This is a genomic window from Spirosoma agri (assembly GCF_010747415.1).
Taxonomy (GTDB): Bacteria; Bacteroidota; Bacteroidia; order Cytophagales; family Spirosomataceae; genus Spirosoma; species Spirosoma agri.
Genome location: NZ_JAAGNZ010000002.1, coordinates 1499461 through 1557131, shown reverse-complemented (window position 1 = coordinate 1557131; position 57671 = coordinate 1499461). Strand labels below are relative to the sequence as shown.

Annotated in this window: 53 protein-coding genes (1 of these 53 running past the window's edge); 9 read left to right on the top strand and 44 right to left on the bottom strand. The window is 53.1% G+C overall.

Annotation, left to right across the window (positions count from 1 at the left end; all coding sequences use genetic code 11):
- From GK091_RS23015 to GK091_RS22930, 23 genes are all read right to left on the bottom strand, one after another.
- Nucleotides 1-1888, bottom strand: the 5' portion of a protein-coding gene (locus GK091_RS23015) for a TonB-dependent receptor (RefSeq protein WP_164042429.1). It extends 326 nt beyond the left edge of the window; 1888 of the gene's 2214 nt are visible here — the first part of the coding sequence; it begins with the start codon at nt 1886-1888; its stop codon lies off the left edge, out of view.
- A gap of 5 nt (nt 1889-1893) precedes the next feature.
- Nucleotides 1894-3114 carry an arginase family protein gene (locus GK091_RS23010; RefSeq protein ID WP_164042428.1) on the bottom strand — a complete coding sequence of 407 codons (1221 nt, stop codon included), beginning with the start codon at nt 3112-3114 and terminating at the stop codon, nt 1894-1896.
- A gap of 15 nt (nt 3115-3129) precedes the next feature.
- Entirely contained in the window at nt 3130-4407 is a 1278-nt protein-coding gene (locus GK091_RS23005) for a M50 family metallopeptidase (protein WP_164042425.1), read from the bottom strand.
- Between the two features lie 92 nt (nt 4408-4499).
- Complete coding sequence (locus GK091_RS29890; RefSeq protein WP_262889211.1) at nt 4500-4628, bottom strand: hypothetical protein; 129 nt, start codon at nt 4626-4628, stop codon at nt 4500-4502.
- Between the two features lie 127 nt (nt 4629-4755).
- Nucleotides 4756-4887: a hypothetical protein gene (locus GK091_RS29885; RefSeq protein ID WP_262889210.1), complete on the bottom strand. Its 132-nt coding sequence runs from the start codon at nt 4885-4887 to the stop codon at nt 4756-4758.
- Nucleotides 4888-5019: 132 nt separating this feature from the next.
- Nucleotides 5020-5148, bottom strand: coding sequence for a hypothetical protein (locus GK091_RS29880; protein WP_262889209.1), 129 nt, complete (start codon nt 5146-5148; stop codon nt 5020-5022).
- 76 nt (nt 5149-5224) lie between these two features.
- Nucleotides 5225-5353 (bottom strand): hypothetical protein, encoded by a 129-nt coding sequence (locus GK091_RS29875; protein WP_262889208.1) that lies wholly within the window; start codon nt 5351-5353, stop codon nt 5225-5227.
- Nucleotides 5354-5542: 189 nt separating this feature from the next.
- The gene (locus GK091_RS29870) at nt 5543-5674 is read right to left on the bottom strand and encodes a hypothetical protein (RefSeq protein WP_262889207.1); all 132 of its coding nucleotides are present in this window, start codon (nt 5672-5674) and stop codon (nt 5543-5545) included.
- A 145-nt stretch (nt 5675-5819) separates the two neighbouring features.
- On the bottom strand, nt 5820-6107 hold the full coding sequence (locus tag GK091_RS23000; protein WP_164042423.1) for an acyl carrier protein: 288 nt from the start codon (nt 6105-6107) through the stop codon (nt 5820-5822).
- A gap of 262 nt (nt 6108-6369) precedes the next feature.
- The gene (locus tag GK091_RS22995; protein ID WP_164042420.1) at nt 6370-8703 is read right to left on the bottom strand and encodes a TonB-dependent receptor; all 2334 of its coding nucleotides are present in this window, start codon (nt 8701-8703) and stop codon (nt 6370-6372) included.
- On the bottom strand, nt 8684-9427 hold the full coding sequence (locus GK091_RS22990; protein ID WP_164042418.1) for a thioesterase II family protein: 744 nt from the start codon (nt 9425-9427) through the stop codon (nt 8684-8686). The genes GK091_RS22995 and GK091_RS22990 overlap by 20 nt, the downstream gene beginning before the upstream one ends.
- An 18-nt stretch (nt 9428-9445) precedes the next feature.
- Nucleotides 9446-10072, bottom strand: coding sequence for a 4'-phosphopantetheinyl transferase family protein (locus GK091_RS22985; RefSeq protein WP_164042416.1), 627 nt, complete (start codon nt 10070-10072; stop codon nt 9446-9448).
- 3 nt (nt 10073-10075) lie between these two features.
- Complete coding sequence (locus GK091_RS22980) at nt 10076-11584, bottom strand: class I adenylate-forming enzyme family protein (protein WP_164042414.1); 1509 nt, start codon at nt 11582-11584, stop codon at nt 10076-10078.
- Between the two features lie 4 nt (nt 11585-11588).
- Nucleotides 11589-12002: a DUF2141 domain-containing protein gene (locus tag GK091_RS22975; RefSeq protein WP_164042411.1), complete on the bottom strand. Its 414-nt coding sequence runs from the start codon at nt 12000-12002 to the stop codon at nt 11589-11591.
- Nucleotides 12003-12095: 93 nt separating this feature from the next.
- A complete protein-coding gene (locus GK091_RS22970; protein WP_164042408.1) occupies nt 12096-14696 on the bottom strand; it encodes a lantibiotic dehydratase in 2601 nt (866 codons plus the stop codon).
- A gap of 35 nt (nt 14697-14731) precedes the next feature.
- Nucleotides 14732-15940 carry a lysophospholipid acyltransferase family protein gene (locus GK091_RS22965; protein WP_164042406.1) on the bottom strand — a complete coding sequence of 403 codons (1209 nt, stop codon included), beginning with the start codon at nt 15938-15940 and terminating at the stop codon, nt 14732-14734.
- 14 nt (nt 15941-15954) lie between these two features.
- Nucleotides 15955-17199, bottom strand: a complete 1245-nt coding sequence (locus GK091_RS22960; RefSeq protein WP_164042404.1) for a beta-ketoacyl synthase N-terminal-like domain-containing protein — start codon at nt 17197-17199, stop codon at nt 15955-15957.
- Between the two features lie 14 nt (nt 17200-17213).
- Nucleotides 17214-17708, bottom strand: coding sequence for a 3-hydroxyacyl-ACP dehydratase FabZ family protein (locus GK091_RS22955; protein ID WP_164042402.1), 495 nt, complete (start codon nt 17706-17708; stop codon nt 17214-17216).
- 26 nt (nt 17709-17734) lie between these two features.
- Nucleotides 17735-18952 carry a beta-ketoacyl-[acyl-carrier-protein] synthase family protein gene (locus GK091_RS22950; protein WP_164042399.1) on the bottom strand — a complete coding sequence of 406 codons (1218 nt, stop codon included), beginning with the start codon at nt 18950-18952 and terminating at the stop codon, nt 17735-17737.
- 56 nt (nt 18953-19008) lie between these two features.
- On the bottom strand, nt 19009-19755 hold the full coding sequence (locus GK091_RS22945) for a 3-oxoacyl-ACP reductase family protein (protein ID WP_164042398.1): 747 nt from the start codon (nt 19753-19755) through the stop codon (nt 19009-19011).
- Nucleotides 19756-19845: 90 nt separating this feature from the next.
- Nucleotides 19846-20526, bottom strand: coding sequence for a hypothetical protein (locus tag GK091_RS22940; protein ID WP_164042395.1), 681 nt, complete (start codon nt 20524-20526; stop codon nt 19846-19848).
- 49 nt (nt 20527-20575) lie between these two features.
- Complete coding sequence (locus GK091_RS22935; protein ID WP_164042392.1) at nt 20576-20827, bottom strand: helix-turn-helix domain-containing protein; 252 nt, start codon at nt 20825-20827, stop codon at nt 20576-20578.
- Nucleotides 20828-20992: 165 nt separating this feature from the next.
- A complete protein-coding gene (locus tag GK091_RS22930) occupies nt 20993-22297 on the bottom strand; it encodes a hypothetical protein (RefSeq protein ID WP_164042390.1) in 1305 nt (434 codons plus the stop codon).
- A gap of 157 nt (nt 22298-22454) precedes the next feature.
- Here GK091_RS22930 and GK091_RS22925 point away from each other — a divergent pair, with 157 nt between their 5' ends.
- Together GK091_RS22925 and GK091_RS22920 are read left to right on the top strand one after the other, a co-directional pair.
- Entirely contained in the window at nt 22455-23165 is a 711-nt protein-coding gene (locus GK091_RS22925) for a DUF2306 domain-containing protein (protein ID WP_164042388.1), read from the top strand.
- Nucleotides 23166-23182: 17 nt separating this feature from the next.
- The gene (locus tag GK091_RS22920) at nt 23183-23818 is read left to right on the top strand and encodes a DNA-3-methyladenine glycosylase (RefSeq protein ID WP_164042386.1); all 636 of its coding nucleotides are present in this window, start codon (nt 23183-23185) and stop codon (nt 23816-23818) included.
- 68 nt (nt 23819-23886) lie between these two features.
- Here GK091_RS22920 and lepB read toward each other — a convergent pair whose 3' ends face one another.
- The 13 genes from lepB to GK091_RS22855 all read right to left on the bottom strand — a co-directional run bounded on the left by lepB (nt 23887) and on the right by GK091_RS22855 (nt 36386).
- Nucleotides 23887-25056, bottom strand: coding sequence for a signal peptidase I (lepB, locus tag GK091_RS22915; protein WP_164042384.1), 1170 nt, complete (start codon nt 25054-25056; stop codon nt 23887-23889).
- A gap of 161 nt (nt 25057-25217) precedes the next feature.
- Nucleotides 25218-26777: an ABC transporter permease/substrate-binding protein gene (locus tag GK091_RS22910; RefSeq protein WP_164042383.1), complete on the bottom strand. Its 1560-nt coding sequence runs from the start codon at nt 26775-26777 to the stop codon at nt 25218-25220.
- Nucleotides 26778-26808: 31 nt separating this feature from the next.
- A complete protein-coding gene (locus tag GK091_RS22905; RefSeq protein WP_164042380.1) occupies nt 26809-27522 on the bottom strand; it encodes an ABC transporter ATP-binding protein in 714 nt (237 codons plus the stop codon).
- Nucleotides 27519-27800, bottom strand: coding sequence for a DUF427 domain-containing protein (locus GK091_RS22900; protein WP_164042378.1), 282 nt, complete (start codon nt 27798-27800; stop codon nt 27519-27521). The genes GK091_RS22905 and GK091_RS22900 overlap by 4 nt, the downstream gene beginning before the upstream one ends.
- A gap of 9 nt (nt 27801-27809) precedes the next feature.
- Entirely contained in the window at nt 27810-28688 is an 879-nt protein-coding gene (locus GK091_RS22895; RefSeq protein WP_164042376.1) for an Rpn family recombination-promoting nuclease/putative transposase, read from the bottom strand.
- Nucleotides 28689-28786: 98 nt separating this feature from the next.
- Nucleotides 28787-30706 (bottom strand): CocE/NonD family hydrolase, encoded by a 1920-nt coding sequence (locus tag GK091_RS22890; protein ID WP_164042374.1) that lies wholly within the window; start codon nt 30704-30706, stop codon nt 28787-28789.
- Nucleotides 30707-30849: 143 nt separating this feature from the next.
- On the bottom strand, nt 30850-31224 hold the full coding sequence (locus tag GK091_RS22885) for a hypothetical protein (RefSeq protein ID WP_164042371.1): 375 nt from the start codon (nt 31222-31224) through the stop codon (nt 30850-30852).
- A gap of 91 nt (nt 31225-31315) precedes the next feature.
- Nucleotides 31316-31810, bottom strand: a complete 495-nt coding sequence (locus GK091_RS22880) for a hypothetical protein (RefSeq protein WP_164042369.1) — start codon at nt 31808-31810, stop codon at nt 31316-31318.
- 143 nt (nt 31811-31953) lie between these two features.
- Nucleotides 31954-32280 (bottom strand): L-rhamnose mutarotase, encoded by a 327-nt coding sequence (locus GK091_RS22875; RefSeq protein ID WP_164042367.1) that lies wholly within the window; start codon nt 32278-32280, stop codon nt 31954-31956.
- Nucleotides 32281-32282: 2 nt separating this feature from the next.
- The gene (fucP, locus tag GK091_RS22870) at nt 32283-33674 is read right to left on the bottom strand and encodes an L-fucose:H+ symporter permease (protein WP_164042365.1); all 1392 of its coding nucleotides are present in this window, start codon (nt 33672-33674) and stop codon (nt 32283-32285) included.
- A 45-nt stretch (nt 33675-33719) separates the two neighbouring features.
- Nucleotides 33720-34505, bottom strand: coding sequence for an L-fucose dehydrogenase (locus tag GK091_RS22865; protein ID WP_164042363.1), 786 nt, complete (start codon nt 34503-34505; stop codon nt 33720-33722).
- A gap of 74 nt (nt 34506-34579) precedes the next feature.
- On the bottom strand, nt 34580-35404 hold the full coding sequence (locus tag GK091_RS22860; protein ID WP_164042360.1) for an amidohydrolase family protein: 825 nt from the start codon (nt 35402-35404) through the stop codon (nt 34580-34582).
- Nucleotides 35405-35531: 127 nt separating this feature from the next.
- On the bottom strand, nt 35532-36386 hold the full coding sequence (locus GK091_RS22855; protein WP_164042358.1) for a fumarylacetoacetate hydrolase family protein: 855 nt from the start codon (nt 36384-36386) through the stop codon (nt 35532-35534).
- 184 nt (nt 36387-36570) lie between these two features.
- Between GK091_RS22855 and GK091_RS22850 the strand changes: the two genes are divergently transcribed.
- From GK091_RS22850 to GK091_RS22840, 3 genes are all read left to right on the top strand, one after another.
- Complete coding sequence (locus GK091_RS22850; RefSeq protein ID WP_164042356.1) at nt 36571-39522, top strand: Ig-like domain-containing protein; 2952 nt, start codon at nt 36571-36573, stop codon at nt 39520-39522.
- Between the two features lie 134 nt (nt 39523-39656).
- Nucleotides 39657-41933, top strand: coding sequence for a GH92 family glycosyl hydrolase (locus tag GK091_RS22845; RefSeq protein ID WP_164042354.1), 2277 nt, complete (start codon nt 39657-39659; stop codon nt 41931-41933).
- A 144-nt stretch (nt 41934-42077) separates the two neighbouring features.
- Complete coding sequence (locus GK091_RS22840; RefSeq protein WP_164042351.1) at nt 42078-44705, top strand: glycoside hydrolase family 2 protein; 2628 nt, start codon at nt 42078-42080, stop codon at nt 44703-44705.
- Between the two features lie 89 nt (nt 44706-44794).
- On the opposite strand, the gene GK091_RS22835 is transcribed toward GK091_RS22840, so the two are convergent.
- Together GK091_RS22835 and GK091_RS22830 are read right to left on the bottom strand one after the other, a co-directional pair.
- Nucleotides 44795-45568 (bottom strand): SDR family NAD(P)-dependent oxidoreductase, encoded by a 774-nt coding sequence (locus GK091_RS22835; protein WP_164042350.1) that lies wholly within the window; start codon nt 45566-45568, stop codon nt 44795-44797.
- Nucleotides 45569-45665: 97 nt separating this feature from the next.
- Nucleotides 45666-47339, bottom strand: a complete 1674-nt coding sequence (locus GK091_RS22830) for a UxaA family hydrolase (RefSeq protein WP_164042348.1) — start codon at nt 47337-47339, stop codon at nt 45666-45668.
- 133 nt (nt 47340-47472) lie between these two features.
- On the opposite strand from GK091_RS22830, the gene GK091_RS22825 reads away from it, so the two are divergent.
- The 4 genes from GK091_RS22825 to GK091_RS22810 all read left to right on the top strand — a co-directional run bounded on the left by GK091_RS22825 (nt 47473) and on the right by GK091_RS22810 (nt 52440).
- On the top strand, nt 47473-48675 hold the full coding sequence (locus GK091_RS22825; RefSeq protein ID WP_394351886.1) for an acyltransferase family protein: 1203 nt from the start codon (nt 47473-47475) through the stop codon (nt 48673-48675).
- A 2-nt stretch (nt 48676-48677) separates the two neighbouring features.
- Nucleotides 48678-50381, top strand: coding sequence for an adenine deaminase (gene ade, locus GK091_RS22820; RefSeq protein WP_164042345.1), 1704 nt, complete (start codon nt 48678-48680; stop codon nt 50379-50381).
- A 101-nt stretch (nt 50382-50482) separates the two neighbouring features.
- The gene (locus GK091_RS22815; RefSeq protein ID WP_164042342.1) at nt 50483-51082 is read left to right on the top strand and encodes an RNA polymerase sigma factor; all 600 of its coding nucleotides are present in this window, start codon (nt 50483-50485) and stop codon (nt 51080-51082) included.
- A gap of 86 nt (nt 51083-51168) precedes the next feature.
- On the top strand, nt 51169-52440 hold the full coding sequence (locus tag GK091_RS22810) for a replication-associated recombination protein A (protein WP_164042340.1): 1272 nt from the start codon (nt 51169-51171) through the stop codon (nt 52438-52440).
- On the opposite strand, the gene GK091_RS22805 is transcribed toward GK091_RS22810, so the two are convergent.
- The 6 genes from GK091_RS22805 to GK091_RS22780 all read right to left on the bottom strand — a co-directional run bounded on the left by GK091_RS22805 (nt 52437) and on the right by GK091_RS22780 (nt 57665).
- Nucleotides 52437-53384: a hypothetical protein gene (locus GK091_RS22805; RefSeq protein ID WP_246202361.1), complete on the bottom strand. Its 948-nt coding sequence runs from the start codon at nt 53382-53384 to the stop codon at nt 52437-52439. The genes GK091_RS22810 and GK091_RS22805 overlap by 4 nt on opposite strands.
- Before the next feature lie 19 nt (nt 53385-53403).
- Nucleotides 53404-54384 (bottom strand): N-acetyl-gamma-glutamyl-phosphate reductase, encoded by a 981-nt coding sequence (gene argC, locus GK091_RS22800; RefSeq protein ID WP_164042338.1) that lies wholly within the window; start codon nt 54382-54384, stop codon nt 53404-53406.
- A gap of 155 nt (nt 54385-54539) precedes the next feature.
- Entirely contained in the window at nt 54540-55796 is a 1257-nt protein-coding gene (locus tag GK091_RS29970) for a glycosyltransferase family 4 protein (protein ID WP_164042335.1), read from the bottom strand.
- Entirely contained in the window at nt 55780-56994 is a 1215-nt protein-coding gene (locus GK091_RS22790) for an argininosuccinate synthase (protein ID WP_164042332.1), read from the bottom strand. The genes GK091_RS29970 and GK091_RS22790 overlap by 17 nt, the downstream gene beginning before the upstream one ends.
- 199 nt (nt 56995-57193) lie before the next feature.
- The gene (locus GK091_RS22785) at nt 57194-57370 is read right to left on the bottom strand and encodes a hypothetical protein (protein ID WP_164042330.1); all 177 of its coding nucleotides are present in this window, start codon (nt 57368-57370) and stop codon (nt 57194-57196) included.
- Nucleotides 57360-57665 carry a hypothetical protein gene (locus tag GK091_RS22780; protein WP_164042327.1) on the bottom strand — a complete coding sequence of 102 codons (306 nt, stop codon included), beginning with the start codon at nt 57663-57665 and terminating at the stop codon, nt 57360-57362. The genes GK091_RS22785 and GK091_RS22780 overlap by 11 nt, the downstream gene beginning before the upstream one ends.
- Nucleotides 57666-57671 lie beyond the last annotated feature (6 nt).

Below are 57671 nucleotides of genomic sequence, written 5' to 3'. Positions count from 1 at the left end.
CGACGTTGAGCGGTACAGACGGAATCAGCACATTGACTACCGTAGCGAGTGTATGGCGGGCGGCAAAACTCGGCTGAGCCAGCACCGGATAGTTGAGGTACTGCCGTTTCGTATCCAGATACGAGTAGGAAACCCAATAGTTGACGTTCGGCAGGCGATTTTCTTCTTTCCAGAGTACTTCCAAGCCACGAGCGTACCCCGTGCCCGTTGAGTTGGTGTCGGGGGTGGTGCGCAAAAGCTGGTTATACGTTTTCTGATACAGTTCGACCCGTAACAGTTGATTCGTTCGAACCATCTGGTAACCGGCAATGTAGTGGGTAGCTTTCTGGAAGCGCAGTGACGCGCGGTTTGCGTTGCCGATCAGGTAGTCGTAGGTGGGCTGTTGGTAAAACTGCCCATAGCTAAGCGTCAGTTTATGCGCCTTCGCAGGGGCATAGGTCAGACTCATACGCGGAGCAAGCGCAAACCGGCTAATGGCCGATGTTCCCTCGGCCCGCAGACCCAGGCGGGCACTCACAGTGCGGCTCAACGACACGTTACTTTCGGCGAAAACGGCTCCGTACTGCTCGGTCAACTGTTGATTGGGGGCAAAAAAACCCTGCCGCGCGAGTTGTAACGTCGTGCTGGTCAGCACATGGTCCATACCCAAATACAGATCGGAACCTTTCCCGATTGACCGCCGGAACACGACGCGGCTGTTATACACCTGCTGCTCGACCTGCCGCGACCGGAGCAGGGCCGTTTGTCCCTCAAGCTGCGGCAGCGAATCGATCGATGATGTGTTATTCGACAAACTGGCTCCGAATCCGGCATTCATGGTCCATTGTTTACCGGCACTGCCTGCGTAGGAAACGCTCACAAATCCATTGCTACTCACCAGCCCGAACTGCGCGGTTCGACCAGCGGTCGGCTGGGAAAATGCCACATTGTTTCGGCCCACCGTACCCATTATTTTCAGTACGCCCTTGTCGCCCGCCCGGTATTTCAGATGGAACAGCCCATCGAGGTATTCGGGGCCGGAAGAAAACGAGCGACGCTGCGGCACCAGCCGGTAATACGGGCTCATGTTGGTATACGTGATCGACCCACCCGCCGACAGCTTTTCGGGCCGAATGACCCGGTTCATTTCGAGCATGGCACCCGTTGTGCTGATATTGCCGCCAATCGTCGAGCGGGTAGCAACGTCGTTGGTTTCCAGGATCAGCGCGGACGACAAAGCCTGTCCATACAGGGCCGAATACCCACCACTGCTGAAGAAATTACCGGAAAATAATTCGGGCGCAAATCGCCCCCGCTGCGATACATCGGGACTACCGTTGTAAAAGAAGTTGTTCGCCAGCAGCCCATCGACGTATACTTTCGTTTCGTCGCTGGTACCTCCCCGCACGAAAAGTCCCGTTGCATCCGTCGTGGCCTGTACGCCGGGCATCGTCCGGATACCATTGGCAATATCGGCATTACTACCACCCATCGCCCTGACCTCTAGTGCTTTCAGGCTAGGCAAACCACCCCGACCCAGAAAATCCGTTTTACGGGTTTTTACCGTCACATCGTCCAGGTTGATCGCTTCTTCGGTCAGGACAAACTTCAGCGTTACCTGTTTCGTCGTATCACCGATGGTGACCTTGAGCGGCTGGGGCGAATATCCCAGCATCTGGGCAACCACCTGAACGATGCCCCGCCCGTCGGTCGTGAACGAAAACGAGCCGTTGGCATCGGTGGTGGCACCAGCATACGAATTCAGTACACCGATATTGGCATTTTCGAGCGGCTTCATCTGAGCGTTGAACACCTTACCCCGCACGATGACCTGCCCCCAGGCCGGACTAACCCAGGCTATGCCCGCGAGCAAAAGTGTCAGAGCGAACGTATGTAGTTGTGTTTTCATAGTCTTTACGAAATGGTCAAGTAGCTCATCAGGCGCAGTAAAATTTCCATGGCCACCTGCGTGGTCAGATCAGTTGGATCAAAAGCGGGATTCGCTTCAACGATGTCGAACCCCACGATTTTCCGACCGGGCAGTAACTGATCAAAAAGCTGTTTCACTTCGGCCAGCGAAAAACCTCCGGCAACGGGCGTGGCCGTTCCTGGTAGCACGGTTGGGTCCAGTACATCCACATCGAAGGTGACGTAATACGGAACGTCGTCGGGGAGGTCGAAGCGGTACCCCTGCCGTAGTTGCTCGCTCACCTGATGACACCAGCGAATGTGCTGTTTGGGGCGGGCCTTCGCTCCGGCATTGGCGAATCCTCGTATCCCGAACTGATACACTTCCTGAACGTTGTCCAGCTCCAGACACTTCGTCATGAAGTTGCCGTAATGATGGACTTTTCCCCAGTGGTTCACATGGTCGTAGCGCGACCCGTAGGTGTCGGTGTGCGCATCGAAATGGATGACGTGTAAATTGGGATACTGCTCGGCGGCAGCTTTGATGAGCGGATAACTGATCGAGTGATCGCCACCAATGAACGCGGGAATCTTACCGGCATCGAAGAGCTGACTGGCCACCTGGTGCATCTTCGCATAGATGAAAGCGGTTGATTCATTGGCGCTGATAAACAGATTGCCATAATCGACCAGCTTCCCCCCCCGAAAAAGTGGTTGCAGCCGTGTTGCCGTCAGCCGATCGAACAGCAAAAAATCAGCGCCTTTCAGCAGAAGGTTATTGTTCTGGCTGAACTCACGGATGTGGAACGGAAACTCCGCGCCCCCCATCGACTTGCCGTTTCCTTTCCCGAACGGAATCCCGACAATCACCACTTCAGCCCGGTCATGGTAAGCATCGACCCCAAAGATGCGGTTCTTTACGGCAATCACATCGGTTGTGAACCGCTCCCACCCTTCCTCGCTAAGATCGAGTAACAGACCGTTTTTTTGTAGGTAGGTCAACGCCTGGTCGACCTGATCAGCACCGAGATCCATATCGACCAGCAGACCATCAATCGTAGCCGGTTTCTTGAAGAAGTCGAGGATCGAGATGATGACCGGACTCACTTCGTAGCTTTTTCCGCTGATGATGTTAAAAATGGTGCCTTTGCCGGTTTGCGCCGACAGGCTGATGTCGAGATAGGGCGACCGTTGTAGCAGACTCGGTACGGAAACGTCGGTTATCATAACTGCGGGCGTTAATTAGTGAGCGAATCGGCGACGGATGGCACCCCGAATGGCATTTCGGCTCTGGCGAGCGTACCCCACGGAGAAATAAGCGAACAGCCCGACCGTCATTGATGCTTTGATAAATGGTTCCGCCGTACAGACCGAGCAATCAGTCACAAACTGATATACGGCTGAAGGATAGTGCAGTACAACATCAAAAAAGGTCTGAAAGGCAAACACGAAGAAGTAGACCAGAAACCACAATCGGCCCGCGCTGTAGAGCAGCAGAAATGGATTCTTCAGATCGACAGCCGGATCGTTGGCTTTCGCCGGCTGGCGCAGAGCGGGTATAAGGAAACTAGCTACTTTTCGGACGTACAATACCGACTGACGACGAAGGTTCGGTAATGAGAACAGGTCGCTGTAGATCCAGTAGCCGTCGAATTTCAGAAACGGAATGGCGTTGATCACCATCGTGGCGACGTTCAGCTGAATGAGGTAGCGCGTCGTATTGATCTGGTCAAAATCGCCGAACTGGTTTGTCATGTAGCCGATCAGAACGAGATTGATCAGGAGCTGAAAGTAAATTCCGCCCAGGTTGACGACGGTTCGCTTGAGCTTGCCAAGTCGCCACACTTCGGTCACGTCAGTGTAGAGAACAGGAAAAATCAGGTATAAACCGGCCCCAATTTCTTTGGGTTTAATGCCAAACCGATAGCCCGCAGCCGCATGACCCAGTTCGTGAATCAGCAGAATACAGAGAACGACGGGATAAAAAACGGCCAGGTGCCACAGGCCCCGGTCACAGTTTCCCATGGCCAGCGTAGCCGCATTCTGATCCTGAACGTAATGATCTAGCGCCAGTAATTCGCGCATCAGGTAGCCATTGACCAGCAGGGCGGCTACGAAGGTGATACAAAAAAATGCAGGTGAAAAAACGTATTGTAAGATCTTGAGCAAACCGGCATACTGCTCAAAGCGGAGGAGTGTCCGGCGGGCATATATACTACCCAGTGACGGGGAGTTAGTTGTTTCATTAGTCGATGACGCGTCAAAAACGCCCATTGGCCGTAATTTTTCTTCGACCAGAGTAGCTACGTCAGCCGCAGCAAACTGTGTCTGGTTCTGGTGGGCGTTGAGCGTTTCGCTGATCTGCTGGTACGTCAACTGGCGATTGATGCCTTCCAGGATCAGGTAAACTAACTCGCCGACTTTATAGGGCCGTCCGCTGACGGTCAGCAAAAACTGTCGGTTGACGTCCGAGCGCTCCATCTCTTCGATACGGAACGAGTCGGTTTCTAAGGCGGTCATACTAAAATCGGTTTAGGAAAATTTCGGGGAGAAAAAAAACAACGCCCCCATACTGGGCGGGGGCGTTGACAAATCAGCTAATTCATTGACCACTACCTCTTTACTGAACCGTGGTTATCACTGCAACGGGCTGAATCAAGGGCAGCAACGGTCGTTTCGAAACGCTCTTCGAGTTCAACGATCGCCAGTACTTCGGGTTGGGGAGTTGTATTGTTAGTCATGATTGCTTTTGATTTAGAAAATGAGTGAGTATGACTGACTAAAGTTACTATCACGTAGTGCGGATGGAAACCCACGATTATGGGGCAGACAGGCCCGGGTTTTCACCCGCATTACGGAATCAGCGGTTTACTGAAGGCTAACGTCTGCTTTGTTGTCGCTGCAACGGGCTGAATCAAGGGCGGCAACGGTCGTTTCAAAACGCTCTTCGAGTTCAACGATCGTCAGTACTTCGAGTTGGGGAGTTGTGTTGTTAATCATGATTGCTTTTGATTTAGAAAATGAAACAGGATGAATGACTAAAGTTACTGTCATGTAATGCGGGGTGGAAACCCATGAGTGTGGGGCAGACAGGCCCGGGTTTCCACCCACGTTACGGAATCAGCGGTAACACTATTTACTAACTTCTGCGCTGTTGCCGCTGCAACGGGCTGAATCAAGGGCGGCAACGGTCGTTTCGAAACGCTCTTCGAGTTCAACGATCGTCAATACTTCAGGCTGGGGAGTTGTGTTGTTCGTCATGATTGCTTTTGATTTGAAAATGAATAAGTATAAAACAGAGATTAAACGGGTATTAGAATCAGAACCAGCCTTGGGACTAAAGGCTAACTTTTACGTGGTTGCCGCTGCAACGGGCCGAATCAAGGGCAGCAACGGTCGTTTCAAAACGCTCTTCGAGCTCAACGATCGTCAGGGCTTCTTCGTGGTATACAGGTAACTTTTCCATGGTCTTTGTAGTGCGCTTAAGTAGAGTTATAGGATTGATTAACAGAAGAGTAGACACTTATATCGGCCAATTAAAGGCGTTTTTCACTAGACAAGTCCAGAATGGTCATGACTGCCCGTGGGCGAGTGCGATACCGGTTTGTGGATGAACTGCCGATCAAACGCTGGCCGAAACAAATTCATTAACTACTTATTGCGCAGATACTTCGGCCTTAACGGTATTACCATTGCACCGTTCTGAATCGAGAGCGGCAACAGTCGTTTCGAAACGCTCTTCGAGTTCAACGATCGACAGGGCTGGGGTAGAAACTTGGGTGTTCATACTGAATTGGATGGAGAAAAAGGTGAATAAGTGAAAAATATGGAGGTAACTAATCCGCTGTGCACAGCAGTTTTTAGTTCGTCGGGGATCGAACGGGCATCACTATACGCGACTTAACCATTCGGATGGATACTAACTCGGCCGATTATACAGCAGCCAGTTCATTTTCCTGAACTTTGAGCGCAACCTGCTCGCTCAACGTGGTCAGGTTCTGGAAGGCTTCTTCGCCCAGATCGGAAGGCATCAGGCCAAACTCTTCGGCCAGCCGGGAGGCAATCTCCAGAATAGCCAGGGAATCCTGAATAACGCCCGGATGATCTTCCGTGCCAAAGAAGGGGGTTTCGGCGGTTAGTTCGACGGGGGCGCCATCAGCCTGTAAAACGTCGATTACAATTTCACGAATGCGGTCCTGGATGCTTGCAATAGTTGACATGAGTGAAAAAAGGATAAGGAGTGAAAGACTTTGTTTGGCTTGCTTGTGAATTAATTTCTAAGACAAAGGTGGCGGCAGAACGGCTCTGAATCAAAAACCTTTTGGACTGCTTTACTTGCTCAGGTTATAACCTATAATTTGTGTAGTGAACAGTGGTTTTTTTGGCAAAAACAGGCGCTGGTTGTCTGGTTTAATGATTACCAGATTCGCTTCTTTTAGCCCAACCATCCAAGGACCGTTTGAATCAAAAACGTAGCATTATTTAAAAATTAATCCGATGATTGACAAGAAAATAACGCCCCATTTGTAGTGTATACGCCAGTGCATTCAGGCGATTACTGTAGAGCATTTGATAGGCATTTGTGTGATTAAACGCATTCTGAATATCAATCGACCACTCGAAGGTTGCTTTGGGTCGGTTGCGCCGGTAGGAAAGCTTAATATCGGTGCGCCAGTAGGCGGGTAATTGATTGGCAAAAGGTCGTTGACCGTCGGTAACGGTGGCGTTTTCCTGCCGCGATCGAACCAGATCGATGGGTGTGTAGCGTCGTCCGCCAGCCATCGTATTTTTGACGTCAATTGCCAGTGCATTTCGGGAGCCAACGGTCCACTCATAGCCGCCCAACGCATTCCAGACGTATTGATTGGCAAAGGCGGTAGGATGCCATTGGTCCAGCAAGGTTCGGTATTCGCTGTTGAAGACAGACAACGTGGAGAGCAGGTAGTACTGTCGGCTAAATAGCTTCTCGATGGTCAGTTCAGCCCCGTAATTTCGACCGGTTCCAGCATTGATCAGCCCCGTCCGGGAGGTTGTAAAAAAGGTAGCTCCTTCGTTCAGCGCTGAGTAATAAGATGGGGTTTGGTCAACGGGAATGTTGTAGAGGTATTGGTAGTATGTTTCTGCTTTCAGTCGCCAGTCGGTTCCGATCTGCTGGGTCAGGCCCAGTACAGCCTGCCGACTTTTTGAGAAACCAAGCGATTGATTGGGCAATCGATCCAGTTGATTATCCGCGTGCTGCTGATTGAAGTAAAGCATCCAGTCCTGCCAGCGACTGTAGTTGCCAACGCCCGCGCTTAGTGTGGTTCCCCGCCAAAGCTGGTACTGCAACCCGAGTCGCGGTTCCACAACCGTTTGCCGGTTTAGGCTCAGATGCGTTGTGTGTAAGCCCATGTTCAATGTCAGGCGATTGGTTGGCCGGTACTGCCATTGAAGGTAACCCTGGTACGTTTGGGTCGACGCGTCCGCACTCCGCAACGCCCGCATCCCGGCCGGAACCTGCGTGCTGTCGTGAAAGGAGAACCAATACGTAGACGCGATAACTCCCGCGAGCAGGCTGCTTTCCGCCGAGTATCGATGCGTCAGTTGAGCGTGAGCCGTCGCTTTCGTGTACTGCGATTGATCGCGGTAATTTGCCTGAAGAGTTCCATCCCGGCCAAGTGTATCGTAGCGATTGCCGACCTGCGTACCGGTGAAGGCCGTTGTTAGCCGGAGCGTTGTGCGGGTCATGAACTGAGCAGTGTAGGTAGCCCCCACGACGCCCATTGCCGTTCGATAGTCGTTGTAGGTTCCGGCATCGCTGTAGGCACTCGCCGTATTATCGAACACGGTACTGTTCTTCCCACCAACCCCGAATAGACTGAATGTATTTCCCTTCGTCGTGGGGAAATTAAGTTTGACCGTCAAATCCTGGTAATTGGGCGTAGCAGTACCCGTTCCAAAATGAAGTCCTACTTTTCCGAGTAAGCCCAACACGCTGTAGCGGTAATGAATAAGGTAACTCGACTTATTTTTCTTGGATAAAGGTCCTTCCGAACCAGCTTCAAAACCGGTGAACCCGACCTGAAACGTGTGTTCTCGCTTGCGTTCATTACCATTCCGCAACTGAAGATCGAACACACCCGACAACGCATTGCCGTAAGCCGCCGGGAACGCACCGGTCAAGAACGACGATGTTTTTAGCGTCTGACTGTTCAAAATAGGAACCGGTCCTCCCGTTGCGCCCATCGCCCCAAAATGATTCGGGTTCGGCACGTCGATCCCCTCAATTCGCCACAAAAGACCATTTGGTGCATTGCCCCGCACGACAATATCGTTTCGGGTGTCGTTGTTACCGACCACACCTGCAAAGTTCATGGCCATCCGGGACGGGTCGTTGCGACTTCCGGCAAAACGCGTTGTCTGTTCCAGATCGAACGTCTGCCCACTTACCGATACGTAATCAATCCCGGAGGCCGTCGCTGCTTTGCTGGCGCGCACGTTTACTTCATCCAGTAACTGCGTCGATTCGGTCAGTGAAACGTCGGCTATTGTTTCCTTTGCCGTCGTAACCAGTACGTTGTCTACCAACTGCAAATGATAACCATCGGCCCTGACCAACAGCCGATAACGACCCGGAGCGGCTAGCGACAACGTAAAGTGTCCCGTACTATCCGACCAGACCCGCTGTTCTGATCCATTGGCCAGTAACACCTCCGCGTTGGTAATGGGTAGCTGGGTCCGTTCCTGAACGACCGTTCCCCGGATCGTCTGCGCCTGAACACTCCCGAACAAGACGATGACTAGCCCCAGGATTAGTTTATGTGTGTTGTGTTTCATAACGCTGGGCGGAATCAGTTGGTAACGAACGAAGGGCCTTGTAGACAGCCTGATGGATCAACGGACCGTTGTCGAAAAGAAAAAAATGACCGCCGGGTAGTACATGCATGTCGATTGGGTGGGTAAAGTCTTCCTGCCAGCGGGCGGCCTCATCGGGCGTGTAGATGTCGCGATCTCCAATGAAGACGGTTGCCGGTATCGCCAGCGCAGCGGGACCCGTCTGCGCATACACGTAGCTTTCAAGCGCCATCATATCGGCCCGGAGTACGTTCTCATACAGATCGAAGGACCGTGGATTCTTGAGCAAGACCGATACATCGCCGTCCATTTCCTGTACTTCGTTGATAATCTCCTGCCGGGTCATGTTTTTGGCATTGCGCTGCTTTTCGGGGATACTGGCCCCACCCCGCCCCGACAGAAACAGGTGCAGTGGGGGCGTCATTCCTTCGGCCCGTAGCCGGCAACTGAGCCGATAAGCCACCAGACTACCCATGCTATGTCCGAAAAAGGCGAACGGACCGGTCAGTTGAAATTTCAGCCGCTCGAATAAATCATCGACTACGGCATCGAGCGTACGCAACGCGGGTTCAAACAGGCGACGGCCCCGCCCTGGGTAGTCCATTGGTATCCAGGTAATACCGGGCGGAGCCTGCCGGATCAGCGGCTGGTAGGAGTAACAGCTACCAGCCGCGAACGGGAAACAGAACAAACGAATGGTTTCCATAAAAAAGACGATTGATGATCAGAGACATTCAAGCTGCACCGTCATGAGGTCATTTTCGTCCCCAGCTTCGTAAGCCACGTAACCGATGTAATTCGGGTTTGTCAGCACCGGGATCAGTCGCACCACGACATCCCGACAGCGAAGTTGCTGCACCTGCTCGAACCGGAAATCGGTCAGGCGGGCATCCAGTTCATGGCCAAGTGCCTTGTAAGCCGCTTCTTTCTGCGACCAGAGCGACAGGATATCTTCACCCATCATCCGTTCGCGTTCCTCCTGCGAGAGAAATAGTCCTTCAGCTCCGGGCCGTAACTGAACCCGCTTCTGAATGTCGATACCAACGGCCCGGCGGGGGGTTATAACACAGGCGGCTAACTGCCCTGAATGCGACAAACTGAACGCATACCGGCTATCCGACAGGTACGGTTTCCCGTTTACATGATAGCGCAGACTAACCAGGGGTTCGTTGGGGTGGGGCGGCTGGTGGTGTAGCGCGTAGTGCAATAGCCACTTGCTCAACATGGACAGCTGCCGGGACTGGGCCGTTCGATACGGGCGTACCGGCACGGGCAAGCGAGCTACGTCAGCTTCTGAACGGTGGGCAGCCGTCAGATCAGCCCAGTAAACAGAAAACGTAGAAAGGGCCATCGTTCATTTTTCGTTTAAAAGCGAGTTGGTACGTAACAGCGAAAACGCAAACAGGTGAGTACAGTGTGGGCCAAACGCATCGTGGAGTCGGGCGTAAACATCGGTTTCCCGAACAGGATAGTCGCGCATGGCAATCGCACTGATATGGATCTGTCCGTCGGTGTGGCGCAGGGCAATTTTCAGGAACGCGAAGTGCGTATACAGCACATTTTCGACCTCCCGGAACCAGTACGATCGCTCTCCAATCCGGAACTGATCGCCTTTCCGACCCAACACAAACAACCGGCCGCCCGGATCGATGTAGCCTACATCGCGGGTTGTGATGGCAGCACGGGGCCGGTGCGACGGACAGTCGGGGGCGTTGAAATACCCCATCATGACCGAAGGGCTGTGCACCCGAACCGTCCCGATTTTCCCCGGTGGCAGCTCGTCGCCGGTTTCGTCAATGATCTGCACCCGAACCCCTTGGTTCGGTCGCCCAACCGATTCCAGATCCGGATCGGCGGGGTGATGCACCGGATGCGTAGCCACCCTGGGACCAGCCTCCGCCAGTCCGTACGTTTTCACGACCGGGCAGCCAAACACCTGCATAGCTTTCCGGACTGCCGTTGTCTCGATGCGATTTCCACCGACCGCTACGAACCGCAGGGTCGAAAAGTCAGCGGGTAACAGCTTTCGATCGTAGAGGTAATTCAACTGACGAACCATCGGCGGTACCAGGAAAAGCGTCGTAACACGATGACGACCAAAAAGCCAGACCATCTGGTGCAGGAAAAATAGCGGATCGAGCAGCAACACCGTGGCTCCAACGTACAGATGGCTCAGAAACTGACCGATAAGTCCGTATGAGTAGCCCATTGGCAGGGCAATTGCCGTTACGTCGTCAGCGCGGAGCTTCAGCGCATCGACGTTCGCGCGAATGTTGAACAACGTTCCGGAATTGGTCAGCTGAACGACCTTGGCAATCCCGCTGCTGCCCGAGCTGGTCACCAGCAGAGCCGTGTCTCCGGTGGGGAGACTAGTTCCACACGTGTTTCTGAACAGATCGAAGCGCGCGTCCAGTGCTTGCTGCGTCAGGTAAGGTACCCCCGCCAGTTGCCGTCGGATCGCCAGACTTCCGCGCGGTACGGCAAACCAGACAACATTCAGCTGGCCCAGATCGCCCAATACCTCAATCCGGTAATTGACCACGAACGGAACAGCGCCCAGTGATAGCACCGCCAGAAACAGTACGCTCATATCCAGACTATTGGGCGCACAGATGGCCACAACATCGGCGGGTTGCACGCCCGCCCGGTCCAGCAGTTGCTGCTGCTCGTCAACCCGGTGCCACAGATCGGCGTAAGTCAGGTTTCGTTTCCCGTCGATCAGCGCGGTTTTGGTCGGGTATCGCTCGTGTCGCCTTCGCAGAACGTTGGCCAGCGTCTCCCCGCCCCCCCCGTTCCAGGGCAAATCGGGGGGAGCGTAGGCGGGGGCAATCGGCAGAGAATCTGTCAGCGAATAAGCAGACATAGGCTTAATTGATGTGAATGGTGATGGCTTTGTCAGTATTGACGGTGAAGAGCATGGCATCATACTTCGGCGGTCCAAACGTTGCTTTTACGTTGTTCGAGCAGCCCCAGCCCTCTTTCGGGATACCAAAAATGCCGGTATCCATTTTTTTGTTGTTGTTCTCGTCGTGAAACAACCGCACCGCATACGTACCCGGCGGTACGTTCTGGAAAACGATCTGGGTATTGTTCTTCTGGATCGGTACGGCCTGCTTCTGGACAGCCTTCTGCGTCGGGTCCTGAAGCGAGATATAGACGGCACCGCTCGCCGTTTTGAGGTCGGTTACGTTGACGGTCAACGTGTGGGCGTCGGATTGATGTTGCGCCTTGGCGACAAACGAGCTAGCCAGCAATGTAGCGGCAATGAGTACATGTTTCATGGTAAATTGGGGTTTACAGATTCAGCAATTAGACGTAAACTGGTAATTGACTAGTAAGCAATTGGGTAAAGGTGATGCGTAGTGACTAACTGATCAGGGAATGGCTGATGCGCGCATATCTGCCGACATAGTGTGTTTTTCCGGCGGCTGCCTGGTAGACTCAGTCGTGTACCACTGGAGTACAGATTCTACGGCATAACGCTGACCATCGATACGATGTAACACATCGGATGCCGGACGCATTTCGACTACTTTCAGCAGACAGCCAGCCGCCACTGCTTTTCGCACCAACCGCCGGAACAGGTCTACCAGCAGCACATTGTCAAAGCGAATGTACTGGGGTTTACAGTCGTCGGTGTTGGGCGCAGCGGGCAGGCTAACGAACACTTCATCGGGCAGTTGGTGGGTATGTCGCCAGTTATGCGTAGCCCGAAAAAAGGTAAACGCATCGCCTTCGGTTGGCAGCGAAGCGTCGGCACCAACGGGTAACCACCACGTCTGGCGCTGCACAATTAGCCTTTGATCCAGCACAATACGGGGCCAGATTCGTACCGTTCCAGCTGGCTGCTGCGCTTCATACCACTGGTTGATAACCGAACGAAACAGGTTCAGACTCAGATCGTGTACGGGCGCAAACAGGCGCAGAAACGAGTACAACCGCGACCGATCCGCCTGAAAACCCAGATCGCCAACCTGCACCCGTTTTCTGGTCGGCAAGTGCCAGAGATCGAGCCGCTGGTGATCATCAGACAAGCGTACAGACAATTCGCTGATCGGGATGGCCCGCTCCGACGATGACGGTACATGTGCCTCCGGAGTCAAAATCACCCCATCGAGCAACGCTGGGTGAAAATTGGCATTATGATAATGATCATCCGTAGCTTCGACCAGCAGACAGTCAGATGATGAAACGGACTGGTTCGCCTTGATCAGTTCGTTGGTCAGGCTCTGGCCGAAATACGGCAGAAAACGGCCATACATCCGACCAAATCCACCCGCCAGTTCATTCAGCACCGCACAGAGCCGCCCTTTGTTATCGATCCACGACTGCCAGAAAACACCCTGGCTCATGACCCTCGTCGGTTCATCGGGAATCTGCTTGCTTCGGAGATGAATTGTCTGTTGACGACGTCCTTCCGCGGCCCACTGTTCCCACTGCTGGCGAACGGCTGGCAACACGGTCACGGCTTGGGAGATAGCATTCGGACGGCTTAGGTAATGGCCGAAAAAGGTTGTTAACGAGACATGCTCGGCTGGCGAAAAGGTTTCTTTAAACAGATCAACCAGGGATGATACCGGGGCAATGGACGCACTGGCAAGGTGGTTAACCAATCGGTTCGTCGTTTCTACCAGCGGCATGGTGTCGGGTGTCGGCAGGTTGCCGTGCAAGGGTCGGGTAACATCTTCAAAGAACAGCTGCTCCGGGCGTAGAGGCCAGAAATCAGTCGTGGGTGGTTGTTTCAGCGTACCGATTCGCTCGGCCAGAAGGCCGTGTACTTTCGGTAGTAAGTGAAGCCGCTGAGCCGGTGTAGCCATAGGCAACATACGGGCCGTTGTGAACAGCGCATCGAGCAGGCCTAGCTGATTATCCACGAATTTCGGCGCGAGCCAGCGATGCGTGATCAACCAGTCGTGTAGGCGCACCGCCCAGTCAGCATCAGCCGCCGATACGGGTAATCCATGATGCAGCAGACCCAGTTCGATGAGTTTGTCGATGTACTGCCGGGCCTCGGTTCCGGGCGTTTTGAACCGCTGCTGGATCCGGTCGACCCATTCCTTATACGTCTGCGTTGTGTTCCGCATGGACATGACCCACCGCAGCGCCGGATTGACAGGCAATCGAACACAGGCCACCTGACCGTTGGTTTGTCGAACGTAACTCAGATACCCATCCGATACCAGAGCCGCCGGGTTCAGGGTTACGAGCCATCGCTCGCCCAACCGCTGATTGCCCCGTAGCAATGCATCGAATACGCCCAGTAATCGAACCGACAGTCGTACGTGCGACCGGGACTGCCCTGCTTTCCAGACATCGTTTCGACCCGCGTGGACGGGCATGGTTGCCAGATGCGTCAGGGTGCTGTAGGGCGTTGTTTTCGTAGCCGCTCGCGACAGATACCGAAGTAACCCGTGCTCGACCTGAAAATCATCTTTTCGAAAGGCAACCGGATTAGTCTGCTGATACGCGTTTAGCTGGCGAAGCAGCGACAGACTCGACAACGCCAGTCCCCGCTGGAATGAGGCATCACCAGTGGTCTCCTGAAACCGTTTCCGGCCTAGCATTGCCTGTTGCTGATACAGTTTTGCTGTCGTGCTCATGTACCGCTCTATGCGCTGACGATCGTCTATATACGCCATTAGTTGACGAAGCACCGCAGCCGGTAGCCATTGCTGAGCCTGCACCATATCCTTCGCCCGAACGGGTCGGTCGTTGTGCAGGTCACGCCGGATTTGCTGTAGCTGTTGCTGTGGCTTTCCCGGCGGGCATACCCCCTCAATCACGGCAAACAAATCGGCCAGCAGCGGTTCCTTTCGACGAATCAACTGCAAGCGTCGATGCGCATACTGATCCAATCGAAAGGTCAGCACGGGCGTTCGTAACACATCGAGTACATCAATGGACAGGCCCGCTACGCGCAGCAGTACCGGCGAAAACAGCTTCAACTGGCTGGCAGATGATTTCGTTCGATTCATGAGTAACGAGGATGAATGGATGGATTGAACCAGCACTAATTGATTGTCTCGATGGAGCGCAGAACGCCCAGTTCCCACCAGCCTTCGATCAGCGAATTAGGGAGTTGCAACACTTCCGGAGGGCACTCAGCGCTGCTTCCCTGCTCCAGCTGATGCAACGCCCGGAACGATTCGTCAGCTAACGGAAAAGCCTGATAGGTCTGACGATCAAACAGATACCCAGCCTGATCGAGTTTAAACAAACTGTACCGCTCGTCATTGAACAGGAAAGCCACACCCGGTACAGACACTGCAGAACGAACAGCGGGTGGCGTTTCAAGCGCATCAAAATCCAGGAATTTGTGGAAGTAAAACCAGCTTTCCCACTGATCCACGTATTGGCGCACGTAATCAGCCAGCAGGTCATACAATTGCTGGGTCGTTTCCCGGACAAAGTCCGCTGCCGGAATCGACCGCGAATCAATCATCGGCAGACACTCGTAATGCGGCAGTTCACAGCCCTCAACCGTTTTATAGTACGAAATAATCGGGATGATGGGCGTACGGGTAGCCTGCGCTAGCATCGCAATGCCGGTACGCGAAACAATGGTCCGGTTCAGAAACGAAACGCGCAACTGACGGCTATTGCGCTGGTAGATGCCACCCACACCCGTGTTGCCATCCAAAAAGATCATGATTGACCGCCCTTTGTGCAACGCCCCCGCCATTTGCCGGCCAATCGTCGGACTTTCGGCGTCCAGCAGCTCGATGGAAGCCGACGCATTATTGTACTGATTCAACTGGGCCGATACGGTTCGGATGTACTCCTTCTGGCTCTTCAGCGTCCGGCTGTCGATCACGAGCGTCAGTGGGTAGCCCGCGTTGAGCAGCATAACCAATACACCCCGGTAACCACCCAGATGATAGGTACAGAATATGCGGGCCGGGCGGGGCGCATCCGTTGGTTTTAGAAAGTCAGCGTCTCCCTTTATGGCCATGTGCGCCAGCGAACCAAAATCGACGTACCGAAAACTGCGCGCGCTCAGCCAGTGATTTGTCAGCAGCCGCAGGTAAATCGACTCGTGCTGCCCCGCTGGTACGTTCGGGCAGAAATGGCTGAGGTTAGCCCGTAGAAAGTGCAGATCCTTTTGCTGATGGACCACCTTCTTCTGCCTTTCGCGCTCGCTCACTTCCTGATAAGCGCGCTCGTAGGTCTGCTGAAACGTGGTCCCGTAGGTGTCCAGAAACGTCGTTGAAGCGTTCATGCCGGAGAGTTGATTTAGGGTTTTCGGATAGCCAGTGTCACGGCGTTGCCGCCAACGTGCAGCGAATGAATAAACGCCGTTGTCCCGGATCTAAAAGCGCGATCGATGGTGTGTTCCGGTGCTACGGTCGGCAAACCCGTCTGGGCCGGGTCATAGCCCGAACCAACCACCACATTATCGCGCAAACAGAGTGCGCCCGCCAGTAACGACATGATGGGTGATGCGCTGAAGGTTTCGCCGGTATGGCCTTTGATATTTGCATAGGCGGGCAAGGAGCTATCCGCCCAGAGATCGTGAATGGCCGGTGCTTCATAGTTGCGGATGTGCCACGGCAGCCCGCCCCCACCCATAAACAACTCGACGCGCGACGGATCAATCTGGCTGTATTGGCAGAACTCCGTCAGGTGATCGACCAGATCATCGGCGCTGCGTTCGTAAATAAAATCGCGGTACGAGGTATCCCCGGACACCTGATAATTAACGATTTCGGCTAGTACCGTAGCCTGCCGGCGACGCGCGTGTTCGGCGGATTCGAGCACAGCATAAGCCGCCCCTTCACCATAGACAATAACGCCCTGCTCATCGCGCAGACTCTCGGCGAATGTACGTCGCTGACCCGACGGATCAGTTACCGACGGTAGGTATCCCCGATGGCGGCTGGCCAGCAGCGTTGTCTCCCGAATTTCGTCGAAACCACCGCAGATCACCACATCAGCCTTTCCGTCGCGAATCAGATCGTAGCCGTAGCATACGCTGTTTTCGCCCAGCAGAATCGAACTTGGTCCTTTCAATTTAAACGCCCGTGCCACGTCGCCTAGGGCGCAGTTGGTAGTCGTTTTGGTAAACACGAACGGGCTCACCTTGGCCGGTCCATCAATGTACAGTTTGTACAGAAAGGCTTCGGCGGCTGCATTGGCACTCAGGGTCGTGTCCAGAATCAATCCCAGCTGCTCGGGCACCAGTCCCGCCAAGTCCAGTCCGGCGTTATCGATAGCTAGGCGGCAACCCACCATCGCCAGTTGAGAATACCGCAGTGGCAACGGTGGCCGTAGGCTTCCCACGTGTTCCGTCAGGTTGAACTCGGCACAGGGCGCGTAGAAGATAGCTTCGTCGGTCGCCAGATCCGGCACATTCCAGGTTTCTTTTACCGTTATGGCCGACTCATTCCGGCGTAATGCGTTCCAGAACGGCACCATACCGACTCCCAGACCGGACAGGACTCCACCCCCGGTCAACACTACAGATGGTTGGGTTTTCATAGTCAGGTTTGCGTTTACGAGTTAATAAGTACAGTGACTGTTCCTTTGGCAGCCAGCCCGCGACCGTCGATGTCTACGCGGGCTTTGAAGACCGAAAAGTTGAGCAGCTTGTGGTCGAACACGGCCCGGATCGTTACCCGGTCATTCGGCAATACGGGCTGATTGAAGGTCATGTTGTCGATCTTGATGGCTCGTCCGGAACGGGGTCGGTAGACACCCGCCTGCGCCGAATCGGCATCGACCAGATTGAGGGCTTCGAGCCGGCCAAAAATGCCACACGCCTGAAACATCATCTCGACCAGTACGATACCCGGCAGGATCGGCTCTCCCGGAAAATGCCCCTGGAAGAACATATTGTCGGGCTTGACAATCGTTTCGGCCTCGACCGACAGACCGGGTGTGTAGTCGACCAGCCGGTCGATGAGCAGCATGGGCGGACGATGCGGCAGCAGGTCTTCAGGGCGGATCTGATCAGCCTGAATCTGATTAAAAACGGTTACTGAGATCATGGGAAAGAAGGTGTTGACGTGAGCAATCAATTGTCGAATCGCTGGAGAGCAATGGAAGCCATGCAACCGCCAAAGCCGAACGAGTTGGATAAGGCAGCTCGGATCGGCTGATCGATGGCCCGGTCGCGCACGAGGTGGATTGGCCCGTCATCGGCCACCATCGTGGCCCCCACGTTGCAGGAAGGCGGCACAAAACTGTGGTAAATGCCCAGTGCCGTGGTGATAAATTCGATGCTGCCAGCCGCGCCGAGCGTGTGCCCGATCATCGATTTTGTCGAGCTGATGTAGACGGGTCGGTCGGCCATGAGTCGCCCAATACCATTGAGTTCCATGCTGTCGTTGACGCCCGTTGCCGTGCCGTGGGCGTTGATATAATCCACATCATCGGCGGTCATACCCCCGTGCCGCAGGGCCTGCTGCATGGTCAGGAAGGCGGTACTCCCGTCGGGTGTGGGGGCCGTTGGGTGGTGCGCTTCGTTATTCGCCGAGTACCCCTTGAGTTCGCAGTAGATGCGAGCCCCCCGTTCCTGCGCGTGAGTCAGGCTTTCGAGTACGACGAAGGCGCTCGCGTCACCTAGCGTCAGGCCATCGCGGTGTTTGTCAAACGGTTGACAGATGGACTTCGACAGCGATTGCAGCGAATTGAACCCGGCAAAACTCAGCTCGGTAAAGATGTCGATACCTCCGGCAATGGCTACGTCAACCCGGTCGCTGGACACAAAGTCGAAGCCCCGGCCAATGGAGTTCGTGCCTGCGGCACATGCCGTCGAAATGGTCGATGAAGGACCGCGCCAGCCGAGTCGACGCATGAGCGAGCCGGTAATGTTCGGCGTCGATGCTTTGAAGAGCAGCTCATAATCATCGCCCTCGATACCTTCCCGAATCCGTTTCCGGGTGAAGTCCATGAAGGCATACGAACCGCCAATTGTGGTTGCGACGAACAGGCCCGCCCGGTGGGGATTAACGGTCTGCGGCACCAGCCCCGCGTCGTTCAGTGCTTCGGCAATGACCCGGTGGCCCAGATAGGTCAGCACGGTTTCATCAGAGGCTTCGACCTGATCGTATAATTCCTGATCGAGCACACAGGCCTGTTTGTTAGCGTAGCACGAACTATCGGTCGGAAAGCGTTTCGCGTCAATAGGCTTTAAACCCAGCCGACCGTTGTACACGCTATCTTTGAACTCATCTTTTGTCTGGCCAATTGAGCAGCATACGCCAATGCCAGTTACGACTACACGTTCCATAAGAAAAAGGGTTTAGGAAGAAAAAATACGGCTGAACTGCATGGACCCGGAGCGGGCTACGACACGCCCAGGCCGCCGTCGATGGTGAGTTCCTGGCCGATAATGTAGCCCGGCGCATCGCAGATCATGTACGTCACGAAGTTGGCTACCTCATCGGCTCCGCCCTTGCGTTTCAGGGGTGACCAAACCAGTCGGTTGGCTACGTACTCATTGCTGATGTCACGCGTCATGTCGGTGTCGATCAGACCCGGCGAAATGCAGTTGACCGTAATCCCGAACCGGCCTACTTCTTTGGCCAGCGACCGCGAGAAAGTCACCACAGCGGCTTTCGAGGCTGAATAGGCCGACTGGCCAGCGTTTCCTTTCTGACCCGATAAGGATGTGATGTTAATAATCCGACCGGCTTTCCGCGAAATCATCATGGGCAACAGCACCCGGCAGGTATTGGTTACGCTGCCTACGTTGGTTCGGATAACGTGCCACCAGTGTTCATCGGTTGCAAACAGGAAGGGTTTTCCATCCCCCACGATTCCGGCGTTGTTGACAATGGCATCGAGATAACCCACGTCGCGCTTGATTCGTTTGGCCAGGTCCAGCACCTCGGGCAGTTGACTCATATCGCAGCGGTAGCCATAGGCTTCACCCCGACCCATTTGGTTGATTTCGTCCCTCAACTCCTGCGCTTTACTTTCGTTGCTGAGGTAGGTGAAGAGAATGGTGCAGCCGTGTTCGGCGAGCGACAGGCATATAGAGCGGCCAATACCGCGCGAACCGCCGGTGACCAGGACAATAGTCTTTTTCATGAAACAGAACAGGTGAAGAGGTTGGTTATTTGAACTTGCTAGTAGTTGAACGGTGGGTCGCCAGACGTGGCCCACGGCAGGGCTTTGTGCTTATTTGGTGGCAACCTGAAGCTGTTTGCGGCAGACAGCGGCCATCCGCTCAGCTGTTTTACGGCCCCAGTTCACGTCGATGGTCGTGGCCCGATCGCGCTGTTTCTCGAAGAGGGTAATGGCTTTTTCGAAATAGGCGAGCGCATCTTTCTTGCTGCCACCCAGCCGTTCGGGCGTGTTGTAGGTTTGCTGTCCCATCAGGAAATAAGCGCGCGGGTTGTTCTCATCCAGCTGGAGCGATTTTTCGAGATTTGCCTGCGCCGTTGTGATCCCTTCCAGCCCCCGCGTCATCATGTTGACTTTAATACCCGCCAGCGCGATCATCGATTTGATGCAGTAAACTTCCGTATTGTTGGGCGACAACCGATCCGACTCGTTGATCAGTTGCGTGGCCTGCTCACAGAGCGGATCGATTTTGGTGATGTCTTTTTCGTCGAAAGCTGCCAGTACGGTACAGAGCGCACTGTAGTAGAAAGGGAGCCACTGATTTTTTTCGGCGGTGGCCACGCGAGTGAACGCATTGGCAACCTGTAGGTTCCCGGCTACGCTTTCGACCGTGTCCATCCGGGCGAGCAGACTACCCATTGCAGCCTGATATTGACCAGGTTGTTGCGCCATTGCCACTGAACCCGTAAGTAACGTAGCTGCGACGAAGGTGCCGATGTGTTGTTTGGTTTTCATGAAAATTGGTTGGTTATAGATGAGAAATTCGGGTAAGGTATTGGCGTGATCAGGAGTTGGCGCGGATGGTTTTCGGAATCGCCAGGATTAGCAGGTCGGGCAGACTCAGCGCGATTAGATCGAGCATCGAAATCTGATACAGGCTGGCTAGCTGTTCGAGGACGGTCAGCGATAATTCGGTTTTCCCGTTCTCTTTTTTGCTGTACGCGGCCTGGCTGATACCCATCTGATAGGCTACGTATTCCTGTGGATAACCGTAGAGCTCCCGGAGTTTGCGGAGTTTGGTAGCAATTGCGTTCATGAGCGGAGATGTGTTTGTTTTCGTGTTTGAATGATACAAATGTGGGGTGTTGACGGGGGCGTTTCAATTTATTTCGACTGATGCACCCGATCTGTCGACCAATGAAAAAGCCGGGCTGTCGAATGTGATTCGACAACCCGGCTGTATTTGACCGTTTCCGGGATGCTAGCGTTTGTTGCTGTATCGTTTGTAGAGCTGGTTTCGACCAATGAAGCGGACGTACTGGATGAAATTGAACTCCAGGTGGTCGAACTTGATCGACTCGTTACCGATGTTGAGCCGCAGTCCCGGCGTATAGCGTAGATTGGTACGAAGCAGGCTGGAGCCGGTTTTGGTCACGCGGATGTCCCACCCGGCAATGATCCCGATGGCTGGTTTTACCTGTGTGTACCGGGCGTTCTCGGCCCCGCCCGCTACCGTAGCCGACAAACTCTCGAGCGCCAGCGTCGGACCAATGTAGGGCACAAATCCCAGGTAATTGAACAGGAACTTGTAGCCTTCCAGCATGAACGAATGCCTCCGCAGGCGAATATCGGTACCATAAGCTATCAGATGCGTTCCCATCGTTCGATACGATACGCCGATGTTCAGATCGGGTTTAGCTGCATAATAGCCAGCGGTCAGGTCGGGCATCAGTCCTCCGGTCATGTCGTCGTGCAGGTAAGGATGCTTTTCTTTAAAATACGACGATTTACTCAGCTGAAGCGCCACCGACGGCCCAACGCCCACGTACCAGCTGCTTTCCTTCTTGTTCTTCCGAAGAATATACGCTTTTATATTTTCCTGCTGAACGCCCTCCGCTTTAGCCATCGACCGGTCGGTATCGATGTAGCGAACCAGACCCACATTAACAGTTACGGGATTGAACGTAAGCGGCCCCGTTTGTGTCGGCGTGTAGAAATAGGTCGCGTGTCGGTTCGCCTGGTAATAAAGCCCGGCGGTCAGGTGAAATCGATTCGTTGTGTAGGTGACACCCGCCTGCAACGGGGCAATGAACCGATCCAGTTCGGGGTATCCTTTGCCATTGGGTGATCCCGTCTCCTGTTGTCCGTACGCTTGTCGCTTGAAGCAGATGCCGACATACGGGGTCAGCCGATTGGGCGCTAAGGCAATGGGATAGATACGAAGCCCCGTTTCAACGCCTTCTTTATAGGAGCTCTCCTCAAACACGGCGGGTCGCTTGCCGATGCTGACGGGTAGCGGGAAGGTTACGTACATATCGGCGTGCCCCCAGAAATGGATTCCACCTATTGTCAATCGAGGCACCACCCGGCCCGAAAAATTGGTTATACCGCCCGAATAAGGAGCCTGCCCACCCGGCATGTGCAGCAGATCACCCCCATAATGCAGCCAGGCGAACGACGTACTTTTTTTCAAATAAGCGGCTGAATAAACCGTATCGATAGCCTGACCGCGAACCACGTGACCAAGTAGACTGCTTCCCAGTAAGAGACCTAAAAATGGCTTCATTGATCGATTCGTTTTTAGATAAACGGCAAAAATACGGTCTCAGCCAGCCTACTCAACAACGCTACGGAATAGTTTATAACCTGCGCTTATTGCCCCTGAAAATAGATACGTCTAGGTTTGTCCATTCATTTCTGGACCCCCTTTAGCCAGCAAACCCATGTCTATCGCGCTATTTATCAGACTCTTCATTATTGTCCATGCCACAGCGGGAACAATTGCTTTACTCGCCGGCCCCGTAGCCATGCTCACAAAAAAAGGAGGTCCTCGCCACCGTCGGGCAGGCCGGTACTACACCTACAGCATGGCCGTAGTCTTTGTAACAGCCGTCGTCGTCGCTTACCTGAAAAGCCTGAGTTTTTTGTTCATGATCGCTTTTTTCAGCTTTTACCTGGTTCTGTCCGGCTATCGCGCGCTCCGCTGGAAACGGCTGGCAATTGATGGTAAGGTGTCGTCGCTAGACTGGGGCATTCAGATTGGAGCGGGCATCACCGCGCTGGTCCTCCTGGGTTGGGGAGTCGGGCAGTTGATCGGGCAAAATTTCTTTGGTTCCGTCGGGATTGTGTTCGGTGGCATCGCCCTCGTACGTGTCAAACAAACCATCGACCGGTTCCGGACTCCACCCGAAGACAAAGCGTACTGGCTCTATTCACACATTATTGGTATGTCGGCGGGCTACGTGGCCACATTGACGGCCTTTCTGGTTGTCAATGTTCACTTTTTGCCGCCCATCGTAGTGTGGCTGATTCCTACGGTAATCGGTGTGCCGCTGATTGTTCGGGTTGTGCGCCGGATTCGGGCGGCCAACGAACAGAAAGCCGAAAACGCAGTTATGAACTCAGCGCAGGCCGTCACGGTTACCGCCAATTAACGCGCGCTATTCAGGCATTGGAAAAACTACCGATCGATTTTTATCAGTCCCACGACACACTTACGCTTTCGCAGCTATTGCTTGGTTGCGAGTTGGTTCACGAGAGCGCAGAAGGAACAACCGCCGGCATTATCGTTGAAACGGAAGGGTATCTCGTCGGCGATCCGGCCTGCCACGCTTACCGCCGAAAAACGATCCGCAATGCGGCTATGTTCGGACCCGCCGGAACGCTGTACGTCTACCAGATTTACAATCATCACAACTGCATCAACATCGTTATGGGGCCGGAGGGCGTTGGTGAAGCGATCCTGATCCGCGCACTGGAACCTACCGAAGGGCTTGACCTTATGGGCCTCCGGCGTAACGAAGCGTTTAAAACAGGCTTCGAACGATACCGGAACAACACCATTGATCCGACAACGCCCGACGGTCAGCGAAACCTGTGCAATGGACCCGGCAAACTGACCATTTCAATGGGGATCGATCGCCAGCAAGATAATTTCGCGTCACTGACAACGGGCAATTTATTTATCCGTGGTCCGGTCCTGCACGATTTCGATATGGTAACGACAACCCGGATCGGCATAAAATATGGAGCCGATTTGCCGTATCGATACTACATAAAGGGGAATAAGTATATCAGTAAAAAGTAGGGTTCGTTGGGCAGTGTTTGATATGCCGTATCAAACACTACCCAACGAACCCTTGGTAAAAAAGTCGTTTACTCAACCAGTCTCAGCAACCGGTTCCAGCGAATTTTTTGCCAGAAAGCAACCGGATTTGGATCGAGCGACATCCAGACAAGAACCGCTTTGCCTACGATATGATCTTCGGGAACGAAGCCCCAATACCGCGAATCTTCTGAATTATGTCGGTTGTCGCCCATCATAAAATAATAATCCTGCTTAAACGTGTACGCGCTGATTGGTTGACCATTCACGCTGACACTTGTGGGCGTTAGTTTGACGTTTTCGTTTCCTTCGTAGCGTTCGATCAGTATGCCGTATAGCGCAGTAGTCTGCTCGTTGAGCGGTACGGTCATCCCTGCTTTAGGAACGGTTACGGGACCGTAGTTATCGCGGTTCCATTGATGAGCCGAGCCACCATAAATACCCGGCATCGCCTGCCCCGGCTGGTCAGTCAGGGGTTCGATCGATTTTACCCAGTCGAATGCCTTAAACCTGGCAATGGTAGTAGCCGTCGTGTTCACGCTGTAACCAACCAGTGCAGTCGTCTTTGTCGAATCGTTGTACTGTTCGAGCGGTTGCCAGTTGATGAACGGACCTTCCGGCGATTTGAAATCGTTGATGATGTCGTATTTTCGAAAGAATCGCTCGTCGAGTACTTCCGTAGTTTTGACGAAATAATTCGTTTCGGCATGAGGTGGCACGGGCATTGCCTTCCCGTTGACGTAGACCTGCCGCTGGCGTACTTCCAGCTTATCACCCGGAATACCAATGCACCGCTTGATGAAATTCGTCTTCAGGTCAACCGGATAATCAGGCTCTCCGCTTCTGGGAGGAGGGTAGTTAAAAACAACCACGTCGCCGTTTTTAACCCGCGTAAAACCAGGCAGGCGGAATGTCGGCAATTGAATTGCCGTACTATACGAAGGAATGTTCGTGCCCCATATCTTCTGATGAGTAAGGGGAACCTGCAAGGGTGTTCTGAACGTCCGGGTACCGTAATGAAGCTTACTGACAAACAGAAAATCGCCCACCAGCAGCGTATTTTCCATAGAGGGCGTCGGAATAACGAAGGGCTCGGCAAACAGCCAGCGGATGAGCGATGCGGCTACAACCGCGAATAAAATCGAATCGAACCACTCCCGGAAGAATGATTTCTTTTTTTTGACCGGCTTATCAGCGGTTTTTGCCTGAGCGTCGAGCATGCGAGAGTGAGATCAATACAACGGTGATCCGTTATCGGACAGGTGGCAGCAGCGCGGTCGCTATCCGATAAAAAATCAGTCGGAGAAAGGTACTTCTCGGGCGTGTCGAACGGGATTTATTTTACACTGGCGGTCAAACCGTCAGCCGAAGGGTAGGCGCATTACGGTTTGACGAGAAACTTCACCAGATCGTCGATCGACCGGATGCCCAGTTGTCGGGCCTGTTCCCGTCGCATCATCAGGCAGTAGCTATTGTTGAATCCCAATGGCTTTAACCAGTCGAGCTGGTAGGTTTGCCGAAACTGCCGCTGAACGAACTGATACACCGGATCGGCTTGCATGGGTAATGCTTTCAGGGTGGCGGCCGACGGTTGCAGGACAACCAGCAAACCCGTTCCGGTGTATTCGGGATAGAAATCGATGGAGCCCGTCCGGAGGGCATCGAAACAGATTTGGGTGCCGCCAAGCCCCGTCCGACCCGCGACCCGCAGGCGGGTATGACCTTCGATCAGCTGGCGGTAAATTTCGGCCAGAATGTACTGCTCCGTAAACACCTTCGAGCCCATAACGATGGTTTCCGACCGTTCACCCGGCATGGGGGTTTTGAATAGACCAGCCTCTTTTAAAAAACGCTGTGCAATAACCTCCGGAGACTCTTTCTTGTAATCGGCCTGATAGTTGAGCGCGGTCATAACCGAATCGGTCAGTTTACCGGCCAGCAGATTCAGCGTTGGACCAAGATCAGGATACCGATTCAACGTGGATTGGCGAACGACCGGGGCCGCATCGTAGGGCGGGAACGCATGGCGATTATCGTCCAGCACGAGGAGGTCAAACGCTTTGATGCGACCGTCTGTCGAGTACCCGCTGATGATGTCCACCTGCCCCCGATGAATGGCTTCGTACATCAGGTTCTGGTCGATCAACCGGGGCCGCAAACTCAGTCCGTATGTTTTCTGCAAGCCAGGATAGCCATCGGCACGACCGTAGAATTCGTGCGCGAACCCGGCAACGAGCTTATCCTGCCGACCCGGTATCACGTAAAAAGCGGATAAAAACGGGACCAGGATCAGAAACGTTAACGCACCCACCCGCAACTTCTGAGCCGACAATGTCTGCAATCGGGCCAATCCCAGGTCAAAACCAACCGCCAGCAGCGCAGCCGGAATGGCTCCAGCCAGCATCATGTTGACGTTACTGAGCGCAATACCGCTGAAGATAAACTCCCCCAGTCCCCCGGCAGCAACGTAAGCCGCGAGTGTAGCAACCCCCACGTTGATGACCGTTGCGGTACGGACACCCGCGAAAATCACAGGTAGTGCCAGGGGCAGTTCTACCTTCGTCAGAATCTGCTTATCGGTCATACCGACGCCTTTGGCCGCTTCTTTTATCGACGGACTGACCTCCGTAATGCCAACGTATGTATTGCGGATAATGGGCAGGAGTGCATACAGGAAGAGCGCCACCAGGGCCGGTCCAGCGCCAATGCCAATTAGCGGGATTAGGAACCCCAGTAATGCGACACTCGGAATGGTCTGTAACACGCCGGCTACACCCAAGACGCCACTGGCCAGACTCGACCGACGGGCAATGATGATGCCAAGCGGTAAGCCAATCAATAAGGCAAGCAGCAGCGAGACAAAGGTCAACCCGATGTGGGTTAAAATTTGCTCGAGCAACTTGTCGGCATGGTCTCGGACGAAAGTAAAAAAGTCGGTCATTCGTTAGTAGGCTGTGGGGCCGCCCTAATCATCAGATATCCAGAAAGTCCCGGACGAAATCGGTAGCGGGCTGATTCAGTAACTCATCGGGTGGACCAATCTGCACAATGCGTCCTTTATCCATCAGCACGATCCGGTCGGCCAATTCGAGGGCTTCACTGACATCATGCGTAACCAGCACCACCGTGGTTTCTTTCAACTCGTTGAGCCCAAACAATTCCCGCCGGACATGTCGGCGCGTAAAGGGGTCCAGGGCACCAAATGGTTCGTCCATCAACACCACGGGTGGCCGCGCGGCCAACGCCCGCGCTAACCCGACACGCTGGCGCTGACCTCCACTCAGTTCAGCGGGATAACGGTTTAATAGCGATTCCGGCAGCTGAAGTTTTCCAACCAATTCGCGGGTGCGCTGCTGACTATCCGTTTCATTCCAGCCGAGCAGTTTGGGAACCGTAGCAATTGCTTCCGCAACCGTGTAGTGCGGGAACAGGCCGCCGTCCTGAATGACATAGCCAATACGTCGACGAAAGTCAGGACCGGCTTGCTGACGCACATCCACCCCATCGACACGGATCGACCCACTCGTCGGTTCGATCAGTCGATTGATCATCTTGAGCGTTGTTGTTTTGCCGCAGCCACTCGTGCCCAGCAATACCATTGTTTCGCCCTTCCCGACCGTTATCGATACATTATCGACGGCGGTGTGTGTCGCAAAGCGTTTGGTCAGATTCGTTAGCTCGATCATTCAACCACCTGAACGCCTTTCCAGAAGGCTACCCGATCTTTGATCTGACTGGCTGCCGGTTTTGGATCAGGATAATACCAGGCTGCGTCGGCATTGTCTTTACCATCGACGGTCAGCGAATAATACGACGCCAGCCCTTTCCACGGACAGGTGGTGTGCGTCGGGCTGTCCGCCAGGTAATCGGCGTTTACCGACTCTTTCGGAAAGTAATGGTTGTTTTCAACGACGACCGTATCGTCACTTTCGGCAATGGTTTTCCCGTTCCAGATGGCTTTCATAAGCGTTGATTAGGTATTAGTTAATTCTTGAATTTCGTCTTCAGACAAGCCTGTTAACGTAGCGATGTCGGCAGTAGAAAAGCCTTTTGCCAACGCATTTCGGGCAATGGCAACAGCCTGTTGCTTCATACCCTCTTCTATACCTCGTTCATAACCGCGTTGGTTCCCCTGCTGTTCAGCATAATCGAGTACATTGTTCAAATCGCGGTACTGCTTTAGACTCTGCTGGTAGCGGTCGTGTTCGGCTTTGCTGAATCTGGCTACTTCGGCAGCATCGAACAGTTGCTGAAAAATGCCTTCCTTGATCTCCGGTGGCCGCATTCGGAGCCGATCCAGATTATTAAAGAGGTATTGCCATTTATCGGCCTGTGTTTCCAGCTGGCTGATGGATTTAGTGAATTTTGGCATCTCCAGATAGATAAAGGTTAGTTTGTCGTAAAATACGCGCCCGTGCTGATCTTTTAGCTGAACTACGGAGACGACATCTGGTTTCAACTCATTCTCCGGCAACACAAAGTTCAATATAGCGATTAGATATACAGCCGCCAACTTAAAATTCCAGTCGCCAGTCTGACCCTGCTCCTGAATCGGAAAGGACGAGTAAAAAATACTTCGATCCTTAAAATAGGTTTGCCGGGCCTTTTGTAATTCAACCACGAATCGATCACCCGTGCGGCTTATACAATATACATCGAAAACCGCTTTCCGATCCATTTCGTTTGTGCCTAAATGCTCATTTCTGGCGTAGCTCAGGTCGGCAATCTGGTGTTGATCTGGCAGAAACTGATTTAAAAAATCAATCAGCAGCGGTTTGTTGGCTTCAGTACCAAATAGGCGCTTGAAGCCGTAGTCCGTAAACGGATTAATAAATTTCGATTCGATAGACATATCGCTTTAGTAAACAAAATCAAAGATATATGTTTACTTAAAAAAAGAGGACGGTTGCTAACCGTCCTCATGTCCTATTTACCAACACGTGTCGTGTTTTATTTCAGCACCTGCACCTCGATCACGGAGTTGTCGTATACCCGGTGCGTCGCCTTCTGAAAATCATCGGCGTTAGCCTTAAATATATTGTCAACGTACTTCTGCGGATTGCGGTCGATGAGCGGGAACCACGTACTCTGCACCTGAATCATCATGCGATGCCCTTTTTTGAAGGTATGCAGCACATCCTGCAACCGAAAATTTACGTCGGTCACTTCACCGGCTTTGAAGGGCTCCGGCTTCTCGAACGAATTGCGAAACCGGCCACGCATAACTTCCGATCGCACCATCTGCTGGTAATTGCCAAGCGTAATGTTCTTGTTCGGCATGTAAGCGTGGTTCGGTTCGTCGGGTGGGTATACATCGACCAGTTTTACGACCCAGTCGGCATCGGTGCCGGTCGTACTGACCTTGAGCTTGGCCATAATTTCACCGCCCAGCGTCAGGTCTTCGGTCAATACATCGGTCTGAAATGTCAACACGTCCGGACGACGACTGGCGAATCGCTGATCTTCCGACATGTAGTTGAATGGCGTGAACCCCTGCGTGGTCGTATTGTCTTCGGTGTAAGGCACAGGCTTCATCGGGTCGCTGATAAACTCCGAAAATTTACCACCGCTCCCCACCTGTTGTGCCAGTTGGCCGTTACTGGTTAACGAAAACTGTACGGTTTGCGCCGTGGCAGCCGGCCATTTATCGAATGTCTTCCACTCATTCCGGCCCGTGTTGAACAGGTAAGCTTCGGGCAAACCCGTTTTGCCATCGCCAGGCCCTTTCAGGAAATGGTTGAAGAATTTCGCTTCGATATTCCGCTGATAGAACGTGGCAATACTGTCCCCGAAATAGATGTTGCTATGCGTCGTATGACCCGTTTCACGCGACCAGCGTCCATGCCCGAACGGGCCCATTACCAGCGTATTATACGTACCGGGGTTATTTTTCTCGACCGTCTTATAAATGGTCAATGGCCCGTATAAATCCTCGGCATCGAACCAACCGCCAACGGTCATGAGCGCGTGTTTTACGTTTTTGAGGTGCGGAATGATACTCCGTTTCTGCCAGAACTCGTCGTAATTAGGGTGCTCGACGGTTTCCTGCCAGTAGAAATTATCCTTGTAGTATTTATCAACATTCTTGAGCGGACCCAGATCATACTGCCACTGAAAACCGTCTTTCGAGCCGGTTTTGATGAATTCATTGTTATACCAGGCTTCGGTAGTTGGTTGTGGATGTTGGATACCAAACACGGGAAACGTGAACAGATATGCCTGGATGAATGCGCCATTATGGTGGAAATCGTCGAAAAAGAAGTCCGACACCGGTGCTTGTGGTGATGATGCTTTCAAAGCAGGGTGAGCGGCTACGGCTCCGGCAATGGTGTAAAAACCAGGATAGCTGATGCCCCACTGTCCCACACGACCGTTGTTATTGGGTACATTTTTGAGCAGCCATTCAATGGTATCATAGGTGTCCGAGCTTTCGTCCACGGCCAGCGCCGACTGCCGGGCTGGGGCCTTGCCTTTTTTCTTGCTGGCGGTTGCCGGTTGCTGGTCGGTTACAGTAGGCGTCATATTGGTCCACGTTCCTTCCGAGGCCCAGCGTCCACGAACGTCTTGATAGACAACGATGTATTTATCGCGCATGAGCGTACCCGATGGCCCTACCGCAGCAGGATACGCATCAGGCCCGTATGGAGCAACGCTGTAGCACGTCCGTTGCATCAGGAACGGGTACTTACTAGTCGCCGAAGCATCTTTGGGTACATAAACCGTCGTGTGCAGCTTCGTGCCGTCGCGCATTGGAATTTTGTACTCCGTTTTCCGGTAATTATCCCGCACATAATTGGCCGCGGGCGTTGTTTGCGACCGAACGAGTGGAGCATAAGCAATGAGTAGCAGGCAGCAGAGCCAGTTTTTCATAAAGCGAATAGAGTCGATAACGATTAGAACTCTGTAAAGATAATGCGCCATTCGGTATTGCCTTCCAACAAAAAACGCCCGTTACAAACACGGGCGTTTAGCGTAGACCTGTACAAAAAGTAGTCGTTGCTTTTTAACGGCGGTTATGCGTGTCGGATAGCCACGTCCCTTATAACATTGACTACCTGGTTACGATCCAGTTCGTACCGTACTGCGAGTCCTCTGGCCAGCGAACTGTATAGAAAACATATATTCTGCTTGAACTTGGCAATTTGCGGAGAGTCAGCAAAAACGCTTAAATTTCCGACTTTATCGTACGTGAGATTCCCGATCAAGTCATCGTAACGAAGAAAAGTAGGGGCACGCTTGGTCCAGGGAGCAGGCTCCTGGTATCTGGCTTGTGTCCAGACCTCGATCTCTGTTTTGAGCGCATTGCTGAGCTTGACGTAACAGATAAATTCGCTCCGGAAGCTGGCATTACGATAGACTTCATCGACTAACTCTTCGTGTGTTTTCATGATCCGTTTCGTTAACGCATACAACGATAGCCAATCGCTACTGATAATCAAAAACTTAGCCAAATATACTTATAAACGTCCGGGAGGCTACTTACTTGTTAAATCTTATTTTAGCTCCTGAGCAGGGTCGATTACCGGGGGGAATGAAGTTGTAATCTAGTTCTTTGTTGGCATAAATCCACAACGTGTTGTATCCGCAGCGGTCAGGTATTTCGGTCAGGTTGACATAGTACGTGATTGTCCCATTTGACTGTTTCTGACTGGTTATTGCAGCCCTTGAATAAGACAGTGTTTGACCGGGCGAGTACTTACCGTTAGCCGTTGCCAGAATGTCGACCTGCACGGTATCTGCCGTTACCGCCTTGATCTGAAGCGTTAGTGTCTGACCGTTGATGGGATAGGGAATTGGTTCGCCCGTTTCGTTGAATGCTTTGGCCCGATACGTACCTTCAATAGCTTTCGCCGGTTCCGGATCAGGAGCGGGCAGCACGGCTGCTGGCTTTTGCTCGCAGGAAAGAATCCCCGTCGATATATACATGGCTCCGAGAACGAAGCTAGTTTTGATGCGATGAGATACCGTCCACATAGTCATCTTACGTTTAGTTTGATAACAATAAAAGGAACAAATTGTCTATATCTAATACATCAATTAGGGTTAATCTATCTTTTCCAGCGAGAAAAGTAGTGGCCGTCAGGCGTTAAGTCTAGTTCATGACGGCCACATACGGGCTATAACTTGAATATACGATCCATCAGCATCCATTTCTCACCCGGTTTAGCCATCGGTAGAGCCTGCTGGAATGTCCATACGAACGTTTCCCACTCCTGCACTTTGGGGTTAGCCGCATCAGCAGCCGCCTTGGCTTCAAAGGAGAACGTTTCGTCGGTTTCCATAATCATAAACAGGCGACTACCCACGCGGTAAATTTCCATATCCGTAATGCCCTGCGTCTTTATGCTCGCTTCGATTTCGGGCCAGAGCCGTTCGTGATGGCGCTCGTATTCGGCAATCAGGGCCGGATCGTCTTTAAGATCCAGCGCAAAACAGTGGCGCATAGTTAGGGGGCGATTTCGGGCGATATGTTCGGATTGTGCAGGTCATTGGCATTAATCTGATAGCCCTGCAACGCGTAAAATACGATGAAGGCAAAGCAAACCAACGGTACCAGCAGCGCATAGACTGCGCCATTGGCAAACAGGGCACCCGCCACCAGCGGCATCAGCGCGCCACCAACAATGCTCATGATCACCAGCGACGAAGCAATTTTAGACTCGGCACCCAGTCCTTTGGTAGCCAGGGCAAAAATGGTCGGAAACTGGATCGACTGGAAGAAATAGGTGAAACTCAGCGCAATGACAGCGGTCAGTCCGCCGGTCAGCATAGCGATGATGATCATGGCTACGGCACCCACGGCGTAAAAAGCCAGCACCCGGTTCGGCCGAAACCGCGCCATCAGCGACGTACCCACAAACCGACCAAGCATAAACAGCACCAGCGCGAACGATGCGTGAAAGCCAGCAATCTGCGTTGCCGACAGATCGGTTGGCGAGCCGGTTATCGCGTTGATTGCATTCATGTACGCTTCCGCCAACGCCCAGTGTCCATCGCGGGAGAAGTCGAGTTTCAGATCGACAAAATAGCCCCAGAGCGTTGCTTGTGCCCCCACGTTGGCAAACTGCGCTACAACGCCGAGTGCCAGATGGCGGTGACGCAACACACCCGTAATCGAGGTTTTGCCGGCAGCCTGTTCTTCTTCAGCCCCCACTTCCGGCATTTTAGTGACGGCAAACAGTATCGTCACAAAGGCAATGATCGTTCCGATAACCAGATACGGTCCCTGTACCGAGAGCGCTTCCTGCACCCGAATCGCCTGCGCCTGAACTGGGGCCATGGCCGTAAGCATTTCGGGAGTGTATTCGGTTTTCGAGAAGATGAACAGCGCCCCGATAATTGGCCCCAGAATGGTGCTGATTCCGTTGAAGGATTGCGAAAAATTCAAGCGCCACTCCGACTTGGCCGGGTCGCCCAGCACGGTGACGTACAGGTTAGCCGCTGTTTCCAGAAACGCAATTCCACAGGCCATCGTGAACAGCGCAAGCAGAAAAAAGCTATAGACCCGCACCTCTGCCGCCGGATAAAACAGCAGGGCTCCTCCCCCATACAGCACTAGACCGAACAGAATACCCCGTTTGTAGCCAAATCTCCGCATGACATAGCCAGCGGGTAGAGCCATAAAAAAATAGCCGAGGTAGAATGCGAAATCGACGATACCGGCTTGAAACCGATTGAGATCAAGCGCAATCTGAAACTGTTTGATAAGGGATCCGTTCAGGCTGTTGGCCAGTCCCCAGAGGAAGAACAAGCTGGTAACGAGCGTAAACGCGAGCCCGTAGTTACCGGTATCCCCCGCTTTTAGTTTGGGTGGAGTCTTTGGTGTTGGTAAAGCCATTCGTCGTTTAAGTTTAGGAGGCTCAAGGAGTTTAGAACGAGGGCATTAATCCGTAATGGATCGGTCGAGGTGCGTATAGCCCCCATCAACGTGAATGAGTTGACCAGTCGTATGGCTGGACTTGTCCGATAACAGAAATGCAACGGTGTTCGCCAGTTCTTCCGTCGTTGTCATCCGGTGTTCGAGCGGAATTTTCGAAACAATCTGCTGAAGTTTCTTTTCCGGATCGGGCAGCGTTTTGATCCAGTTGGCGTACAAAGGTGTCCAGCTTTCCGCTACGATTACGCAGTTGACCCGGATGCTGTAGGGCAGCAGTTCGACTGCCCATTCGCGGGTGAGTGCATTCCGCCCACCGTTGGCAGCCGCGTAGGCCGATGTGTTGCCCTGCCCCGTTTCGGCGACCTTTGAGCCAATGTTGACAATAGCACCTTTCGATGCTTTCAGCGCGGGCAGGGCGTGGTGCGCCATGAGGTAATAATGCACCAGGTTTTTATGAAGCGACGCAATGAACCCTTCATAACTACCCTTTTCCAGACCAACACTGTCGTTTACACCGGCGTTGTTCACAAGCCCATCAATACGGCCAAACTGAGCGAGCGTCTGCTCAACGGCACGCTGGCACTCGTCGGGCTTGGTTAGTTCGGCAGCAAATTGATGCGCCTGACCACCCGCCTGCTGAATAGCGCCAACCGTTTTGAGGTTGTCTTGTTCGCTGCGTCCAATAATGACCGGAATGGCTCCTTCGGCTGCCAGCACCGTCGAAATTCCTTCGCCGATACCCTTGGCACCGCCCGTAACGATAATAATTTTATGCTGTAGGTTTAGATTCATTGGTAGGCTGGGCCAAGCTCCAGTTTGGCCAATCTAGCTTTATTTTAAGACCAAGCTGGAGCCTGGCCCAGCCTTTACAGGCCGTAAAATCGAACGGCATTCATGCCCATCACATTTGCCCGCACCTCATCGCCCCACGGCAGCAGATAGTCCTCAACAACGTTTTTGACCTGTGTGTAATTGGCCGCAACCAGACACACCGGCCAGTCAGAACCGAACAGCAGCCGATCCGGTCCGAATTGCTCAAAGGCTACGTCCAGGTAGGGAAAAAAATCTTTTTTGCTCCAATTTTGCCAGTCGGCTTCGGTCACCATGCCGGATAGCTTACACGACACATTCTGATTTTTGGCGATCTGGGTCATAAAGTTCGACCAGCGACTGATCTCCTGCTTCGTGATATACGGTTTGGCCAGGTGATCAATCACAAAGTTGACCTCCGGCACGGCCCGAACCAGGTGCAGCGCGGCTTTGAGTTGACTGGGGTAAATCAGGATGTCATACGTCAGATTGAACGAGGCCAACTGCCGGATACCCTCAACCACCGCAGGCCAAGTCAGAAAATCATCGGGTTCCGCCTGCGCAACATGCCGAAACCCCTTGATCTCAACGTGTTGCGCAAAGTGTTCCAATCGGTCAGACACGGTTGGCGACTGCAAATCGACCCACCCGACTACCCCTTTGACAATATCGTAGTTCTGCGCCATGCTGACCAGAAACTGCGTCTCCTCCTCCGACTGCGAAGCCTGAACGGCTACGCAGCCGTTTACCCCGTTTCCGGCCAGGATCGGCTCCAGATCGGCGGGCAGGAAATCACGGCGGATCATTGCCATGTCGTCCGTAATCCAGCTATCGCGGATGGGGTCGTAATGCCAGAAATGCTGGTGAGCGTCAATCGTCATCTGAACCATTTAAAGTGTACCGGTAGCCCGGTGGGGTTTTGAGAGTTATAGGCTCGTCGTGATCGTACTACGCGGGTGAGACTCCCCACACCAATCCTTGTGATCGGCTCAATCACACCAATCCCGGTCACACGAAAGCGACGGCGGTTTGTTTTTGCTCACCCAGCCCTTCGATGCCCAGTTCAACTACGTCACCGGGCTTCAAGTACCGCTGTGGACTTAATCCCAAACCAACACCAGCGGGCGTTCCGGTTGAAATTACATCGCCGGGCAACAGCGTCATAAACTGACTGATGTAGCTAATGAGCGTCGGCACGTTGAAAATCATATCGTCGGTGTTGGAATCCTGTAGATGTTCGCCGTTGAGATCAAGCCACAGGCGTAGCGCATTGGGATTTTCGATTTCGTCTTTGGTGACCAGATACGGTCCGAGGGGCGCAAACGTATCGGCACTTTTGCCCTTCACCCATTGTCCACCGCGTTCCAGTTGCCAGGCTCGTTCGCTGTAGTCGTTGTGCAGCGCATAGCCCGCTACGTACTCCATGGCCTGATCCAGCTCTACGTAACTGGCTTTCTTACCGATGATAATGGCCAGTTCGACCTCCCAGTCCGTTTTTTCGGACCGTTTTGGGATCACTACGTTATCGTTCGGTCCACACAGGGCGGTCGTTGCTTTGAAGAATAAAATTGGCTCCGCCGGAATCGGCGCGTTCGTTTCAGCAGCGTGTTTGGCGTAGTTCAGCCCTACGCATACAATCTTGGACGGCCGTTTGATGCAGGGCCCAAAGCGCTCATCGGACGACACTTCGGGACAGTTCTGCGCGTGCGACGTCAGCCAGTGCGTCAGTCGGTCGGGTCCGTTGCTGGCAAAAAAAGATTCGTCGAAATCTTCACCAAAATGTGTTACGTCGATGTGTTGTCCGGTGGCTAGTAATACGCCGGGATGCTCGTGATCGGGCTGGCCGAAGCGGAATAGTTTCATGCAGAAAAAAGATACGTTGACAAGAAAAGCAGACTAGGCCGCAAGTTTAACCATTCTGTTGCAATCCAGCTTCGTGAATGGTGAAAATGGTTAGCGATAAATAAATACACCAGTATCTATTTTTAATTTACAAATTCGGTATCTTGCCTACATAGTCAGCCGTCAACTTTACCACTTTGTTCTTATGAAAATCTATATACTATTCTTTTTAAGCTGCCTGTTCTCCAGCTTATTGGCAATAGGCCAGTCGCCGACACCCGTAGCGGCCAATGGGCAACTCAACGTAGTTGGTAACCAACTCACCAACGAGTCAGGCAAAGCGATTCAGCTCCGGGGGGTAAGCACGCATGGTTTGCAGTGGTTTCCGACCTGTTACACCCAGAGTTCGGTTCAGGCCGTGGCTAAAGACTGGGGTGCCGACGTACTGCGCATTGCGATGTATGTAGACGAGGGTGGTTACCTGAGCGGTAAAGAAGCCATGCGGGCCAAAGTCAATCAGATCGTTGACTGGGCCGAGCAGAGCGGCATCTATTGCATCATCGACTGGCACATTCTCAACCCCGGCGACCCGAACGTACATACCGCCGATGCGATCGAGTTTTTTAATATCATGTCGCAGCGCAATGCGGGGAAGAAACACGTCATCTACGAGATCTGTAACGAACCAAACGGCGTTAACTGGTCGCAGATAAAAAGTTACGCCGAACAGGTTATTCCGGTTATTCGAAAAAACGCGCCCAACGCTATCGTGCTGGTGGGTACGCCCAACTGGGACCAGCGCCCACAGGATGTCTTGAGCGCTCCGCTTGCCTATACTAATCTTCTGTATACGGTTCATTTTTATGCCGCATCGCATTTTTTCCAGAACGATGTCAAATCCGTAACGAACCAGCTTCCCCTCTTTTTCAGCGAATGGGGTACGTCTACGTACTCGGGCGGTGGAAACCTGGACTTTACCAATGGGCAGGCCTGGCTCGATCTGATGGCGGGCAGCAATCCGGGTAACCAGAAAATAAGCTGGTGTAACTGGACATTTTCGGATGCGGGCGAGTCGTCGGCTGCGCTCAATGCCGGTGCCTGCAACAGCCAGCAGTGGAACAACACCAGTCCGTCGGGTACGTGGGTGAAAGACCACATACTGAACCCGGCTGATGATTTCGGTCCGGCCACGCCATCCGTAGCGATTAGTAGCCCGGCGAACAATACGACCGTTGCCATCGGTACGAATTTGGTTATCAACGCGTCGGTCTACAATGCCAGTGCCACCCGTGTCGAGTTTTACAACGGCACCACATTAATAGGTTCTGACGCTACCGCTCCCTACTCCTGGACGATAGCCAGCCTGGCACAGGGCACCTATTCATTAACGGCCAAAGCACTGATCAGCAGCGGTAATTTAACGTCGTCGGTAGTGCAGGTCACGGCGGCACCGGCTCCTAATCAGGCTCCGATTGTTAGTCTGACCTCACCGGCCAACAATGCATCCTTTCCACTACCAGCAACGGTTACTATTGCCGCGAATGCAGCCGACAACGATGGAAATATATCGAAGGTTGACTTTTACAACGGTTCCACCAAGCTAGGCGAAGATGCCACCGCTCCTTACGCGTTTACCTGGTCGGGCATGACCGCCGGAACGTATACGCTCACGGCCAGGGCGACGGATAATCAGGGAGCCGTCACCACTTCCGGCGCAGTGACAGTACTCGTTTACAACCAGGGCGACCCGGACCCAACGGCAGATCTGATCGGACCAAATTGCGTCTATCCAAATGCGGTTCAGCTCTTCAATGTCAACGCAAATAAACTGGGCAACGCCACCAGCTTTTCGTGGTGGTGTACCGGCTCCACAAAAAGCATTACGACCGTTCAGGCAGGTAAGGCGAGCATTGATTTCGGCGCCAGCTTCACAGGTGGTCAGGTCTGCGTAGGCATCAACTATTCCGCAGCGCCCTGGTACAGCCAATATTGCAAAACCGTAACCGTTTGCCCAGGAACGCTAACTACACCGACGAACCAATCACCGAGCGTATCCTTGACATCACCAACAACGAATGCCACATACACGGCTCCGGCAACCGTTACGCTGGCTGCTTCGGCCAGTGACGCCGACGGTTCTATCGAGAAGGTCGAATTCTACAACGGTTCGACCAAGCTAGGGGAACGCACCAGTTCACCCTACCAACTCAACTGGACTAACGTTGGCGCGGGTACGTATGCACTGACCGCGAAAGCGACCGACAACGCGGGCGCAACAACCACGTCGGGAACGATCAGCATTCAGGTTAGCAACCCCACACCTACCAATCAGGCACCAACCGTATCGCTAACGGCACCGGCTACCAGCGCGACCTTCACGGCTCCCGCCACCATAGCTATTTCGGCCACGGCCAACGATACCGATGGCAGTGTCGCAAAGGTTGAGTTTTATAGCGGAACTACGAAATTGGGCGAAAGCACGACGGCTCCATACCAATTTTCCTGGACTGGCGTCAGCACCGGTACGTACACGCTTCTGGCCAGGGCAACGGATAATCTGGGGGCTACGACCACCTCGGCCAGCGTAACCATTCAGGTGAGCAACCCAACGGCAACGACGCCTAACCCCGGGGCGGATTTGATCGGTGCTGACTGCGCACGCCCTAACGACGTGCGTGTATATGAAGTGAATGCCCGCAACTTACCCAACGCGACGCAGTTCTCGTGGTGGTTTATGGGTTCGTCGCAAAGTATCAGCGCCACGCAGGCCGGAAAAGCGTCTTATACGTTCGGGCCGAGCTTCACGGGTGGTCAGGTCTGCGTGGGCATCAATTATTCCGTAGCGCCCTGGTACAGCCAGTATTGCAAACCGGTTTCGGTTTGTTCGACGGGTGCGCGGGCCGGCGCTGACGATGTAGCCAATAACCCAGTATTTCCCAATCCAACCAATGACCAGTTTACGTTCGTTGCTGACCGGGATATCCATTCCATGAGCGTTGCGAATCAGACAGGACGCGAGCAGTTACGGCTCGGATCGACCAAAGCAGGCCAGACAATCACCTTTGGCGACCAACTATCGCCGGGTATCTATTTGCTGCACATTCGTTACGAGAATCAGGAAGAACGCACAATAAAATTGCTGAAAACGGGCAATTAATGGCATCTTTTATAGGAATACCCCCGGCTAGTTCCTGCAACTGGCCGGGGGTATTATCTTTACTGGTGGAAGTCGTCGTGGGTTTCTGTCCGATTGCCACTAACGGCACAATGCCTCTTACTTTTTCTATTGGAATGAATGATTTTCCGCTTCGTCGCTTCGTGACGTTTCTCCTGATTGCTACTGCTACGCTTGCTCTCGGTCAATCCAAAAAATCGCCCGCCGTTTCCAATTCATTGACCCGTTATGTAGATCCGTTTGTGGGTACGGGCTTTCACGGCCACGTATTCATGGGGGCTAATGTACCATTTGGTGCTGTTCAGTTAGGTCCCAGCCAGATGTCGCAGGGTTGGGACTGGTGTTCGGGCTATCATTATTCCGACTCGCTGATCATCGGATTTGCCCATACGCACCTTAGCGGTACGGGCATTGGTGATTTGGGTGATGTGCTTATCATGCCCACAACCGGGCCGGTACAACTGACTAAAGGAACGTCGAAAGACAGTCGGAGCGGCTACGCATCCCGTTTTTCTCACGCCGATGAAAAAGCCAGGCCGGGATATTATTCCGTCAACCTGCAACGGTATACTATCAAGGCCGAGCTGACCGCTACGCAACGGGTTGGCGTGCATCGGTACACCTTCCCCCAGGCAGCCGATGCGCATATCCTGATCGACCTGAAGGAAGGGCTCGGGGGCGACGTTACCACACAATCGCACCTGGAACAGCTCAATGATACAACGCTCGTCGGTTACCGCTATTCGAAAGGCTGGGCACGGGATCAACGGCTTTATTTCGCCGTCGTTTTTGCCAAACCAATCCGGAAGCTAAACCTCTACGACGATCAGACGTCCGTAATGGGTTCTACAGTAACGGCTACCCGAGCGAAAGGCGTCGTTAGTTTCTCAACGCGGTCGGGCGAAACTGTAGCCATCAAAGTAGGCATCTCGCCGGTCAGTTCCGAGAATGCGTTAGCCAATATTCGGGCCGAAGTACCGCACTGGAATTTTGATCAAATCGCCATGGCTGCCGATGCGGCCTGGAACGCCGAATTGGCTAAGGTGATCGTCAAAACGGCCGACAAAGCCCGGCTGACTACGTTTTACACGGCCCTATACCACACCATGATTGCGCCGTCCACGTTCAATGACCATAACGGCGACTACCTCGGAACAGACAAAAACCTATACAAAAACGCGCCCTTTACGAACCTGACGACCTTTTCGTTGTGGGACACCTACCGGGCGGCCCATCCGTTGCTTACCTTGCTTCAGCCCCGGCGCGTTAATGATATGGTGAATTCCATGCTCGCCATTTACCAGCAGCAGGGCAAACTTCCCATCTGGCATCTGGTCGGGAACGAAACCAACACCATGCCCGGCAACAGTGCCATCCCGGTTATTGCCGATGCGTACCTGAAAGGCTTCACCGGTTTCGACGCTAAGCTGGCCTTTGATGCGATGAAAGCCAGCGCTATGCGCGACGAACGAGGATTAAAGTTCGTGAAAGCGCAGGGCTACATTCCGGGCGATAGTCTGGTAGAAAGTGTGGCGCAGGGACTGGAATACGCCATTGACGACTGGGCCATCGCGCAGGTCGCCAAAAAAATGGGTAAAACCGATGATTATGCCTATTTCAGCAAACGGGCCAAAGCGTATCAATACTACTTCGATCCCGAAACCCGGTTTATGCGGGGACGCCTTTCCGACAATGCCCGCCGGACACCGTTCAGCCCCGTAGTATCACGCCATATGAAAGATGACTTCGCCGAAGGAAACGCCTGGCAGTACACCTGGCTGGTGCCGCAGGATGTCGAAGGGCTCATGACCTTACTCGGTGGCGAACAGGCGTTTACTAAAAAACTCGACTCGCTATTTGTGGTGCAGGGGGATATGGGTAGCGAAGCCTCCGGCGACATTACCGGGCTGATCGGGCAATACGCGCATGGTAACGAGCCGAGCCATCACATCACCTACCTCTATGCCTACGTGGGGCAGCCCTGGAAAACCGCCGACAAAGTACGCTACATCCTGGATAGTTTATACGCGCCCAGACCCGATGGTCTGTGCGGGAACGAAGACGTCGGGCAGATGTCGGCCTGGTACGTGTTTTCGGCCCTGGGCTTCTATCCCGTCAATCCGGCAAATGGTGCTTATGTCTTCGGCAGCCCCGTCTTCGATGACGTAACCCTGAACCTCGGCAACGGAAAAACGTTCCGGATCAATGTGGTTAACAACAGCAAGGCAAACCGGTACATCAGCCGGGTGCTGCTCAACGGCAAGCCGTACACACAGTCGTACCTGTTGCACCAGACGATTCAGGCCGGCGGTATGCTCACCATCGAAATGAGTAGCCAACCTAGCCCAACCTGGGGCGTTGCCGCTCAGGACCGCCCCAGGTCCATTTATTGACATTGTAGAGACCGGTCGGAATGCCGCATCACCGCCGGTGCGGCAATCCCCTGCGTCTCCTGTGCGTCAGCAATTGTTTAGTAGTAAAGCCATCCGGTTAGAAGACGCATTTGCATGCGTCTCTACATATAAAAGTAATACCCCATGCTTTTTCGATTTTTTCTCACGCTACTGTGCCTGCCCGTTCTGTCAGTAGCCCAAACAACGTATGAGTTGAATTCAGGCTGGCAGTGTCAGCCAATTGCCCGTGTGAAAGACGCGGGAACCGTCATTTCCAGTCCTTCGTATTCGCTGACTGGCTGGCAACCGGCGGTCGTTCCGGGTACGGTGCTGACGACCATGCTCGCGAACAAGCAAGTGCCGGACCCGTTCTATGGCATGAACAATAAGCTCATCCCGGATATTTACCACATTGGCCGGGATTATTATACGTACTGGTTCGTCAAGGAGTTTGCCGAGAAAGCAGACGCTGGGGAACAGGTCTGGCTCAACTTTCGGGGGATCAATTACAGTTGCGACGTTTTCCTGAACGGCCGAAAACTGAACGATAAGCCTTATACCGGTATGTTTCTGCGGAAATCATTCAACATCACCTCCTTACTGGCCAGCAAGGGCACCAACCGGTTGGCAGTCATCGTTTACCCACCCGATCCGGTTGGCAATCCCAATGGTGGTCAGGGGGGCGATGGGACGATTGCCCGCACGGTTTCGCACCAGTACGTAGCCGGGTGGGACTGGATTCAACCCATTCGCGACCGGAACACGGGTATTTGGGACAAAGTGACAATCGAAAAAACGGGCGCGGTTCAGGTGAAGAATCCGCACGTCGTAACGCTGGTTCCGGGGAAGCGTCAACCCAGTGGGCCGCAGCAACCGGCCACCGTTCGGGTGTCGGCAGAACTGGAAAACCCAACGGCTACTCACCAAACCGGCACGCTGACCTACACGCTGGACGGTCATACGCTCACGAAAACGGTAACCCTGAACGCACGCAGTACAACAACCGTCGATTTGCCCGCCCTGACCCTGACAAATCCGAAACTCTGGTGGCCCAACGGCTATGGTCAGCAACATGTATACCCGATGACGATCCAGTTTAAGGCGGCTAACGGAGCAATTTCAGACATTGAGCAATTGAACGTTGGTGTTCGGGAAATCCAGACCGACTGGAACACGACCACCCGCAGTCGCCAGATTTCGGTAAATGGACAGAAAGTATTCATCAAAGGCGGCAACTGGATCATTTCGGATGCCATGCTTCGCTTCTCACCCGAACGCTACGACGCCGAAGTCCGGTTTCACCGCGACATGAACCTCAACCTGGTTCGGATCTGGGGCGGGGCGCTGTCGGAACGGCCCGAATTTTATCAGGCCTGCGATAAATATGGGCTGCTGGTGATGCAGGACTTTTGGGGCTCGGGTGACTGCAATGGCCGCTGGGTTGATCCGATGAAGAAAGACGATCAGTGGACGCGCCGGCAGTACCCCGACGACCATGCGCTGTTCCTGACTTCGGCCAGCGACCAGATCAAAATGATTCGGAACCACGCGTCACTGGCCATGTGGTGCGGGGGTAATGAGATCACACTGCCGCAGGACATTATGACATCCCTCCGTGACTCGATTCTGCCGCAGCTCGACGGCACCCGCTGGTTTATCGATTACTCCAACTCGGATGATATGTCGTTCAACTTTCTGGGCGGCAACGGCGATGGACCGTACGGTATTCAGCCCGTTCGAAAGTTCTGGGAATACCGAACCTGGCCGTTTAACTCCGAAGTCGGTTCGGTTGGCGTTGGCGATTACGAGTCGCTGGAACGATTTATGCCGACCGAAAACAGGGTGACCCCGCTGTATTCGAAAGAAACCAAACGGGCCAAAGTCGATTCGGTGTGGGATTACCACAAGTACATCGGCTACGACGGCGCTATTGCGCCCTACGGTGAGCCTACCGACGCCCGCGATTTCGGCAAAAAAGCCCAACTGGTCAATTACGACCAGTACCGGGCGTTAATGGAAGGCTTTACTTCGCACATGTGGGATTGGTACACGGGCACCATTATCTGGAAAACGCAAAATCCGTGGACGGCACTACGGGGCCAGATGTATGATTATTACCTCGATCCAAATGCTTGTCTGTACGGTCTACACAATGGTAGTGAACCGCTCCACATCATGTTCAACCCCGTTGACAGCATGGTGATGGTGGCCAACAACACGTTTACTTTTCAGCGCGACATGATGATGGTCATCAAGGTGTACGATATGGCGGGTAAGGACAGCACCTTAACGCAGGTCTTTTCCGAAATCGGCCCGACGCTCGTTCGTCCTTACGTACCGATCGGGCGGACGCTAAGCGCATTAGCCAGAGATAAAGGCGCTTTTCTATCGCTCCGATTGCTCGATCTAAACAAAAAGCCCATCAGCGAAAACCTGTACTGGCTCCCCGATGCGACTGGAACTTACTCAGGTTTGCAGCAGATGGCAAGAGCAACGGTGAAGATCGCCACCCGATCCATTGAGAAGGGTAAAGTAGAAGTTACGTTAACCAATCCGGCGGGCAATCCAGTCGCTTTTTTCAACCGGCTGTCGCTGCTTGATCCACAAACGAAAAAGCGGCTATTGCCCGTCTTCTACAGCGACAACTATGTATCGGTGCTGCCCGGTGAGCAGAAAACGGTAATTATCGACTACACACCGACGCCTAATGCGCCACTGGTATCTGTAGAAGGCTGGAACGTTCCCGAGCAGACAGTAGCTATCGGCAAATAGGAAGCTGGTTAGCGACACAGCGGTTGGCGCAGTTGCTGTCTGATTGACAGCAACCGCGCCAACCGCCGGTGGTCAAGACCAAAGCAGACTTAATTATTCAGTCGAATAAAGCCGCCGTCCAGCGGATAGTCGGTGCCGGTGATGAAACCCGCTTCGTCGGAACAGAGGTATAAGGCCAGCGCTCCCACTTCTTTCGGTTGGGCCATGCGGCCAATGGGCTGCGTTTTCGAGAGTTTTTCAAACATTTCAGCTTCCTGACCAGGATAACTTTTTGCCAGAAATCCATCGACGAAAGGCGTATGCACCCGTGCGGGCGAGATACAATTACACCGAATGTTGTCGCTCAGGTAATCTTTCGCCACCGATAGCGTCATCGTTAGCACGGCACCTTTGCTCATCGAATAAGCGAACCGGTCAGGAATGCCGACCGATGCGGCTACCGATGCCATGTTCAGAATTACCCCTCCGCCATTGGCTTTGAAATGCGGAATGGCTGCGTATAAACAGTTGTAGACACCTTTGACATTGATGCGAAAGATTCGGTCAAAATCGGCTTCGGCGGTGTTGTCCGCCTTGCCAACGTGCGCAACCCCGGCGTTGTTGACCAGAATATGAATCGGCCCCTGTGCTGCAATCTGACCAATCAGGTCAACGACCTGCGCCTGATCCGACACATCGACACCATGCGCTTCGGCCCGACCACCCGATGCGTTGATGCCATCGGCGACCTGCCGCGCCAATTCTTCATTGATTTCCAGAATGTGAACCGTGGCCCCTGCTTCCGCAAAAGCCTGAGATATGGCCAGCCCTATACCGCTGGCCCCGCCCGTAACCAGGGCCGTTTTATTCGTGAGTGAGAACATGTTTAAAGAGCGAAAGTGTGAATGAACGAACTGTGATAATACCGAATACCGGCTGACGCGTTATTTTCGCGATTTCACTCGTTCGCCCGTTCATTCATTATAAAGACACGCCCCGTTTCCAGGGGATAAAATCGTCCTGTCCGAGCCGTTCGGCCTGAGTTATTTCGTCGCCGGATGCCAGCCGGATGATGTATTCCAGCAAGGCATCGGCATTTTGTTCGATACTCTGCTCGCCGTCCACGATGGGGCCGCTGTCGAAATCAATGACGTCGGGCATCCGGTTTTTGAGGATCGTATTCGTCGATATTTTAACAACCGGACTCACCGGGTTTCCAGTAGGTGTTCCTAATCCCGTCGTGAACAGAATCACGTTGGTGCCCGAACCGGCCATGCCGGTGGTTGCTTCGACATCGTTGCCGGGTGTACACAATAGATTCAGGCCGGGCGTTACGACCGGTTCGGCATAATCGAGCACATCGGCAACCGGGGCGGTCCCCCCTTTCTTGGCGGCCCCCGCCGATTTAATCGCGTCAGTAATGAGACCATCCTTAATGTTACCCGGCGATGGGTTCATGTCGAAACCAGACCCGGCGGCTTCGGCCTGCGCCGAGTAATCACCCATCAGGTTAATAAACTTCTGCGCTTTTGTCGTATCGTCGGTGCGATTGATGAGCTCCTGCTCAACGCCATTCAACTCCGGAAATTCGGCCAGCACGGTTTTTCCGCCCAGTCCGACGATTATATCCGACAGATGCCCAATGGCCGGATTGGCCGAGATCCCCGAAAAGCCATCCGAACCGCCACATTTCAGACCAACCGTTAAGGCGCTCAGCGGGGCGGGTTGCCGTTCAAGCTTATTAATCTCTACCAGACCCAGAAACGTTTCCTTAACGGCCTGCGACATTAGCGCGTACTCGGTTCCGGCCTGTTGTTCGAACAGTAACAGGGGTTTGTTAAATTTAGGATTTTGCCGCTTGATTTCCGCCCCGATCATGTCGGCCTGCAAATGCTGACAACCCAGACTTAGCACCGTTGCTCCGGCAACGTTCGGGTTATTGATGAACCCCGCCAGCAAGGAGCACAAGTAAGCCGAATCCTGGCGGGTTCCGCCACAACCCATCTCGTGCGTCAGGAATTTGATACCATCGATGTTTTTAAACGGGCGGGTTGGCTGGTGGCGCAGGTGATTGAGCGTCTGGTTCTGCGACTCATCGACAAACGGTTCCATCTTTTTGATGGTGTTCATGTCACCAACCCGGTACAGACTTAACAGTTCATGAACCTGTTCGCGGTACGTTTCGGGCTGCGAATAACCCAGTTCGCGTTCAAAGGCATCTTTGAGAATCAGGACGTTTCGGTTTTCGCAAAAGACCAGGGGCACAACCAGCCAGTAGTTGCGCGTTCCCACACTGCCATCGGCCCGGTGATAGCCCATGAACGTACGATTCTGCCAGGCCGAAACGTCGGGTGGCTGCCAAGAATAGGGCTGTTTTTTGTCGAGCCCATACCGGTCAGCGTCATGCTTCAGATTAAACGTCGTGATGGGTTCGCCCCGGCGGATGGGCTGGATTGCTTTACCAACCAGAACGCCGTACATAGTGATCGGATCACCAATTTGCCGATCTTCCGTTACAAATTTATGCTTGGCCCCAACGGCATACGGAAGCGAGTAGACAGCGTTATCAAATTCAATTTGTTCTCCAGCTGACAGATTGCGCAGGGCGACAATGACATTATCGGCGGGATGAACTTTCAGCACACGGGCAGACATCAGAAAAAGCTTATTTTACAGTAAGAGACGCATTAATCCGAAATATACCACCCTTTGTTAAAAAACTTTACGGAACGCTATTGCGAATGTGATCATCAATCCCAAGTTTTGACATCAGATTCCCCCCTGCCTTATGCCCCTTCCTTCTACCGACACCCAATCGGGTTTTCCGGCGGGCCGCCTGATGTCTATGGATGCCTACCGGGGCTTCGTTATGACATTGATGGCCGCCGAACTGCTGAGCTTTCACCGACTGCACGAAGCCTTTCCGGACAGTTCGTTCTGGGCGTTTCTGGCCCACCACCAGGACCATGTGCCCTGGGCAGGCTGCTCCCTACACGACCTGATTCAGCCGTCGTTTTCGTTTCTGGTCGGGGTGGCGCTCCCCTATTCGGTGGCTAGTCAGACCGCGCACGGTCAACCGGCAACTGCGCAGTTCTGGCGCGCCCTCCGTCGATCGCTGATTTTGATTGTACTGGGCATTTTCCTCCGGTCCACCCATGCCGAACAAACGTACTTCACGTTCGAGGATACCCTGACCCAAATTGGCCTAGGTTATCCGTTTTTGTTTTTACTCGGCAAAACCCGTCCGCAAACTACCTGGATCGCCTTTGGCTTGATTTTAGTTGCTTATTGGCTGGCCTTCGTCCTGTATCCAGTGCCGGTCACCTTTGATTATAGTCAGGTTGGCGTTCCGGCAAACTGGCCGGAGCAGTATTCGGGTCTGATGGCTCATTTCAACAAAAACAGTAATCTGGCCTGGGCTTTCGATCGCTGGTTTCTGAATTTATTTCCGCGCGAAACACCCTTTCTGTTTAACGGCGGAGGCTATGCTACCCTGAGTTTTATTCCAACACTCGGCACGATGCTGCTTGGGTTACAGGCTGGCCGATGGCTACGATCTGACCTCACGCATTCTGCACTGATCAAGCGCTTACTTATTGCCGGAGCGATAGGGCTGGCTGGCGGTATGCTGTTACAGGTCGCGGGTATTTGTCCCATCGTCAAGCGGATCTGGACACCGGCCTGGGTCCTGTTTAGTGGCGGCTGGTGTTTCTGGCTGCTAACGTTTTTCTATTCCGTTATCGACGTATCCGGACACCGGAAGTGGGCGTTTCCGCTGGTTGTCGTTGGCATGAACTCCATTGCCATTTACTGCCTGGTTCACCTCATCGACCGGTTTATTATCGCGTCACTTTATACTCATCTCGGGCATGGGCCGTTTCTGATCTTCGGACCTGCTTATGAACAGTTACTGATTGGGGCCGTTACATTAGTCATTTTCTATGCTATTCTCCGGTGGATGTACCGCCGAAAACTCTTTATTCGAATCTAAGTATGCCTGCGGCCAACATCCTGAATCTTTTTGACCAGACGATTTTCTACGGAAACCTTGTCGTCAACAGTGGTTTTATTACCAGCATCGAACGGATCGATGACGAACGGCCCGGTGAACCGTATATCATACCCGGTTTTGTGGACGCTCACGTTCACATCGAAAGTTCGTTGCTGACCCCCCCGCAGTTTGCGCGGCTGGCGGTGGTGCATGGTACGGTTGCCACCGTGTCGGACCCGCACGAGATCGGAAACGTGCTGGGCGTTGCGGGCGTCGAGTATATGCTTCGCGAAGCTGCTGAAGTACCCTTCAAATTTATGTTCGGAGCGCCGTCATGCGTTCCGGCCACGCCCTTCGAAACTGCCGGGGCAACGATCAATGTAGAGGATGTACGGTATCTGCTCGGCCTGGACGAGATTGGCTATCTGGCGGAGATGATGAATTTCCCCGGAGTGCTGCATCAGGACCCGGAAGTGATGGCTAAAATTGCCCTGGCCAAAGAAGTCAACAAACCCGTTGATGGTCATGCACCCGGTCTGACGGGCGAAGACGCGCAACGGTACATCGACGCGGGAATTACCACCGATCATGAATGCTATACCTACGAGGAAGGGCTTGATAAGGCCCGCCGGGGTATGCATATTTTGATTCGCGAAGGGAGTGCCGCCCGTAATTTTGAGGCTCTGATTCCGCTACTGGCCGAGTTTCCGGCGCAAATTATGTTCTGCTCCGATGACAAGCACCCTGATACGCTCGCCGAAGGACACATCAACCAACTGGTGCTGCGCGCTCTGGCCGCAGGACATTCGCTCTGGAACGTCCTGCGGGCGGCTTGTCTTAATCCGGTTCTCCACTATCGGCTCCCCGTCGGCCTTTTGCGCGAGGGCGACCCCGCCGATTATCTCGTTGTCAACAATCTGCGCGACTTTCAAATAGAGCGGACGGTTATTGATGGTGAAATCGTCGCCGAACAGGGCAAGTCTTTTCTTCCGGATACCCGGAGTGAGCACGTCAATCAATTCAATTGTGAATCTAAGACGGTCGAGGAGTTTGCGGTACCTGCCGATCCAACCTCATCACAGATTCGGGCTATACAGGCGCTCGATGGGCAGCTTATCACCAATGAGCTGCACCTGTCGCCCAACGTGGAAAACGGCCTGATCGTACCCGACCTTGATCGTGACATTCTGAAACTCGTTGTCGTCAATCGGTACGAGAATGTTCCGCCAGCGATCGCGTTCGTCAAAAACTTCGGACTAAAACACGGCGCGATTGCGTCGTCGGTTGGGCACGATTCCCACAATATAACCGCCGTTGGCTGTACTGACGAGAGCATTTGTCAGGCCATCAATCTGGTCATCGGAGCCCGAGGAGGCTTGTCGGCGGTAGCTGGCACCAAGCCCCACGAGCATGACGATGAAGTAATGAGCCGTCGCCGATTTCTTCATTTGACCACAACGCCCGAAACGCAATTACTTCCGTTGCCCGTTGCCGGCCTGATGACCGACGCAGACGGCTATGACGTAGCCACTCAATACATGGCGCTGGACCAGTTTGCCAAACAAGATTTGGGAAGTACGCTGGCAGCCCCGTTTATGACCCTGTCCTTCATGGCTTTATTGGTTATACCGGCTCTGAAGTTAAGTGATAAGGGTTTGTTCGATGGGAAAACGTTTCATTTCACCCCTCTTCAAATTGTTAAATAAGGCAACAAAAAAATTTTATTTTCGATACCGTTTTAAATTCAATTTATTATTAATATGTTTACAGACTTCTTACGAGTTCCTCAACCTATATCTACCCGCTCATGCCTCGTTCCCGTACGCAAACCGGACCTGACGACGAAACTCTTTGGAACCTGTTTCGCAATGGCGATGAAACTGCTTTCGCCCGCTTGTATCAGAACTACGTTCAAACACTTTACCATTACTGTGCCCACTTTGCCACCGATCGGGCGCTGATCAAAGATTGCATTCACGATTTGTTTGTTGAATTGTGGAAACACCGGACAACCATTGGTCCAACAACATCGGTTCGGTTTTACCTGATGGCGTCTATCAAGCGGAAACTGGTTCGTCACTTAACCGCCGAACAGAAATTAGTAAGCCAGGATGAAATAACTAACGGTCGGCGCGTGGGCGATACCCTGCCCGGTGCGGATCCATCCCACGAGAATCTGCTGATTTCGTATGAGGAAGATTCATTTATGAACGACTGTCTGCACCAGGCGCTCGAAAAGCTCCCCCGCCGTCAGCGTGAAGCGGTTCACCTCCGCTATTTCCAGAATATGAGTAATGAAGAAATTTCGACCTTAATGCAGATAAATATACAGTCCGTCTACAATCTTATTTTTGGCGCGATGAGCAACTTGAAACGCTACATCACCCCCGAGAACGTAGCCCTCTAATCCTACCCCTGATTATTCCTAAACCTTTTCTGAACACGGTAGCTGCGCGAGTAGCTACCGTTTTTTTTTGTGCGTAATTTCGCCGGATGAATACGGACTCAACGCCCTTACCCGAGCGGGTTCGCCCCCGCACAATCAACGATGTTATTGGTCAGCGAAAGCTTATTGGTCCATCCGGTGCCCTGCGTCGGGCGGTCGATGCCGGACGCTTACCCTCTATGATCCTGTGGGGACCGCCCGGCGTGGGTAAAACGACGCTGGCTCTGCTGCTGGCCGAAGCAGTCAAACGGCCCTTCATCGCTCTGAGCGCCATCAATTCGGGCGTCAAGGAAATTCGGGATGTATTGAGCCGCCCATCGGGCATCTTTCCGCCGGTGGTTTTTATCGACGAAATTCATCGCTTTAACAAAAGCCAGCAGGATGCGTTGCTGGGCGCTGTCGAAAAAGGGCAGATCACGCTTATTGGTGCCACCACCGAAAATCCTTCGTTTGAAGTGAACAGTGCGCTACTGTCGCGTTGTCAGGTATATATTCTGGAAGGACTCAGTCGCGATGAGCTGATTCAAGTTATTGATCGGGCGATTGGGCAGGATGCGTTTTTGAAATCGAAGCAGATTACCGTCGAATCTTACGATGCCTTGCTGCGCCTGTCGGGTGGCGATGGGCGAAAACTGCTGAACCTGCTGGAACTGGTAGCGTCGGCTCACGTTGCGGCTGACCCACTGGTGATCACCGATGAGGGCGTAACAACCGTGGCCCAACAGAACATTGCCCGCTACGATAAGTCTGGCGAGCAGCATTACGACATTATTTCGGCCTTCATCAAATCGCTACGCGGGTCAGATCCGAACGCAGCTTTGTACTGGATGGCCCGGATGATCGTAGCCGGTGAGGACCCAATCTTCATCGCCCGGCGCATGCTGATCATGGCATCGGAAGATATTGGAAATGCAAATCCCACCGCTATGATTATGGCGTCGGAAGCGGTGCAGGCCATTCGCGCTATCGGTATGCCCGAAGGGCGGATTATTCTGTCTCAGGTCGCGGTCTACCTGGCCACCTCCCCGAAGAGCAATGCAAGCTACGTAGCCATTGACGAAGCCATTGCGCTGGCCGAGCAGACGGCGCACCTGCCCGTTCCGTTGCATTTGCGCAATGCCCCCACGAAGCTGATGAAGCAGATCGGTTACGGTAATGACTACCAGTACGCACATGCGCACGAAGGTAATTTTGCCCAGCAGAATTTTCTCCCCGACGATCTGAAAGGGCGCAAGCTTTACGAACCCGGCCAAAACGCCCGCGAGGCCGAAATTCGCCGGAGTCTACAGAAGTGGTGGGGTGAGTGGTACGGGTACTAATTCCCTAAACTAAGCAGTAATCCCTGCAAATCCTGATTAATCGACCGAACAGACGATTGAAGCTGATTGAGCATGTTGGCCCGTGTGTGTAGGTCATCGGCCTGGTAGTTGCCCCCCGATCCGAAATACAGGGTCTGCTCATCGCTGGACGTACCTTCGAGCACGTAACCCCGCCATCGCTGACGAATGTTAGCGCTTATGGATGTTTGTCCGCTGTTGCTGAACGTCTTCTCGGTCAACACATACCAGATTAGCGGGGGGTAAACAGACGACTGAGCGGGCTGATACCATAGATCGGCCAGCAGATTTCGTTTATGCGTAAAAATAACCGATTTATTCGACGAAAAAGCCGCCAGTCCACCGGCAGCGGCACTGACCAATCCACCCGAAATACCAACGATCTTTCCTGTGTTATCGGCCTGAATCAACGCCGTCGCTACGGTCGTCACGGCCCCGATTACGACTGAAAAAATCGTTAACCGGCGTACCCGTCGGGTATCTTTTTGATCGAGATAGGTAGCCAGCTGGTCGGCGCGTTCGCCTTCGCAATCCAGTTCGGCCGCAAAGCTCGACAGTTCCGTCGACGCAAGGGCCAACCGCTGCTGGATTTGTTGCCGTTTGATGACCCGCTCCAGTCGGTTAGCGGTCGTTAGCGGTGTTTTTTCCAGCTGAATCAATTCCTTCAACAACGGCAACACGCCGGAAGCGTTGGCCATCAGCAGGTCATGGCGCGAGTATCGTTTTGTCAGACTGGTATCCGCCCGCAAAAAAGCGTCGACATCAGGCCTCGGCAGGTAAGCAGGATCATAGGCATACTGCAAGGCGGGAACGCAGTAATCACTCTCTGCTTTTGATTGCTGATCAAGGACTTTAGACGTACGACAGGATACGGACAGCAAGACCGTGCTGGCTACGACTAAAGTCCTCAACAGAAGTGATTGCATACCAGTAGGGGGATTCGACTTAAAACGCTACGGCTTTCAATCGCAACCCGGTATCTTCCGGCAAACCAAGTACGAGGTTAAGGTTCTGGATCGCCTGTCCGGCAGCCCCCTTGGTCAGGTTATCGATCACGCTCGTGATAAGTAACTGACCATCATGCAGTTCGAGATGCAAAAAGCACTTGTTCGTTCCAACTACCTGTTTTACATCAACGGACGCAGCGCTCACGTGCGTAAACGGGTGATTGGCGTAAAAGGTATGGTATAGCTCGTTTGCCTCGTCCAGCGTACCGGTAAACGGCGTATACACGTTTGCCATGATTCCCCGCGTAAAATCGCCCCGGTAGGGTATGAAGTTGATTGCGTGGGTGAAATCCGGATCGAGAGTTGTCAGACTCTGCCGAATCTCAGTCAAATGCTGGTGCGTAAATGCCTTGTAGATCGAGATGTTGTTGTTGCGCCAGGTAAAGCCCGTTGTCGGTACGAGTGCCTGTCCTGCACCCGTGCTGCCTGTAATGGCGCTCACCTGGACAGCATCGTGCAGCAATCCGGCTTTGGCGAGTGGCAACAGGGCCAGTTGAATGCTCGTAGCAAAACAGCCGGGATTAGCAATGCGCGTGGCTTCCTGAATCCGTTCGCGCTGAAGTTCGGGTAGCCCATACACGAAATCATCGTGCTCGTCCCGAAAATCGGTACTCAGATCAATGATCGTAATATCGTCCGAAATCTCGTTTTCGGCCATGAACGTAGCGGATGCCCCGTGGCCTGAACAGAGAAAAATAGCGTCCAGCCCTTCCTGCGCCAATAGTACCGATATATCTTCGCCCGAAAATTTCAGGTCAGTATCGCCCAACAGATCCGTGTGCGTAGCCCATACCGGTTTACCGGCCTGACTCTTGCTATGCGTAAAGGCCACCGTAACAAAGGGGTGATTGATCAGGATTCGGAGTAATTCGCCACCTGTGTAGCCAGCTCCACCAATAATGCCAACGTTCAGTTTCATACGATCTCTTTGGGTCAACGGATAGGTGCGTGACCCGTTATTCAATTAGGTTGGGATCGGCTTGATTTGTCTGGTCGTTGGTTGGTGGTCATACGCCGTATCTTGGAGATACGGCGTATGACCACCAACCAACGACCAGACAACTGCCAAACTCATCAAGTAGCTAAAATGCCTGTATAAAGCGCAACATGTTCGGCGGTAAATTTGTCCCACGAAAACAACGATGCCTGTTTCAATCCTTTGGTAGCCATCTCGTTTCTGACCGATTGCGATGTCGCTACGGTGAGTATGGCCTGACAAAGGGCGTCGGTGTCGGTCGGTGAAACACGAATGGCAGCCTCGCCAACCACTTCCGTAATGGCCGGAATGTCGGACGTAATGACCGGCAAACCGCACTGCATCGCTTCCAGCGGAGGTAATCCAAAGCCTTCGTACAACGACGGGTACACAAAAGCGGTTGCTCCACTGTAGAGCGGAGCCAGATCTTCATCCTGAACAAAACCCGTAAAGATCAATCGCGCGGCTAGAGCCGGATTTTTACTCGCTTCGGCCATAATATCGTTGAACTTCCAGCCTTTCGTTCCGACCAGCACTAACCGCACGTCGGCAGGTAAGTCGCCCCCATCGACCAGTTGCCCAAACGATCGAATAAGGTGCGCAATATTTTTGCGCGGCTCCAACGTAGCCAGACTGAGCAGATACGGCTCATCACCAATGCCCAGTTTTTGCCGGACAGTCCGATTGCGGGCTTCATCCACCGACGGATAAAACAGCGATGGCGAAGCAGCCAGCAAAATGGGCACCACCTGCGCCGGATTAAATCCCGTGTAGGCGCAGAAATCGTCTTTTGTCGCCTGCGAAATGGTCGTAACCCACGCATCGGGCGAAAGTGTATCCAGTACTTGCTTCACCGTTTGCTCACCGGCGGTAAACCATTCCGGGTGCAAAATCGGGATCATGTCGTAGATACTTTGCACCATCGGCAGCCGACGTTGGCGAAGCCCATCAGGAACGGGAAAAAAGGTAGCGTGGTAAACCGAATCAGCGGGCAAACCAGCGGCATTGAAACGCGACTTTTCGCGTCCTAACGCCCGACGCGTCCGATAGGCTATCTCCCGAACAGCTTTAGATGGCTTGCTTTCCGGAGAAAAAGGCGCTAGTAATCCGTTTTCAAAGCGGGCTACCGCCTGTTCGCCAGAAGCATTGACAAATGCCGGTGCTTTATCGCCAAAAGCGGTTTTAGCGTATCGCATCGTTTCGGCCAGATGCGTCGGTGCCGCCAGCATCAGCGTACCGGCATCGGCCCGTTGCAAACCAGCGACTAGCTGTTCAACAACGCGACTAATGCCGGTACGGGCCTGCCGGTGATAAAATCCAATCCCTAACGGACTGGCATCAAGAATTATGTTCACGGATTTTCTCGTAGATCATTACCTGGTTCGAGGCTATTTTGGAAAAGCCACGTACATCGTCGCCCGACCAGGCGTTGTTCATCTCGCCGTAGCTACCGAATACCGATGACATCAGGTCATGCTCTGATTCGATCCCCAGTACCTGGAAACGATACGGTGCCAGCTGCACATGCACCTTACCCGACACATGGCTTTGCGTATCGCTCAGGAATGTTTCGATGTTGCGCATAACGGGGTCCATAAACTGCCCTTCGTGGAGCATTGTCCCGTACCAGTTTGCCAACTGCTCTTTCCAGTACATCTGCCACTTGGCCAGTACGTGTTTTTCGAGCGTATGGTGCGCCTTAATGAGAATCAACGGAGCTGGTGCTTCGAAACCAACGCGCCCTTTGATGCCAATGATGGTGTCGCCCACGTGAATATCGCGGCCGATACCAAACGGTCCAGCCAGTTCGGTTAATTTACGAATCGCATCGACCGGGTTGGCAAACGTTTCGTCACCGGTTGCTAACCCGGAAATGCCTTTGATTTCGCCGTGTACGAACGTCAGCGTGATGATTTCAGGCTCGGTTTTCGTAATCTGCGTGGGCCAGGCCGATTCGGGCAGAAACTGATCGGAGGTGAGCGTTTCTTTGCCGCCAACCGATGTTCCCCACAACCCTTTATTGATCGAATAAGCGGCTTTGTGCCATTCCTGCACCACCCCTTTTGACTTCAAATACTCGATTTCGGCTTCACGCGACAAACGTAAATCACGGATGGGCGTAATAATTTCGGCATCGGGAATGATAATCCGGAACGCCATATCGAAACGTACCTGGTCATTACCGGCACCGGTAGAGCCGTGAGCAATAGCCGACGCGCCAATTTCGCGGGCGTATTCAGCAGCGGCAATGGCCTGAAAAATCCGCTCGGCACTGACGCTGAGTGGGTACGTATTGTTTTTCAGGACGTTACCATACACCAGAAATTTGAGGCACTGTTGGTAATAATCGTCTGTTTTAGAGATAGTCGCGTGGGATTTTACGCCCAGCGAATACGCCCGTTCTTCGATCGCTTTGATCTCGGCATCCGAAAAACCGCCCGTATCGACCAGCACCGAATGAACTTCCATGTCCCGGTCTTCGGACAAATATTTAACGCAAAAGGAGGTATCGAGGCCCCCGCTAAAGGCAAGAACTACTTTTTTCTGAGACATTGGCCAGTGGACACCGGACGTTGGCTCCCTGTTGGGTTTGCCCGTCCGCCATCAGTAAAGTTTTGGAGGGGCAAATATCGGGCATTCAGCGTTATGTTGCGCCAATGAATTCGTTACTGCACTGATTTGAGTAAGCTTTTGAAGCAAAATCCCTGCTAATTTATGTAGATAGGGATAAAAACAGGCTCAACAATTGATTTTAGGCACTTTTTTCAGCCAGTTTATCTGAAAGTTCGTTTTTGAGACCTTTCAGTTCGACTTTCAGTTTAGCAGACTTGATCGCCAACTCATCGAAAAGACCTTCCACGCGCGTGGCTTTTTCGTAACCTCGCTTTGCTAATTCCTCTACATATAACTTTTTCTCTTCAGATGTCATCTCCGTTGTTGCGGTTAAACCGGCTGATTATAAATTGGCAATGAGCAATGTCTAAATCAATTCCTTCCAGTTCATTATAGTATTGACGAAGTCGATTCTTGAATCGATTCTCCATAAAAATCAAGTTGCCAAAAATAAAATTATCGTATTCATCCAGTTCTTTCACTTCCAGCAAAAGCTTTTGAATCTCATAAACTTCTACCTCGATCTTTAACACAACTTCAATGACCTCTAGTTGCCTGGCTTCCAAACTTAATAACCAAGTTTGGTAATACTCTTTAGAAAAGGGCATCATCAAATA

What these genes read in the sequence shown, in the direction of transcription:
- GK091_RS23010 (WP_164042428.1), bottom strand. Translation starts at nt 3,114, where the DNA reads ATGATAACCGACGTTTCCGTACCGAGTCTGCTACAACGGTCGCCCTAT.
- GK091_RS23005 (WP_164042425.1), bottom strand. Translation starts at nt 4,407, where the DNA reads ATGACCGCCTTAGAAACCGACTCGTTCCGTATCGAAGAGATGGAGCGC.
- GK091_RS29890 (WP_262889211.1), bottom strand. Translation starts at nt 4,628, where the DNA reads ATGACTAACAATACAACTCCCCAACCCGAAGTACTGGCGATCGTTGAA.
- GK091_RS29885 (WP_262889210.1), bottom strand. Translation starts at nt 4,887, where the DNA reads ATGATTAACAACACAACTCCCCAACTCGAAGTACTGACGATCGTTGAA.
- GK091_RS29880 (WP_262889209.1), bottom strand. Translation starts at nt 5,148, where the DNA reads ATGACGAACAACACAACTCCCCAGCCTGAAGTATTGACGATCGTTGAA.
- GK091_RS29875 (WP_262889208.1), bottom strand. Translation starts at nt 5,353, where the DNA reads ATGGAAAAGTTACCTGTATACCACGAAGAAGCCCTGACGATCGTTGAG.
- GK091_RS29870 (WP_262889207.1), bottom strand. Translation starts at nt 5,674, where the DNA reads ATGAACACCCAAGTTTCTACCCCAGCCCTGTCGATCGTTGAACTCGAA.
- GK091_RS23000 (WP_164042423.1), bottom strand. Translation starts at nt 6,107, where the DNA reads ATGTCAACTATTGCAAGCATCCAGGACCGCATTCGTGAAATTGTAATC.
- GK091_RS22995 (WP_164042420.1), bottom strand. Translation starts at nt 8,703, where the DNA reads ATGAAACACAACACACATAAACTAATCCTGGGGCTAGTCATCGTCTTG.
- GK091_RS22990 (WP_164042418.1), bottom strand. Translation starts at nt 9,427, where the DNA reads ATGGAAACCATTCGTTTGTTCTGTTTCCCGTTCGCGGCTGGTAGCTGT.
- GK091_RS22985 (WP_164042416.1), bottom strand. Translation starts at nt 10,072, where the DNA reads ATGGCCCTTTCTACGTTTTCTGTTTACTGGGCTGATCTGACGGCTGCC.
- GK091_RS22980 (WP_164042414.1), bottom strand. Translation starts at nt 11,584, where the DNA reads ATGTCTGCTTATTCGCTGACAGATTCTCTGCCGATTGCCCCCGCCTAC.
- GK091_RS22975 (WP_164042411.1), bottom strand. Translation starts at nt 12,002, where the DNA reads ATGAAACATGTACTCATTGCCGCTACATTGCTGGCTAGCTCGTTTGTC.
- GK091_RS22970 (WP_164042408.1), bottom strand. Translation starts at nt 14,696, where the DNA reads ATGAATCGAACGAAATCATCTGCCAGCCAGTTGAAGCTGTTTTCGCCG.
- GK091_RS22965 (WP_164042406.1), bottom strand. Translation starts at nt 15,940, where the DNA reads ATGAACGCTTCAACGACGTTTCTGGACACCTACGGGACCACGTTTCAG.
- GK091_RS22960 (WP_164042404.1), bottom strand. Translation starts at nt 17,199, where the DNA reads ATGAAAACCCAACCATCTGTAGTGTTGACCGGGGGTGGAGTCCTGTCC.
- GK091_RS22955 (WP_164042402.1), bottom strand. Translation starts at nt 17,708, where the DNA reads ATGATCTCAGTAACCGTTTTTAATCAGATTCAGGCTGATCAGATCCGC.
- GK091_RS22950 (WP_164042399.1), bottom strand. Translation starts at nt 18,952, where the DNA reads ATGGAACGTGTAGTCGTAACTGGCATTGGCGTATGCTGCTCAATTGGC.
- GK091_RS22945 (WP_164042398.1), bottom strand. Translation starts at nt 19,755, where the DNA reads ATGAAAAAGACTATTGTCCTGGTCACCGGCGGTTCGCGCGGTATTGGC.
- GK091_RS22940 (WP_164042395.1), bottom strand. Translation starts at nt 20,526, where the DNA reads ATGAAAACCAAACAACACATCGGCACCTTCGTCGCAGCTACGTTACTT.
- GK091_RS22935 (WP_164042392.1), bottom strand. Translation starts at nt 20,827, where the DNA reads ATGAACGCAATTGCTACCAAACTCCGCAAACTCCGGGAGCTCTACGGT.
- GK091_RS22930 (WP_164042390.1), bottom strand. Translation starts at nt 22,297, where the DNA reads ATGAAGCCATTTTTAGGTCTCTTACTGGGAAGCAGTCTACTTGGTCAC.
- GK091_RS22925 (WP_164042388.1), top strand. Translation starts at nt 22,455, where the DNA reads ATGTCTATCGCGCTATTTATCAGACTCTTCATTATTGTCCATGCCACA.
- lepB (WP_164042384.1), bottom strand. Translation starts at nt 25,056, where the DNA reads ATGCTCGACGCTCAGGCAAAAACCGCTGATAAGCCGGTCAAAAAAAAG.
- GK091_RS22910 (WP_164042383.1), bottom strand. Translation starts at nt 26,777, where the DNA reads ATGACCGACTTTTTTACTTTCGTCCGAGACCATGCCGACAAGTTGCTC.
- GK091_RS22905 (WP_164042380.1), bottom strand. Translation starts at nt 27,522, where the DNA reads ATGATCGAGCTAACGAATCTGACCAAACGCTTTGCGACACACACCGCC.
- GK091_RS22900 (WP_164042378.1), bottom strand. Translation starts at nt 27,800, where the DNA reads ATGAAAGCCATCTGGAACGGGAAAACCATTGCCGAAAGTGACGATACG.
- GK091_RS22895 (WP_164042376.1), bottom strand. Translation starts at nt 28,688, where the DNA reads ATGTCTATCGAATCGAAATTTATTAATCCGTTTACGGACTACGGCTTC.
- GK091_RS22890 (WP_164042374.1), bottom strand. Translation starts at nt 30,706, where the DNA reads ATGAAAAACTGGCTCTGCTGCCTGCTACTCATTGCTTATGCTCCACTC.
- GK091_RS22885 (WP_164042371.1), bottom strand. Translation starts at nt 31,224, where the DNA reads ATGAAAACACACGAAGAGTTAGTCGATGAAGTCTATCGTAATGCCAGC.
- GK091_RS22880 (WP_164042369.1), bottom strand. Translation starts at nt 31,810, where the DNA reads ATGTGGACGGTATCTCATCGCATCAAAACTAGCTTCGTTCTCGGAGCC.
- GK091_RS22875 (WP_164042367.1), bottom strand. Translation starts at nt 32,280, where the DNA reads ATGCGCCACTGTTTTGCGCTGGATCTTAAAGACGATCCGGCCCTGATT.
- fucP (WP_164042365.1), bottom strand. Translation starts at nt 33,674, where the DNA reads ATGGCTTTACCAACACCAAAGACTCCACCCAAACTAAAAGCGGGGGAT.
- GK091_RS22865 (WP_164042363.1), bottom strand. Translation starts at nt 34,505, where the DNA reads ATGAATCTAAACCTACAGCATAAAATTATTATCGTTACGGGCGGTGCC.
- GK091_RS22860 (WP_164042360.1), bottom strand. Translation starts at nt 35,404, where the DNA reads ATGACGATTGACGCTCACCAGCATTTCTGGCATTACGACCCCATCCGC.
- GK091_RS22855 (WP_164042358.1), bottom strand. Translation starts at nt 36,386, where the DNA reads ATGAAACTATTCCGCTTCGGCCAGCCCGATCACGAGCATCCCGGCGTA.
- GK091_RS22850 (WP_164042356.1), top strand. Translation starts at nt 36,571, where the DNA reads ATGAAAATCTATATACTATTCTTTTTAAGCTGCCTGTTCTCCAGCTTA.
- GK091_RS22845 (WP_164042354.1), top strand. Translation starts at nt 39,657, where the DNA reads ATGAATGATTTTCCGCTTCGTCGCTTCGTGACGTTTCTCCTGATTGCT.
- GK091_RS22840 (WP_164042351.1), top strand. Translation starts at nt 42,078, where the DNA reads ATGCTTTTTCGATTTTTTCTCACGCTACTGTGCCTGCCCGTTCTGTCA.
- GK091_RS22835 (WP_164042350.1), bottom strand. Translation starts at nt 45,568, where the DNA reads ATGTTCTCACTCACGAATAAAACGGCCCTGGTTACGGGCGGGGCCAGC.
- GK091_RS22830 (WP_164042348.1), bottom strand. Translation starts at nt 47,339, where the DNA reads ATGTCTGCCCGTGTGCTGAAAGTTCATCCCGCCGATAATGTCATTGTC.
- GK091_RS22825 (WP_394351886.1), top strand. Translation starts at nt 47,473, where the DNA reads ATGCCCCTTCCTTCTACCGACACCCAATCGGGTTTTCCGGCGGGCCGC.
- ade (WP_164042345.1), top strand. Translation starts at nt 48,678, where the DNA reads ATGCCTGCGGCCAACATCCTGAATCTTTTTGACCAGACGATTTTCTAC.
- GK091_RS22815 (WP_164042342.1), top strand. Translation starts at nt 50,483, where the DNA reads ATGCCTCGTTCCCGTACGCAAACCGGACCTGACGACGAAACTCTTTGG.
- GK091_RS22810 (WP_164042340.1), top strand. Translation starts at nt 51,169, where the DNA reads ATGAATACGGACTCAACGCCCTTACCCGAGCGGGTTCGCCCCCGCACA.
- GK091_RS22805 (WP_246202361.1), bottom strand. Translation starts at nt 53,384, where the DNA reads ATGCAATCACTTCTGTTGAGGACTTTAGTCGTAGCCAGCACGGTCTTG.
- argC (WP_164042338.1), bottom strand. Translation starts at nt 54,384, where the DNA reads ATGAAACTGAACGTTGGCATTATTGGTGGAGCTGGCTACACAGGTGGC.
- GK091_RS22790 (WP_164042332.1), bottom strand. Translation starts at nt 56,994, where the DNA reads ATGTCTCAGAAAAAAGTAGTTCTTGCCTTTAGCGGGGGCCTCGATACC.
- GK091_RS22785 (WP_164042330.1), bottom strand. Translation starts at nt 57,370, where the DNA reads ATGACATCTGAAGAGAAAAAGTTATATGTAGAGGAATTAGCAAAGCGA.
- GK091_RS22780 (WP_164042327.1), bottom strand. Translation starts at nt 57,665, where the DNA reads ATGATGCCCTTTTCTAAAGAGTATTACCAAACTTGGTTATTAAGTTTG.